We start from the raw sequence: 44172 nt of genomic DNA, 5'->3' as shown, positions 1-44172 counted from the left end.
GGACCGGCGAACACACCACCGGTGAAAGCCAGACCAGCAACACCAAGAACACTCTTACGCAGCATCGAGTTCATGACCAAAGCTCCATTCGGGGGTTGGCGCACCACCGCCCGATGGGGGTCGGACAGCGTGCGCAAGCACCGTCAGGCGCTCAAACAAGAGGGGGAAAGTCTGTCGACCAGCGGCTCGCGGGGTGACGGGGGTTCGCCTCTTCGCGGCGCCGGGACCATGTACAACGACCGGCGGCCCGCCATCATTCCGGGCCCGACCACCCACCACAACGGGGGGCTCGGTCGCGGGTTCATGTGCAACGACCGGCGGCCCACCAACATTCCGGCCTGGCCGACCCCGCCTCACGGGGCATCGGTCGCGGGTTCCGGCGGCCCGCCATAATTCCGATCCGGGCCCACCGAGGTGCCTTCCTCGGCCGTGCACCCGTGTTCAACGCCCCCGAGCCGGCCACCATTCCGGGCCGGGGATGCCCACCGGCCGGGCCGCAAACCGGACATCACCCACCACGGGACCCGGCTGGTCGGGCCCGAACCATCCTTGATCCACTCCAAGTCGCCGAAACGGCGGTAACCGACACCCGCCGACACCGCCACATCCCCGACACGGCGTCGGGGCAGCCGCCTGCCGCCGCCGACGTCGTGTTGCCCAGACGTTCTGGGACATCGGCCCTCGACGGGGCGACGTCACACTTTCCCCGAAAACGGCCACTCCGAGCGCCCAAAGGCCACATTCCGGCGAAACCGCACGCTCGGGGCGCCCGGAGGCGGGCACGGTGGGCCATCCCCCTAAGCGCAACCAGAAACGAACCGCACGCCGGGTCAGGTGGCGAGCAGGGCGTCGGCCGCGGCGGAGAGCAGCTCCCAGGCCTCGTCGACGTGCTCCTGTCCGGTGAGCGGCGAGCCGACCGCCAGGCGCAGCGCGTACCGTCCCTCGATCCGGGTGTGCGTGAGGTGCACCCGCCCGGTGCTGTTGACTCGGCGCAGCAGCTCCGCGCTCGCCTCGTCGCCGGCCCGTAGCCGGAAGCAGACCAGCGAGAACGGGTGCGGCGCGGCCAGCTCGAACCGGTCGTCGGCCGCCACCCGCGCGGCGAACCGGTCGGCGAGCGCCACCCCCGAGCGGATGTGCGCCCGCAGCCCCTCGACGCCGTACCAGCGCAGCACGAACCAGAGCTTGAGCGCGCGGAACCGGCGGCCCAGCGGGACCTGCCAGTCCCGATAGTCGATCACCGCGCCGGACTCGGTCGCCGCGTTGCGCAGGAACTCCGGCATCACCGTCAGTGCCTCGATCAGCTCGCCCCGGTCGGCCACCCAGAACGCGTCGCAGTCGAAGCCGGTGAGCAGCCACTTGTGCGGGTCGAAGCAGTACGAATCGGCGTACTCGACCCCGGCGTGCGACCAGCGCAGCTCCGGGCAGACCGCGGCCGCCCCCGCGTACGCGGCGTCGACGTGCAGCCAGACGCCGTGCTCGGCGCAGATCGCGCCGATCTCGGGCAGCGGGTCGACTGCGGTGGTGGACGTGGTGCCGATGGTGGCGACCACGATCGCGGGCGCCACCCCGGCGGACAGGTCCGCCTCGATCGCCGCGCGCAGCGCCGCCGGGCGCAACCCTTGCGTCGCCGGGTCCACCTCGATCGTCCGTACCCCGTCGGTGCCCAGCCCGGCGATCCGGGCCGCCTTCTCGATCGAGGAGTGCCCCTGCGTGGAGGTGTACGCGCGGTAGCGCCGGTCGACGCCGTCGGTCCGCCAGCGGCCCTTGCTGGCCCGGTGCAGCGCGCCTAGCGTGGCGACCAGCGTCGCCGACGAGGCGGAGTCCTGGATCACGCCGCCGCCGCGGCCGGTCGAGCGGAACCGCTCCGGCAGGTCGAGCAGGCCGGCGAGCCAGTCCAGCAGCACCGTCTCCAGCTCGGTGCAGGCCGGGCCGGTGGCCCAGAGCATCCCCTGCACGCCGAGCCCGGAGCTGACCAGGTCGCCGAGCACGCTCGGGCCGGAGGTGTTGGCCGGGAAGTAGCCGAAGAAGCCCGGGTGCTGCCAGTGGGTCAGCCGGGGCGTGACGATCCGGTCCAGGTCGGCCAGGACGGCCTCGACCGGCTCGCCCCGCTCGGTCGGCCCGGCGGGCAGCGCGGCGGCTACCGCGCCCGGCGGGTCCTGCGACGTCACCGGTCGCTGTCCGAGCGTCGTCCAGTAGTCGGCGATCCAGTCCACCACGGCGTGCCCGGCGCGGCGGAACTCCTCCGGGTCCATGTGCTCAGCCATGGGGTGGAGTCGATCAGGTGGGCCGCCGTGGGGCAAGGGTCGGGCGGCGGGCGAGACCGGCCCGGACGAAAAAGCACCGGGCCGCCAGCCGCGGAACCCGCAGCGCTGGCGACCCGGTGCACCACACCGCGGCACCCCCGACCCGTCCCGACCGGGAGTGCCGTACCACCACCGGTCATCAACCTACGGGTGCCGCGCGACGGAGGGGTGACACGGCTATGAAGAGCATGTTTCAGGCATCCCGGCGAAGCCCGCCGGCCACCTTCTCGGCGATCAACTCGAACGAACGGACCCGGTCCGCCACGTCGTACACCATCGTGGTCAGCATCAGCTCGTCCGCGCCGGTGCGCGCCAGCAGCGCGCCGAGCTGCCGGGCCACCGTCTCCGGCGAACCGGTCGCCTGGCCCTCCCGGCGCTGGGCCACGAACTCCCGCTCCAACTCGGTGTACGGGTAGGCCGCCGCCTCCTCGGGCGTCGCCAGCGGCTCCGGCCGGCCCGAGCGCAGCTTCAGGAAGGACAGCCCGGCCGGCCCGGCCAGCCACTCCGCCCGCTCGTCGGTCTCCGCGCAGACCGCGTTCACGGCGACCATCGCGTACGGCTGCTCCAGCCATTGCGACGGCCGGAAACTCTGCCGGTAGAGCTGCAGCGCGGGCAGCGTGTTCTGCGCGCTGAAGTGGTGCGCGAACGAGAACGGCAGCCCGAGCACCCCGGCGAGCTGGGCGCTGAAGCCGCTCGACCCGAGTAGCCAGACCGCCGGCGACTGGCCCCGGCCCGGGGTCGCGGTGATCGGCCCCGGCTCCGCGCCGCTGAAATAGTTCATCAGGTCGGCCAGCTCCCGCGGGAAGTGCTCGGCCGACAGCCCCTCCATGCTCCGGCGCAGCGCCAGCGCGGTCACCTGGTCGGTGCCGGGCGCCCGGCCGATGCCCAGGTCGATCCGGCCCGGGTGCAGCGCCTCCAGGGTGCCGAACTGCTCCGCGACCACCAGCGGCGCGTGGTTGGGCAGCATCACCCCGCCGGAGCCGAGCCGGATCGTCGAGGTGTGGGCCGCCAGGTGGGCGAGCAGCACCGCCGGGGCCGAACTGGCGATCGCGGGCATGTTGTGGTGCTCGGCCACCCAGAACCGGCGGTAGCCCAGCTCCTCGGTGCGCCGGGCCAGCTCGGTCGTGTGTCGCAGGGCCTCACCGGCGCTGCCGCCGGCCGCGACCGGAGCAAGATCAAGAACAGACAAGGGTACGTCGATCACGCCTCTGAGCAACCCGCCGCGCGCCGGACTTGTTCCGGACGGTGCCCTAACCCATACCGCGCGCCTGCTCGAAGATCAGGCTGGTCTGGGTGTGCTGCACCGCCGGATCCACCGCCAGATGGTCCAGCACGAAGTCCCGCAGCGCATCCCCGGACGCCGCCCGCACGTGCAGCACGTAGTCCTCCGCACCGGCCACGTGGAACACCGACACCACCCCCGGCAACCGCACCGACCGGGCCCGGAACGCGTCCACCACCGCCCGCTCGTGCGCGGCCAACCGCACCGACACCAGCGCCTGCAACGGCAACCCCACCGCCGCCGGGTCCACCTCCGCGTGGAACCCGCGGATCGCCCCGCACTCGCGCAGCGCCCGGGTACGCGTCAGACACGTCGACGGGGCCACCCCGACCCGCTCGGCGAGGGCATTGTTCGGCAGCCGGCCGTCGACGGCCAGCTCGGTCAGGATCGCGCGGTCGATGTCGTCCAGCGCCGCGAACGGCCGTACATCATTCGGTGCCACGGGCATGCGAGCATCATCCACCGAATCAAAGGATGGCGAAAGTGCAATCAGCAGAATCTTGTTCGCCTCTATTGCTCTGTGCTGGTCTGATGTTCGACGCTTCGGAGCATGACCGCCGTGGACACCAGAGCCGTGCACGCCGGGCGCGACGACCTCGCCGGTCTCGGCGTCCACGTACCGCCCATCGACCTCTCCACCACCAACCCGCTGCCGTCGGTCGCAGGCGGCGGCGACGCCTACGAGACCCTCGCCACCGGCGGCACCCTCCCGCCCGACGGCAGCGCCGTCTACCAGCGGCTCTGGAACCCCACCGTGGCCCGCTTCGAGACCGCCCTCGCCGAACTCGAAGGCACCGCCGAAGCCGTCGCCTTCGCCAGCGGCATGGCCGCCCTCACCGCCACCCTGCTCGCCGCCACCCGCGACGGGCGCCGCCACGTCGTCGCCATCCGCCCCCTCTACGGCGGCACCGACCACGTGCTCGCCACCGGCCTGCTCGGCACCGAGGTCACCTGGGCCCGACCCGACCAGGTCGCCGCCGCGATCCGCCCCGACACCGCCCTGGTCGTCGTCGAGACCCCGGCCAACCCCACCCTCGACCTCGTCGACATCGCCGCCCTCGCCACCGCCGCCGGCGACGTCCCACTGCTCGTCGACAACACCGTCGCCACCCCCGTGCTCCAGCAGCCCGCCCGGCACGGCGCCGCGCTCGTGCTGCACAGCGCCACCAAGAGCATCGGCGGCCACGGCGACGTCCTCGCCGGCGTCGTCGCCTGCGACCCCGGCTGGGCCGCCCGGCTGCGCCAGGTCCGCGCCGTCACCGGCGCGATCCTGCACCCGCTCGGCGCGTACCTGCTGCACCGCGGCCTGCAGACCCTGCCGCTGCGGGTCCGCGCCCAGCAGGCCGGCGCCGAGAAACTCGCCGGCTGGCTCGCCGGCCACCCCGCCGTCACGCGCGTGCACCACCCCGCGCACCACGACCCGGCCGGGCTCGTCGGCCGCCAGATGTCCGGCCCCGGCAGCCTGCTCGCCTTCGAGGTACGCGGCGGCGCTCCCGCCGCGGCCGCCGTCGCGGGTGCCTGCCGGCTGATCACCCACGCCGTGTCGCTCGGCGGCGTCGACACCCTCATCCAGCACCCCGCCTCGCTCACCCACCGGCCGGTCGAGGGCGACGCCAAGCCGTGCGGAGGCCTGTTGCGGGTCTCGGTCGGCCTGGAGGACCCGGAGGACCTGCGGGCGGACCTGGAGCAGGCGCTCGCGGCGATCTGACCCGTCGGGCTGCGCCGCGGGCGCTGCCCGGCGTCAGGAGTTCGGGCCGACGTGGCGGTCCAGCGCGGCGACCGCGTCCCGCCGGGCCACCGAGAGGCAGTTACGTCGGTTCATCTTCCACGCGATGCCGAGCAGGTCGAGCGCCCACTGGCAGAGGCCCATGATGTCGATGGATTCGTTGGTGAACATGTAGCGCGGGTAGACGTACTGCTTGCCCCGGACGGTGACCCGGTTGCTGAACCGGCAACCATCAGAGTGAAACAGGCCACGCAGAAGGTCGCCCGGCTGCGCCGTCGCGATCTCCTGCTGCCAGTCGGTCAGGACGATCGGCCGCTCATGCTTTTTGCCGGGGCCGTGCTGCGGCAACAGGCACGGCCAGTGTTTGCCGTAGCTCTGGACATTGACGCAGCCCTGTTGTTGGACGCGCTGAACCTTGGTTGCGAGCACCGCTCGCATGGCCTGGTCGCAGGCGTCGATCAGTCCTGGCCAGGCGTTGCTGCAAGAGATACGCAACACGGGCACCCGTGCCGACGTCACAAGGTGCCCGTCCCCGAGGTAGAGGCCGAGCAGGTAGGCGTAAGCGGCCGGATCTGTCGTATTGTCGACGTCCGGGCGGCAGCGGAAGCAGCGCAGCGCGGTGCCCTGGGTGATCGGCTCTGGCCGGTCCCGGCACCAGTGCCACACGGTGCGATAGGAGAGCCCGACGCTGCGGGCAGCATCAGCGATGCTGCTGCCGGACAGGTAGAGTTGCCGCGCTCGGGCGCGTATCTCGGGCGAGTGCACATGAGTATCTTCGAACGCCTGTATGACAGTTTGTGCCCCCGGTGGGATTCGAACCCACACTTTATGGCTTTTGAAACCATCGTCTCTGCCGTTGGACTACAGGGGCCTTCTGTTGATTGGCCATGACAGGTTACCCACTACGCTAGGGGCGGCGACACCCGGTATCGCGGGTGTCGAGGCTCAGACTGGTGGGAGAGGCTCGTGGCCGAGACGCAGACGGATGGGGAGCGCAGGCGCGTACTGATCGCCGAGGACGAGGCGCTCATCCGGCTGGACCTGGCCGAGATGCTGGTCGAAGAGGGCTACGAGGTGGTCGGCGAGGCCGGTGACGGCGAGACCGCCGTGAAGCTCGCCGAGGAGTTGAAGCCGGACCTGGTCATCCTCGACATCAAGATGCCGATCATGGACGGGCTGGCCGCCGCCGAGCGGATCGCCGGCGCCCGGATCGCCCCGGTGATCATCCTCACCGCGTTCAGCCAGCGGGACCTGGTGGAGCGGGCCCGGGCCGCCGGCGCGATGGCGTATCTGGTCAAGCCGTTCCAGAAGAGCGATCTGGTGCCGGCGGTGGAGATCGCCCTCTCCCGCTACTCGGAGATCGCCGCGCTCGAGGCGGAGGTGGCCGGCCTCACCGACCGGCTGGAGATCCGCAAGACCGTGGAACGCGCCAAGGGCGCGCTGATGACCACGTACGGGATGACCGAGCCGCAGGCGTTCAAGTGGATCCAGCGGACGGCGATGGACCACCGGATGACCATGAAGGAGGTCGCCGAGCGGATCCTCGCCGAGACCGCCGGCGGCGAGGTGGCCCAGCCGGCCTCCTGACGGCGCCGGTCGGCCGGTGCGTTGGAGCGGCGGGGATCGATAGACTCCGGTCCGTGGCGGCGCGGCGGCTGGTGGCGATGCTCGGTGTCGTCGTCGTGCTGCTCGCCGGTTGCGTACGGGCGAAGGCGCACGTCGAGCCCGGGCCGCTCCGTCCGCGGTGGCAGCCGCTGGCGCTGCCGGTACCGCCGGGACCGCCCGGCCGGTTGCTGCTGCGCGACGTGGCGGCCTGCGCCGGGCGCTGGTTCGTGGTGGGCGGGGTGGCCGACCCGGCGGGGGAGACCCGCCCGGCGGCGTGGGCCAGCGTGGACGGTCTCTCCTGGTCGTCCGTGCCGATCGCGTCGTCGAGCTTCTACGGCGCGCGGCACGTGCTCTACGCGGCGGCCTGCCGGCAGGGTCGGCTGGGGGCGTTGGGTGCGCGGAACGGGGGCGTGCACGGCAATCCGCGTTCGGGCACCTGGGCGCAGGACGCCGGCGGCACGCTGCGGGAGGCGGTGGCCCCGTTCGAGCTGTACGGGGGGCCGCGGGCGGTGAGCGTCTCCCGGCTGGTCGCGGGGCCGGGCGGGTGGCTGGTGGTCGGGTCCCGGGCCGACGGGGCGGCGGTGTGGACGTCACCGGACGGGGTGCGGTTCACGCTGCGCGAGGGTGTGCCGGAGTTGGCCGGCGACGCTCGGGGCCGGACGGTCGGGTTGGACGCGGTGGCCGTACCGCCGGGGTGGCTGGTGGTGGGGGCGGTGCTGCCGCAGCACGGGACGGCGGCGCTGCCGCTCGCCTGGGCCTCGGTGGACGGGCGGGCCTGGCGGCGGATGGAGTTGCCGGCGTCGGACGGGCGGAGCCAGGCGCAGCGGGTCGCTCTGGTGGGCGGCGCGGTGGTGGCGGTCGGTCCGGTGCGGGACGGGTTCGGGGTGTGGCGGGCGGCGGACGCCGGCGGCGGTGCGGGGTGGGCCGGTGCCGCGGGCTGGCGGCGGGTCGGCGGTTTCGGTGCGGCGGGTCCGGGGGTGTCGTCGGTGCATGGGCTCGTGTCGGCCGGCGGCGGGTTGCTGGCGGTGACCGGCGACGGGAATCGTCACGGTCTGTGGTTCTCGGTCGATTCGGGCGGTTCATGGCGGCCGATGGTGCTGCCGGTCGCGGTGCCCGATGGTGGGGACACCGCGGTGGCGGCGGCGTTCGACGAGGATCGACTGATGTTGGTCGCCGACGACGGTGGAGAGTCTCGTGCCTGGTGGGCGGCGGTGCCGACCGTCGATCGGTAGCGGGTGGAGCGGCGTTGGCTGCTTACCGACGAAACAAAGGTGAAAGTCCCTCGCGACCGACGGTTCTTACAGCGATCGTTTCCAATCCGCCACGGCGTGTAACGGTTCGGTCAACCCGCTCTCCTGGGACTTACGCCACAGCTCCCACGTGGGATAACGTCCCGGCCCAGACCGGCGACGACGGTCTGGTTCGTTCGCCCCCCGCAAGGGCCAATTGGCAGCGGGTGGTTGGGGCCATGCGACGGAGGAGGGTTCGGGCCTTGAGGCAGAAGCTCGCGCGCGTGATCGGTGGAGCTGCCATGCTGGCGCTCGTCGCCGGCGGCACCGCCTGCAGCAGCAGCGGTGGGGACAGCGCGTCCGGTGGTGACAAGTGTGGCAACAAGATCGCGTTCTTCGGTGCGCTGACCGGCAGCTCGGCGGCACTCGGCATCAACGAGAACAACGGCGTCAAGCTGGCCGTCGACAAGTACAACAAGGAGAACGCCGACTGCAAGGTCGAGCTGGTTCCGCTCGACTCGCAGGGCAGCCCGGACCAGGCCCCGGGCCTCGCGCAGAAGGCCATCGACGACCCGAAGATCCTCGGCATCGTCGGCCCGGCCTATTCCGGTGAGTCGGAGGCCGCCGACCCGCTGTTCGCCGAGGCGGGCCTGGTGCACATCACCGCGTCCGCGACCCGGCCCAGCCTGTCGCAGCAGGGCTGGAAGACCTTCTTCCGGGCGGTCGGCAACGACTTCAGCCAGGGTCCCGCGGCCGGTACCTACATCAAGGACGTGATCAAGGCCGACCGGGTCTACGTCATCGACGACCAGTCGGCGTACGGCGCGGGCCTGGCCGACGAGGTCAAGAAGGTGCTCGGCGGGGCCGTCGTCGGCTCGGACAAGGTCCAGGGCGAGGGCAAGCAGACCGAGTTCTCCGGCGTGGTCACCAAGGTGAAGGCCGCGAACGTCAAGGCGATCTTCTACGGCGGCTACTACCAGGAGGCCGGCCTGATCCGCAAGCAGCTCACCGCTGCCGGGGTCACCGCTCCGCTGGTCGCCGGTGACGGCGTGAACGACAAGGCGTACATCGACTCCGCCGGTGCGGCGGCGGCCGAGGGCACGATCCTCACCTGCCCGTGCCAGCCCGCCAGCGAGGCGCGCGGCACCTTCAAGGAGGAGTACAAGGCGCTCAACGGCACCGACCCGGGCACCTACAGCGACACCGCCTACGACGCGGCGAACATCCTGCTGGCCGGCATCAAGGCGGGCAAGACCGACCGCGCCGGCCTGCTGGACTTCGTGAAGAACTACAGCGGCGAGGGCGTGGCGGCCAACTACAAGTTCGTCGAGGGTGGCGAGCTGGACCCGGCGCAGGTGAAGGTCTGGGCCTTCAAGGTCCAGGGTGGTCAGGTCGTTCCGGACCAGGAGATCAAGAAGTCCTGACGCCGGTCGCTGCTACAGCGATTGAGTCGTGATCGCGGGTGCGGCCGGGAGCTCGCTCCCGGCCGCACCCCGTTTTTTTCGCCACACCTGATGGAGCGTCCCTCCCTTGAACTTCGACGGACTGTTCTCCAATTTCGGGGAACTCACCACGACCGGCCTGACACAGGGCGCCATCTACGCCCTGGTCGCGCTCGGCTACACGCTGGTCTACGGCGTGCTGAGACTCATCAACTTCGCCCACTCCGAGGTCTTCATCGCCGGCGCGTTCGCCGCACTGTGGACCTGGAACGGCTTCGGCCTCGACCAGAACTCACAGGTCAGCGGGGTCGGCTCGATCATGTTCTATCTGCTCGTGGCGGTGATCGCCGCGGCCATCGCCTCGGCGGGCACGGCGACCGTGATCGAGCGGGTGGCGTACCGCCCGTTGCGTAAGCGGAACGCTCCGCCGCTGGCCTTCCTCATCACGGCCATCGGCGCCTCGATCGCGATCTCGGAGGCGTTCGGCGTCTACACCCGCCGGCTCCCGCAGGGCGCGCCCGGGCTGGTCAACACCAAGCCGTTGTTCGAGATCGCCGGTGTACCCATCGACGCGGTGCAGCTGCTCACCGTCGGTGCCGCGCTGGTGATGATGGTCGCGCTGGACCTGTTCATCAACCGCAGCCGGCTCGGCCGCGGCGTCCGGGCGGTGGCCCAGGACGCCAACACCGCCGCGCTGATGGGCGTGAACAAGGACCGCATCATCATGCTGGTCTTCATCGCGGGCGGGTCGATGGCCGGCGTGGCCGGCCTGCTCTACGACGTGAAGATCGGCACGCTGACCTACAGCGTCGGCTTCCTGCTGGGCCTCAAAGCGTTCACCGCCGCGGTGCTCGGTGGCATCGGCAACCTGCGCGGCGCGCTGGTCGGCGGCCTGCTGCTGGGCGTGGTGGAGAACTACGCCTCGGGTCTGTTCGGCTCGCAGTGGAAGGACTTCGCGGCGTTCGCCGTGCTGGTGGTGCTGCTGATGTTCCGGCCGACCGGTCTGCTGGGCGAATCGCTGGGGAGGGCACGGGCATGACGACGACCGTTAATCCGCCGAACCCGGAGCAACGGGACGCGGCAATGGACCGGCTGCGCCACGGCCGCGAGGCGATCGCGCAGCGGTGGCGCGACGCGCCGCGGTGGGTGCGCTGGGCGGTGCTGGCGGCGGTCATCGTGTTCTTCTACGCGTTGCCGAACAAGGAGTTCTACCAGTACCTCGGGCCGATCCCGACCCCGGGCGCGAACTTCACCCAGGTGATGTTCACCGTCTCGATCTACGTGCTGATGGCCGTCGGGCTCAACATCGTGGTCGGCTTCGCCGGCCTGCTGGACCTCGGCTACTTCGGCTTCTTCGCCGTCGGCGCGTACACCGTGGCGGTGCTGACCTCGCCGAGCAGCAACATCAAGACGCTCTGGCCGTGGCTGCTGGTGGTGCCGGTGGCGATCGCGCTGACCATGGTCTCGGGTGTCATGCTGGGCACGCCGACGCTGCGGCTGCGTGGCGACTACCTGGCGCTGGTGACGCTCGGCTTCGCCGAGATGATCCGGATCGCGGCGGTCAGCTCCGACTTCCTCAAGGGGCAGCGGGGCTTCAACCAGATCCCGCACCCGCCGGGCAAGTACGCCGACGGCAAGCCGTTCTTCGGCGTGCTCGACGCCCGGCCGTACTACTGGCTGGTGCTCACGCTGATCATCGTGGTGGTGATCGGGGTGCGGAACCTCACCCACAGCCGGGTGGGCCGGGCGTGGATCTCCATCCGGGAGGACGAGGACGCCGCCCAGCTGATGGGCGTGCCGACGTTCAAGTTCAAGCTCTGGGCGTTCGCCTCGGGCGCCGCGATCGCCGGCCTGGCCGGCGCGCTCTTCGCGGGCAAGCAGAACTTCGTCAACTCGCAGAACTTCGAGCTGCTGAACTCGATCATCATCCTGGCCGCGGTCATCTTCGGTGGCTCCGGCAACATCGTCGGCGCCATCGTCGGCGGTGGCCTGGTGGCGTACATGATCGAGCGGTTCCGCGGCATCGAGCTGTTCGGCCTGGAGCTCTACGAGTACCGGTTCCTCTTCTTCGGCCTGGTGCTCGTGGTGATGATGATCTTCCGGCCGCAGGGCCTCATCCCGAACCGACGACGGGCGGCGGAGTTCAAGGACCGCCGCAAGGAGGTGATCGTCGGTGAGTGACGTCGAGCAGACGCCGGCCGTCCCGGCGCAGGCTGCCGCACCCGCGGTGGAGGCGGTGCCCGCGCGGGAGCCGCTGCTGGAGGTCGACAACGTCACGCTGCGCTTCGGCGGTGTGGTCGCGCTGAACCAGGTGGACTTCACCCTCTACAAGGGTGAGATTCTCGGTCTGATCGGCCCGAACGGCGCCGGCAAGACCACCTGCTTCAACGCGATGACCGGCATCTACCAGCCCACCGAGGGGCAGATCCGGTTCCGCGGCGAGAAGATCAGCGGGAAGAAGCGCCACCAGATCACCAAGATGGGTATGGCGCGGACGTTCCAGAACATCCGCCTCTTCCCCGAGATGACCGCGCTGGAGAACGTCCAGGTCGGTGCCGACGCGCACCACAAGACCAGCGTCATCTCCGCGCTGCTCCGGCTGCCGCGGCACTGGCGGGAGGAGCGGGAGGGCCGCGAGAAGGCCGAGCGCCTGCTGGAGTTCGTCGGCATCCGCAAGCGGATGCACGAGTTCGCCCGCAACCTCTCCTACGGCGAGCAGCGGCGGCTGGAGATCGCCCGCGCGCTGGCCACCGAACCGGTGCTGCTCTGCCTGGACGAGCCGGCCGCCGGCTTCAACCCGGCGGAGAAGGAGGAACTGCTCCAGCTCATCCGGCAGATCCGGGACACCGGCGTGACCGTGCTGCTCATCGAGCACGACATGCGTCTGGTCATGGGGGTCACCGACCGGATCGTGGTGCTGGAGTTCGGAAAGAAGATCGCCGAGGGTCTGCCCGCCGAGGTGCGGGACGACCCGAGGGTGATCGCGGCGTACCTGGGGGTGCCGGACGATGCTGCTTGAGATCGACGATGTGAGCCTGCTGTACGGGCGGATCCAGGCGCTGCACGGCATCAGCCTCACCGTGGACGAGGGTGAGATCGTCGCCCTGATCGGCGCCAACGGGGCCGGGAAGTCGACCACGATGCGGGCCATCTCCGGGATCCGGCCGGTGGCCTCCGGGCGGATCCGGTTCAACGGCGAGGACATCACCAAGCTCCGGGCGGACCTGCGGGTGCGGCGCGGGCTGTGCCAGGCCCCGGAGGGGCGCGGCATCTTCCCGGGCATGACGGTGCTGGAGAACCTGGACATGGGGGCGTACACCCGGCGGGACCGGGCGGGCGTCGCGCAGGACCTCAACCGGGTGATGGAGCTCTTCCCCCGGCTGGCGGAGCGGCGCAAGCAGGCCGGGGGTACCCTTTCCGGCGGCGAGCAGCAGATGCTGGCCGTCGGGCGGGCGCTGATGAGCCGACCGAAGCTGCTGCTGCTCGACGAGCCCTCGATGGGTCTCGCACCGATGTTGATCCAGCAGATCTTCAACATCATCACCGAGATCAACGAGCAGGGCACGACGATCCTGCTGGTGGAGCAGAACGCGCAGCAGGCGCTGGCCCGGGCGCACCGCGCGTACGTGTTGGAGACCGGACGGATCGTCAAGAGCGGCACCGGGGCCGAACTGCTGCACGACCCGTCGGTCAAAGAGGCATACCTCGGCGTGGCCTGATCGACGACCCCCACAGAAGGAGTACAACCATGTTCAACCCCTCTGGTGCTCGGCGGGCGGCGGTCGGGGCCGCCGGCGCGGCCGTGCTGCTGCTTTCGCTGGCCGCCTGCGGCGAGAAGGAGAATTCCGGCGAGCCGGGCGCCGGCCCCTCGGTGACCGCGGCGGCGGACTCCGCTCTCGCCGCCAAGGTGCCGGACGCGATCAAGGCGGACGGTGTGATCAAGGTGGGCACCGACTCCACGTACGCCCCGGCGGAGTTCCTCGACAACGACGGCAAGACCGTCATCGGCTTCGACGTGGAACTGTTCAACGCGGTCGCCCAGAAGCTCGGCCTCAAGGCCGAGTACGAGTCCGCGCCGTTCGACTCGATCCTGCCCGGTGTCGACTCGGGCAAGTACGAGGTCGGCGTCTCGTCGTTCACCATCAACGCCGAGCGCCTGAAGAGCGTCAACATGGTCAGCTACTTCTCCGCCGGCACCCAGTGGGCGACCAAGAAGGGCAACCCGGGCGGCGTCGACCCGGACAACGCCTGCGGCAAGAAGATCGCCGTGCAGACCGGCACCGTGCAGGTCGACGACATCACCGCCCGGTCGAAGAAGTGCACCGACGCTGGCAAGCCGGCCATCACGGTCGACCAGTACCAGGCGCAGAGCGACGCTACGGCGGCCGTGGTCAGCGGCAAGGACGAGGCCATGCTGGCCGACTCGCCGGTGGGCGCGTACGCGGTGAAGCAGAGCAACGGCCAGTTGGAGCTGCTCGGTGACATCTACGAGTCGGCCCCGTACGGCTACGCGGTGAAGAAGGACCAGCAGGCCTTCGCCGAGGTGCTCAAGGAGGCCGTCCAGGCGGTCATCACCGACGGCAGCTACAAGACCGCGCTGGAGAAGTGGGGCGTCGAGGGCGGCGCCGTCACCAGCTCCGAACTGAACCCCGCCAGCTGACCATGTCGGTCGAGACGGAAACACCCGAACGGGCACGGCCGGAACCCATCCAGGCCGTGCCCGTGCGGCATCCCGGCCGCTGGGTCGCCGTCCTGGTGATCGGGGTGCTGGTCGCCATGTTCGTCCACCTGCTGGTGACGAACAAGGCGTTCAACTGGTCGTTCATGGTCGACAACATGTTCCGGCCGCCGATCATCGACGGGCTCAAGGGCACCATTGCGCTGACCATCCTGGCCATGCTGATCGGTATCGGCCTGGGCATCGTCGTGGCCATCATGCGGCTGTCGTCGAACCCGATCCTGCGCGGCGTCTCCTGGGTCTACACCTGGTTCTTCCGGGCGGTGCCCCGGCTGGTGCTGGCGATCCTCTTCGGCAACCTGGGCATCCTCTGGTCCCGGGTGGAGTTCGGCCTGCCCTTCGACCGGCAGATCGGCGCCCTGTTCGGGATCCAGGACTTCGAGGCGCGCCTGTTCGGCTTCACCGCGGTGGACATCCTCACCGGCTTCGTCGCCGGCATGCTGGCGCTCGGCCTGTCCGAGGCCGCCTACATGGCGGAGATCGTCCGGGCCGGCATCCAGTCGGTGGACGAGGGGCAGACCGAGGCGGCGCAGGCGCTCGGGCTGAGCCGGACTCAGATCCTGCGCCGGATCGTGCTGCCGCAGGCCATGCGGGTGATCATCCCGCCGACCGGCAACGAGACCATCGCGATGCTCAAGGACACCTCGCTGGTGGCCTTCGTGCCGGTCAGCACCGAGTTGTACTTCCAGCTCAAGGCGGTCGGCAACCGGACGTTCCAGGTCTTCCCGATGTACGTCGCGGCGTGCCTGTGGTACCTGGTGCTGACCAGCGTGCTGCTGGTCGGGCAGTACTACCTGGAGCGGCACTACGGGCGCGGCTTCGGCCGGACCGCCGACGCGCGCAACCGGCTGCAGGGCTTCGGCGTCTGGGGCCGTAGCAGCGGAGGGGCAGGGGGCGCATGAGCGAGCGCCAGCGAGCGAATCATCGACGCAGTGCCGCGGTGTCTCATGGCGGCACGGAGCGTAGCGGAGTGCCGGTATGAGCGAGTTGACCGTGCCGGCGCAGGCCGGGGCGCCCGCGGCGGAGTCGGGCCTGATGGTCCGGGCCGAGCAGGTGCACAAGTCGTTCGGGCCCCTCGAAGTGCTCAAGGGCATCGACCTGGAGGTCCGCGCCGGGGAGGTGTGCTGCCTGCTCGGGCCCTCCGGCTCCGGCAAGTCGACCTTCCTGCGCTGCATCAATCACCTGGAGAAGATCAACGCCGGCCGGATCTGGGTGGACGGCGACCTGATCGGCTACCGGGAGCGCGGCGGGAAGCTGCACGAGCTGCGGGACAAGGAGGTGGCCGCGCAGCGCCGGGCCGTCGGCATGGTGTTCCAGCGGTTCAACCTGTTTCCGCACATGACCGTGCTGCAGAACGTCGTCGAGGCGCCGGTGCTGCTGCGCCGGGCCAAGAAGGCCGAGGCCCGGGACCGGGCGGCGCAGCTGCTGGACCGGGTCGGGTTGGGGGACAAGCTCGGCGCGTACCCGGGGCAGCTCTCCGGCGGGCAGCAGCAGCGGGTGGCGATCGCCCGGGCGCTGGCCATGCAGCCGAAGCTGATGCTCTTCGACGAGCCGACCAGCGCGCTGGACCCGGAGCTGGTCGGCGAGGTCCTGGACGTGATGAAGGACCTGGCCCGCGACGGCATGACGATGATCGTGGTGACCCACGAGATCGGCTTCGCCCGGGAGGTCGGCGACTCGCTGGTCTTCATGGACGGCGGCGTGGTGGTCGAGCAGGGCAACCCGCGCGAGGTGATCGCCGCCCCGAAGCACGACCGGACGAAGGCGTTCCTGGCCAAGGTCCTCTGATTGTCGGGTCCGGTGCGGCACGCGCCGCACCGGACCCCGACAGACCGGGCATCGCCGCCGATGTCCGGCGGATCGCGGCCGTTCGGGCCGCGCCGCGGGTCGGGGTTGTCGGCGGTACGGACTAGAGTCGCTGCCGTGACAGCTACGACGCCGCGCCTGCTCCTCGTCGACGGACACTCCCTGGCATACCGGGCCTTCTTCGCCCTGCCGGTGGAGAACTTCTCCACCACCACGGGGCAGCCGACCAACGCCGTCTACGGCTTCACCTCGATGCTGATCAACGTGCTCCGCGACGAGCAGCCCACCCACATCGTGGTCGCCTTCGACGTCTCCCGCCGTTCCTTCCGCACGGAGAAATACGCCGAGTACAAGGCCGGCCGCAGCGAGACCCCGACCGACTTCAAGGGCCAGGTCAGCCTGGTCAAGGAGGTGCTGGCCGCGCTGCGCATCCCGGTGGTGGAGAAGGAGGGGTACGAGGCGGACGACGTCATCGCCACCCTCGCCTGCCAGGCCCGCGACCAGGGCATGGACGTGCTGATCACCACGGGCGACCGGGACGCTTTCCAACTGGTCGGCGACCAGATCACCGTGCTCTACCCGCGCAAGGGCGTCTCCGACCTGGCCCGGATGGACCCGGCCGCGGTCGAGGCGAAGTACGGCGTCGGCCCGGACCGCTACCGCGACCTGGCCGCCCTGGTCGGCGAGAGCAGCGACAACCTGCCCGGCATCCCGGGCGTCGGCCCGAAGACCGCCGCCAAGTGGATCAACACCTACGGTGGGGTCGACGGCGTGGTGGCCCGGGCCGACGAGATCAAGGGCAAGGCCGGCGACAGCCTGCGCGAGCGGCTCGCCGACGTGATCCGCAACTACGAGATCAACTGCCTGGTGGCCGACCTGGAGCTGCCGGTGCGCCCGGAGGACGCCCGCTGGCAGGGCTGGGACCGGGAGGCCGTGCACCAGGTCTTCGACACCCTCCAGTTCCGCATCCTGCGCGACCGGCTGTACCAGTACCTGGAGGCCGTCGAGCCGGAGGCCGAGGCGGGCTTCGAGCTGGCCGGGCAGCTGCTCACCGAGCCGGGCGCCGTCGCCGGCTGGCTGGCGACGCACGCCCCGGCGGGCACCCCGGTGGGCCTGGCGGTCAAGCTCGACACCGGCCCGAACCGGCGGCACACCGCCTCGGTGACCGGGATGGCCCTGGCCACCAACGCCGGCGCCGCCGCCTGGTTCGACCCGGCCACGCTCGACCCGGCCGACGAGACGGCGCTCGCGGGCTGGCTGGCCGACGCCGCCCGCCCCAAGGTGCTGCACGACAGCAAGCCGGCCGTGCTCGCCTTCGCCGCGCACGGCTGGGACCTGCAGGGCATCTCCCGCGACACCCAGATCGCCGCCTACCTGGCCCGCCCCGACCAGCGCTCCTACGACCTGACCGACCTGGCGCTGCGCTACCTGCACCGGGAGCTGCGGGTCGACGCGCCGGAGACCGGCCAGCTCACCCTGGAAGGGCTGGGCAACGACGGCGAGGCCGAGCAGAACCTCATGCTCCAGGCCCGGGCGACCCTCGACCTGGCTGACGCGATCGACGCCGAGCTGTCCCGCGACGGCGAGCAGTCGGCCCGGCTGATGGCCGGCGTGGAGCTGCCGCTCATGCGGGTGCTCGCCACCATGGAGCGCACCGGCATCGCCGCCGACACCGACTACCTGTCCGAGCTGGAGGCGCACTTCGCCGCCGAGGTGAAGGCCGCCGCGCAGGGCGCGTACGCGGAGATCGGGCGGGAGTTCAACCTGGGCTCGCCCAAGCAGCTCCAGGAGATCCTCTTCGGTGAGCTGGGCCTGCCCAAGACCAAGAAGATCAAGACCGGCTACACCACCGACGCGGACGCCCTCCAGTGGCTCTACGCCCAGCAGCCGCACCCGGTGCTGGCGCACCTGCTGCGCCACCGGGACGTCGCCAAGCTCAAGTCGACCGTCGACGGGCTGCTCAAGTCCGTCTCCGACGACGGCCGGATCCACACCACGTTCAACCAGACCGTGGCGGCCACCGGCCGGCTCTCCTCGACCGAGCCCAACCTGCAGAACATCCCGATCCGCACCGAGGAGGGGCGGCGGATCCGCCGGGCCTTCGTCGTCGGCCAGGGCTACGAGTGCCTGCTCACCGCCGACTACAGCCAGATCGAGATGCGGATCATGGCGCACCTGTCGTCGGACGACGCGCTGATCGAGGCGTTCAACTCCGGGCACGACTTCCACGCGGCCACCGCCTCCTCGGTCTTCGGCGTACCGGTGGACCAGGTCACCGCCGACCAGCGGCGCAAGATCAAGGCGATGAACTACGGCCTGGCCTACGGGCTGAGCGCGTTCGGCCTCTCCCAGCAGCTCGGGATCAGCGCCGAGGAGGCGCGCGGGCTGATGGAGAACTACTTCGCCGGCTTCGGCGGGGTCCGCGACTACCTCCAAGAAGTGGTGGCCCGGGCCCGGCAGGACGGCTACACCTCCACCATCCTGGGGCGCCGCCGCTACCTGCCCGACCTGGTCAGCGACAACCGGCAGCGCCGGGAGATGGCCGAGCGGATGGCGCTCAACGCCCCGATCCAGGGCTCGGCGGCCGACATCATCAAGGTCGCCATGCTGCACGTCGACACCGCGCTGCGCGAGGCCGGGCTGCGCTCCCGGATGCTGCTCCAGGTGCACGACGAGCTGGTCTTCGAGGTCGCCTCCGGCGAGCGGGCCACCCTGGAGGCCCTGGTCCGCAAGGAGATGGGCGAGGCGTACCCGCTGTCGGTGCCGCTGGAGGTCTCCGTCGGCGAGGGCCGCGACTGGAACAGCGCCGACCACTGACCGTCGCCCGCCTCCGCCCTGGGACCCAGGGGCGGGTGGCGTGGTGGTCCGCGGGTCAGCGGCCCGGCCCGCGGCGCGCCTTCGGCGGGGCGCCGTGCCGCTGCAAGGCCTTCCGCGACGGACCGCCCGGCGGGGGCAGCGGGGCCTTGACCGGGTCGTGACCCCAGTTCATCAGGGAGTACCGCCACCGGGTTGCGCGGACGTCGCCGCTCGGTCGCTGCGCCATGTGCCGCCGGACGTATCCGACCACCTTGCGCATGTGCCGGTAGTCGCTCTCGGAGAGCTCGTCGCGCCTGCGGCGCAGCAGCTCGACGATCTTCCGGCCGGACTCGTGGCCGACCGACTCACCGCCCCCGCTGCCCTTCTTCCGCCAGCCGACATGCTTCGACTGGTCCGTCTCCAGCCACTTCTGGAGCTCGCCGGGCTTCATGTTCACCGCCTCGGTGAACTCTCGATAGGTATCCCGCCCATCCTCACTTCGACTCACGGCGGAGCGCCTCCGGTCGGTGCGCGACATCCCGGCCCGAGTGGTCGTTGCGGATCCGGTACTGCGGGTCCTCCGGCGAGGCGTTCACCGGGTGCCCGCGGACGTGCGTCCGGTCGACCAGCTTCTCCTTCACCACGCCGTACGCCCGGCCGCTGTGGGCGGCCCAGGAGACGTGGTCGCCTTCGCGGAACTCCTTCTCGGCCATGCCCCCCGGTTACCCGGGGCCGCCGGGCGGAAACGAACGGCTACCCGTCGGCCGGCTTCTCCGCGACGAAGATCGCGGTGCCGGGGAAGAGCCGGCCGCGCAGCGGACTCCACTGCCCCCAGATCCCCTCGTGCCCCGCCGGCCACTCCGGCTCCACCAGGTCCAGCAGGCGGAACCCGGCGCCGACCAGCTCCCGGATCCGGTCGCCGAGGGTGCGGTGCTGCTCGACGTACGTGGCCACCCCGTGCTCGTCCTGCTCGACGTACGGGGAGCGGTCGAAGTACGAATGCACGGCGGCCAGTCCGCCCGGACCGGGGTCGTCGAGGAAGATCCACCGCATCGGGTGGGTGACCGAGAAGACCCAGCGACCGCCGGGTCGCAGCACCCGGGACACCTCCCGCATCACCGCCGCCGAGTCGGCCACGAACGGGATCGCGCCGAACGCCGTGCAGACCGTGTCGAAGGCGGCGTCGGCGAACGGCAGGGCGAGCGCGTCGGCCTGCACCAGCGGTACGCGTACCCCGGTGCGCGCGGCGGCCTGCGCGGCGTGCCGCAACATGCCCGCGGAGAGGTCCAGGGCGACCGGCCGGGCCCCCTGGGCGGCCAGCCAGCGGGCGGCGGCGGCCGCCCCGCAGCCGAGTTCGAGGATCCGCCGCCCGGCCACCTCGCCGAGCAGCCGCGCGTCGGCCTCGCGCAGCCCCTCGGGGCACCAGACGAAATCCACGTCGCCCAGGAACGCGCCGTGCTCGGCCTGGTACTCGTCGGCGTCGGCGTCCCACCAGCCGCGGTTGGCCCGGCGAACCTCCGCGGCGCCCACCCGGCGCCGGGTCACCCTGTCCTCGTTCATCCGAGTCACGCTAGCTTCAACCCGGCGGGCCGCCGCCATCGGTCGGCTGGGGCTGATGTGACGGATGGGACAGCTACCGGACCTTACCGCGCGAAATCTCCGCTTTCGCAGCTGACGAGGTCGTCAGGACCCGGGAGGGCTTGCACGCTGTGGTAATGCAGCGGGTAGGCTAGAGGATGCGCTCGCGGATCGTGTGCCTCGGCAGGGAGCAGGTGCGCGGTCACCGGAGCCACTAATGATCTTCTGACGGCGATCGTTCGGTGTGCCCGGCGACGGATCCGCTGGCGCGGACGAGTCACCGCGACGCCCATGCCTGCTGTGACAACCCATCCGACCGGAGCAACCGCCCACATGACGAGCAGCATCGAGGCCACCTCGAGCGCCAACAAGGTCACCGTCGACGACCTCGGTTCCGAGGAGGCTTTCCTCGCCGCGATCGACGAGACCATCAAGTACTTCAACGACGGCGACATTGTCGAAGGCACCGTCGTCAAGGTCGATCGGGACGAGGTCCTGCTCGACATCGGCTACAAGACCGAGGGCGTGATCCCCTCTCGGGAGCTGTCGATCAAGCACGACGTGGATCCGGCCGAGGTGGTTTCGGTCGGTGACCACATCGAGGCCCTGGTCCTCCAGAAGGAGGACAAGGAGGGTCGCCTGATCCTCTCCAAGAAGCGGGCGCAGTACGAGCGGGCTTGGGGCACGATCGAGAAGATCAAGGACGAGGACGGGGTCGTCCGCGGCTCGGTCATCGAGGTCGTCAAGGGTGGTCTCATCCTCGACATCGGCCTGCGCGGCTTCCTGCCCGCCTCGCTCGTCGAGATGCGGCGGGTGCGCGACCTGCAGCCGTACGTCGGCCGTGAGCTCGAGGCCAAGATCATCGAGCTGGACAAGAACCGCAACAACGTGGTTCTGTCCCGCCGGGCCTGGCTGGAGCAGACGCAGTCCGAGGTGCGCACCGAGTTCCTCAACAAGCTGCAGAAGGGCCAGGTCCGCAAGGGCGTCGTCTCCTCGATCGTCAACTTCGGCGCGTTCGTCGACCTGGGCGGCGTGGACGGTCTGGTGCACGTCTCCGAGCTGTCCTGGAAGCACATCGACCACCCGTCCGAGGTCGTCGAGGTCGGCCAGGAGGTCGAGGTCGAGGTCCTGGACGTCGACCTGGACCGCGAGCGGGTCTCGCTGTCGCTGAAGGCGACCCAGGAGGACCCGTGGCGTCAGTTCGCCCGTACCCACGCGATCCAGCAGATCGTGCCGGGTAAGGTCACCAAGCTGGTGCCGTTCGGCGCGTTCGTCCGGGTGGACGACGGCATCGAGGGCCTGGTCCACATCTCCGAGCTGGCCGAGCGCCACGTGGAGATCCCGGAGCAGGTCGTCCAGGTCGGCTCCGAGGTCATGGTCAAGGTCATCGACATCGACCTGGAGCGTCGCCGGATCTCGCTGTCGCTCAAGCAGGCCAACGAGGGCTTCGTCGAGGGCGAGGAGCACTTCGACCCGACCCTCTACGGCATGGCCGCGACCTACGACGAGCAGGGCAACTACATCTACCCGGAGGGCTTCGACCCGGAGACGGGCGAGTGGCTCGAGGGCTACGACAAGCAGCGCGAGACCTGGGAGAACCAGTACGCCGAGGCACGCCAGCGCTGGGAGGCCCACACCAAGCAGGTGCAGACCTCCCGGGCCGCCGACGCCGAGGCTGCCGCCCACCCGGCTCCGGCTGCGGCCGGCGGCACCACCACCTCGACCACGGCCCCGAGCCGTCAGGCCGAGGAGCCGGCCGGCACCCTGGCCACCGACGAGGCGCTCGCCGCGCTGCGGGAGAAGCTCGCCGGCGGCAAGTGACCCTCCTGCGACGACACCTCCAAATCGGCGGGTCTGACGCCATGTCGATCTGGAGCCGTCGCTGACGACGACGGGCCCCGTCCCCGCGATCCGGTCTCACCGGGCCGCCGGGGGCGGGGCCCTCGCGTATCTCCGCCCGACCCCGTCGTCGGCCGGCCCCGCCGGGTGGGCTTGATCGACTCGGCGGGTGTTGCCTTCCCGCCGACCGGGCACCCCGCCATCCCGCGTCGGCCGCGCGGCCCGTCGAGGTTGGCGTCCGGTTTGGCACCGGCCCAGTGATCGGGTTGACTGGGCGGGTGCTGATGGTGGGGTTGACCGGCGGTATCGGGTCCGGCAAGAGCGCGGTGGCCAGCCGGCTGGCCGTGCTCGGCGCGGTGATCATCGACGCGGACCAGGTCGCCCGCGACGTGGTCGCCCCGGGCACCGAGGGACTGGCCGAGATCGTCGCCGCCTTCTCCGACCGGGTGCTCGACGCACAGGGCGCGCTCGACCGGGCGGCCCTGGGCGCCGTCGTCTTCGCCGACCCGGCGGCCCGCCGCCAGCTGGAGGCGATCACCCATCCCCGGGTACGCGCGCGTACCGCCGAACTGGCCGCCGCGGCGCCCCCGGACGCGGTCGTGGTCAACGACGTACCGCTGCTGGTGGAGGTGGGGCTCGCGCCGACGTACCACCTGGTGGTCGTGGTGCAGACGGCGGTGGCCACGCGGCTGGCGCGGCTGGCGCACGACCGGGGCATGGACCGCGCGGAGGCCGAGCGGCGGATCGCCGCGCAGGCCGACGACGCCCGCCGGCAGGCGGCGGCCGACGTGGTGCTGACCAACGACGGCCCGCTGGACGAGCTGCACGCGGCGGTGGACGCGCTCTGGCACGAGCGGCTGGTGCCCTACGAGCGCAACGTCCGCGAACGCCACGCGGTCCGGCCGGAACAGGTGGTGCTCACCGGACCGGACCCGTCCTGGCCCCAGCAGTACGCCCGACTGGCCGCCCGGATCCGGCGCGCGGTCGGGGCTGACATGCGCGTGGACCACATCGGCTCCACCGCGGTGCCCGGGCTGGCCGCGAAGGACGTCATCGACATCCAGCTCACCGTCTCGTCGCTGGCGGAGGCGGACGGGCCGCTCGCCCAGCGGCTGGCCGACGCGGGGTTCCCCCGGCTGCCCGGCGACTGGTGGGACAACCCCCGCCCACCGGGCAGTGCCCGGTGGGAGAAGCGGCTGCACGGCAGCGCCGACCCGGGCCGCCCGGTCTACCTGCACCTGCGGGTGGCCGGCTCGCCCGGCTGGCGGTACGCGCTGCTGATGCGGGACCACCTGCGCGCCGACCCGGGCCAGCGGGCCGCCTACCTCCAGCTGAAGCGGGAGTTGGTCGCGTCGGCCCCGGACAGCGCCACGTACGGGACGTTGAAGGACCCCTGGTTCGACGAGGAGCACCTACGGGCCGAGGAGTGGGCCGCGCAGACCGGCTGGCGGCCCTGACCGGGTTCAGCGTGCGGTCGGTCCGGGCGCGGTCGCGGGCAGCACCGGCACCCTGCCTGGGGTGAGGTCGAGTTGGGCCCAGACGCCCCGCCCGGTCCGCAGCTCCAACCGACGCGGCAGACCGCTCCGGTCGATCCACCAGCGCAGCGCGGTCGCGCCGGACCGCACCTCGATGACGTCCACCGCGCGGTCGGCCACCCGGTCGTCCCGGACCCGCACCGTCGTCCCCGCCGGCCCGGGGCCGCTGCCGGCCCGCAGCGCCGCGTCCAGCAGCCGGTCCAGGTCGTCCCCCGGCGCCTGGTCGGCCGGCCAGGTCACCCCGGTCGGCGGCGGTAGCGGCGGCGCGGCCGGGATCTCCGTCGCCGCGCCGTCACCCGGGACCTCCGCCCGGGCCACCTGCCCGGACCGCCACCGCAGGAGGGCCCGGCGTCCCGGGGTGTCGACCTCGACCAGCGCCAGGTACGCGGCGGACTGCGCCCAGCTCAGCCAGCCGGCGGCCCGCAGGTTGGCGGTCGGGCCGAGCGGGGCGGTCAGGGTCAGCGTGGCGCCTCCGCTCGCCCGCAGCCGGTCGGGCAGCCGGACCAGCCGGTCGGTCTCGCCGTCGGCGAGCGCGCGGGGCAGGCCCGGTCGGCCGCCGAGCGCGTCCACCGGGCGGAGCGTGGGGCGGTCGCTGCGGGCCAGCTCGACGGTGATCGGGGTGTGATCCGGCAGCCGCCCCTCCAGCCGGTGCAACCGTGCGTCCCGGTCCAGCCAGAGACGCGGCCGCCAGCTCGGCCCGTCGCCGGTTGCCGGCCCACTGGTGCCGCTGCTCGCGCCGGCGGCGGTCGGCACGGCGGTGGTCTGGACGGTCGGGGTCGGGGCCGTCGGCAGGGATGCCTGGAAGATGTCGACCGGGCTGCCCTCGACGGTGTCCTGGCCCAGCCAGCGGGCCTCCGTGGAGGTGGGGTCGGTCCGGTTCGCGCTCAGCCCGAGGAGCAGGTCCCGGACGGCGGCCACGGCACGCCCGGCGGGCGGCTCCCGCAGCCGCCAGCGGTCGGCCGGGGGCACCAGCGGGGGCGGGGCGGGGCTGGGCGCCGCGGCCGGATCGGGCCGGACCACCAGCGCCGACCGGTTGGCCTGGACCAGCCCGCGTTCGGTGCCGGCACCCGGTCCGCCGACATCCAGGTAGACCAGCGGCCGAGCCCAGTCGACCCAGCCGACGAACTCGGTGCGCGCGTCGCCCGTCCCGACCGAGCCCCGTACGCCGGCGCGGACGTCGCGCTGGTTGGTGACCCGCATCGCCGCCAGCAGCTCGGCCTCCGGCGCGGTGAGCGGCCGGGCCGGGTCGGCCGGTTCGGGCGACCAGCTCAGCAGCCCGGCGACCAGCGCCGCCGCCGAGGCCGCCGCGGTGACGCCGAGCGCGACCAGCACCGCTCGGCGCCGGGCCGACCGCTCCGGCGGATCGTCGCTACCGTCGGCGTCGGTGTCGGGCGGTGGTCCGGCCTCCTTGCCCGGCGGCAGCGGACCCGTGGCGGCTGCCGGGCCGGCCCGCCGACGGCGGAGCGGGAGGGCCAGGAGCCGGTCACCGGCCGTCGAGCGGGCGCGACGGTGGCGGCGGCCCGGTTCGCGTGGCACGGCGGTCGGCGCCGGTCCCCCGTCCGGGCTGCTGCTGGATGACTCGACGCGGGCGCCGGGGGTGGGGGTGGTGCGGCGTGGGGCCCTGCCGGCGGTGCCTGGTGGCGGCGGGCCGGTGCCGGGCCGGCCGGCGGTGCGCCGGGGCGCTGCGCCGGCGCCGGGCTGGTCGATCGCGCGGGGCGCCGGCGGGTCGGCGCCGGGCTGATCGGCGGTGCGGGCGAGCGGTGCGCCGGCGCCTTGCTGGTCGGCTGCGTGCGGGCGTGGCGGGTCGAGGTGGGGCTGGTCGGTCGACTGCGGGGGAGGGGTGCCGGTGCCGGGCTGGTCGGCGGCGCGCGGGGTTCGGGTGCCGGGGGTCGGCTCGTCGGCGCCGTCGGTGGTCGGCTCCGCGGGACCGTCGGCGGGCGGGTGACGGCGGGTGTCGTCGGCGGGGGGCGGGCTGGCGTCGGGCGACGGAGCGGGCCGGGACCGGCGGCCGGGGGAGGTCTCCACGAGTGGACAACGCGGCTGTCGGGATCCGGTGACGAGCAGGGGCGCTCGCGGCGGCCGGTCAGCGCCTCCAGCGCGACCACCTGGGTGCGCACGCCGGTCGTCCCGGGTGCTGCGACCCTGTGCCGGGGGCGGCCGCGCCCTTGACGGGCGGCCACCGGGCCCGGTCGGCCGCCGCGAGCGGCCTACGGTACGAGGGTAGTCGGGTGTGCTGGGGCACACAATGGGAATATCGAAGCCAATCACGGACGGTCCGTGGTCGGCCCGAAGTGTCGGACCGCGGGCGTACCGTTGGGGTCATGGCGCTCGACATTCCCCGGCTCGACGGCCGCTTCCAGGTCGTGAGCGAGTTCCAGCCGGCCGGCGACCAGCCGGCAGCCATTGACGAGCTTGAGCGTCGCGTGCGGCGTGGCGACCGTAACACGGTGCTGCTCGGCGCGACCGGCACCGGCAAGAGCGCCACCACGGCGTGGCTGGTCGAGCGGCTGCAACGGCCGACCCTGGTGCTCGCCCCCAACAAGACCCTCGCCGCCCAGCTCGCCAAGGAGTTCAGCGAGCTGCTCCCGCACAACGCGGTGGAATACTTCGTCTCCTACTACGACTACTACCAGCCCGAGGCGTACATCCCGCAGACCGACACCTACATCGAGAAGGACTCCTCGATCAACGAGGAGGTCGAGCGGTTGCGCCACTCGGCGACCATGTCGCTGCTCACCCGCCGCGACGTCATCGTGGTGGCGACCGTCTCGGCGATCTACGGTCTGGGCACCCCGGAGGAATACCTGGACCGCGCGGTCCGGGTGGCCGTCGGCCAGGAGCTCGACCGTGACCAGTTGCTGCGCCGGCTGGTCGACATCCAGTACACCCGCAACGACATGGCGTTCCAGCGCGGCACCTTCCGGGTTCGCGGGGACACGCTGGAGATCATCCCGGCCTACGAGGAACTGGCCGTCCGGATCGAGCTGTTCGGTGACGAGATCGAGAAGCTCTACTACCTCAACCCGCTCACCGGGGATGTGGTCCGCGAGGTCGACCAGTTGATGATCTTCCCGGCCACGCACTACGCGGCCGGGCCGGAGCGGATGGAGCGGGCGATCCGCGACATCGAGACCGAGCTGGGCGAGCGGCTGGCCGAGCTGGAGCGGCAGGGCAAGCTGCTGGAGGCGCAGCGGCTGCGGATGCGCACCACCTACGACATCGAGATGATGCGGCAGGTCGGCTTCTGCTCCGGCATCGAGAACTACTCCATGCACATCGACGGCCGGTTGCCCGGCAGCCCGCCGCACTGCCTGCTCGACTACTTCCCCGACGACTTCCTCACCGTCGTGGACGAGTCGCACGTGACCATCCCGCAGATCGGCGGCATGTACGAGGGCGACGCCTCCCGCAAGCGGATGCTGATCGACCACGGCTTCCGGCTGCCCAGCGCGGCCGACAACCGGCCGCTGCGCTTCGACGAATACCTGGAGCGGGTCGGCCAGATGGTGTTCCTCTCCGCCACCCCGGGCCCGTGGGAGTTGGAGCAGGCCCAGGGCGAGTTCGTCGAGCAGGTGATCCGCCCCACCGGCCTGATCGACCCCGAGGTGGTGGTGAAGCCCACCAAGGGGCAGATCGACGACCTGATGCACGAGATCAAGCTGCGGACCGAGCGGGATGAGCGGGTCCTGGTCACCACCCTGACCAAGAAGATGGCCGAGGACCTGTCGGACTATCTCCTGGAGAACGGCATCCGGGTGCGCTACCTGCACTCGGAGGTCGACACGTTGCGCCGGGTGGAGCTGCTGCGCGAGCTGCGCAAGGGCGAGTACGACGTGCTGGTCGGCATCAACCTGCTCCGGGAGGGCCTCGACCTGCCCGAGGTGTCCCTGGTGGCGATCCTCGACGCCGACAAGGAGGGCTTCCTGCGCAGCGGCCGGTCGCTCATCCAGACCATCGGCCGGGCGGCGCGTAACGTGTCCGGCCAGGTCCACATGTACGCCGACAAGATCACTCCATCGATGGCGGATGCGATCGAGGAGACCAACCGGCGCCGGGCCAAGCAGATCGCGCACAACGAGGCGCACGGGATCAGCCCCGAGCCGCTGCGCAAGAAGATCCACGACATCCTCGACGACATCTACCGCGAGGCGGAGGACACCGAGAACACCCGCGTCGGCGGGGCGGTCCGGCAACTGTCCCGGGGCAAGGCCCCGGTCAAGGAGACCCGCAGCCGCGGCCGGGGCGGTGCCGCCACCCCGTCCCGGGAGGGCATGGCCCGGGCCGACCTGGCCAACCTCATCCAGGAGCTCAACGACCAGATGCTCGCCGCCGCGCGGGAGTTGCAGTTCGAGCTGGCGGCCCGGATCCGGGACGAGGTGGCCGACCTCAAGAAGGAACTGCGCGGGATGGACGCGGCCGGCGTGAAGTGAGCGGGCCGGGCGGCGGTGGGCGTGCGCCCGGAAGGGAATCCACGTTGGTTGCACTGCGCGAGTGAGGTATTGCCGTGAGTGACGGCAATGCGTACTCTCCCACGGTGGGGAGGCTGGTATGCGGCTGTCAGCAAGTCCTGTCGTCCGGCGGGTGCGCCTCGGTGCGGAGCTGCGCCGGCTGCGTCGCCGGGAGGCGCTCACCCTGGAGCAGGTCTGTGTCCGGCTCGGGTGGGCGTCCACCTCGAAGCTGTCCCGCATCGAGCTGGGCCAGAGCCGGCCGGACCTGGCCGATGTGCTCGACCTGCTCGACGCCTACCAGGTGCCTGCCGACCAGCGCAACGAGCTGATCGTCATCGCCCGGGACGCCGCCACCGGGCGGGGCCGGTCCAAGGCACTGGGCGAGATGGGCGAGCGGCAGCGGGCGTACGCCGAACTGGAGGCCGGCGCCGCCCGCATCGTGGAGTACCAACCGGCCCTCGTGCCCGGGCTGCTGCAGACCCCGGCCTACGCCCGCCTGCGGGTGAGCGCCGGGGCGCTGCTCGGCGACGACGTGGACGTGGAGTCCGACGTACGGGGCCGGACGGTGCGCCAGGAGGTGCTGCGCCGCCTGGATCCGCCGCACTATACGGCGCTGGTCGACGAGCGGGTCTGCGAACCGGGTGGCACGCCGGCCGACGTCTGGCGGGACCAGTTGCGGCACCTGATGGCCCTCGCCGAGTGGCCGCACATCACCATCCGGGTGGTGCCGAGCGAGGCCGCCCCGGACGGCGGCCGCCCGCTGACCGCCTTCTCCTACTACGCGTACCCGGATCCGGCCGACCCCCGCACGGTGCTGGTGGAGACCCTCACCACCGACCTGCGGCTGGTCGCCGAGGCGGACATCGCCCGTTACGAGCGGCTGGTCGACCGACTGCTGGCGGCGGCGTTGCCCGAGGAGGAGACGGTCGAGCTGCTGGCCCGGCGGCTCGGCCCGGTGCACGTGCCGCGGCCCCGCGAGCCCCGCGACGCCCCGGTCCCCGAACTGCACTGAACGCGACGCCCCCGCGGCCGGACGGCGTCCTCCGGGCTGCGCGCGTGCTGGCCGGACCGTGTCCTCCGGGCTGCGCATGTGTTGGCCGGACCGGCGTCCTCCGGGGGTGCGTGCGTGCTGGCCGCCCTTTCGGCCGGGGCGGGCAGCCGCGAACCCTGCCGCGAGCAGCAGGGGCGCCCGGAAGTTGATCAATCGGGCGCGGCTGGCCGCAGCCTTGCCCGCGCCGCCACCGGGCCCGGCGCCCCCGATGCCCGTCGGGACCGGTGGCCGGCGCATCCCCCGCAGGCTATGCGAGGGGTATGACAGGTCAGGCCGGCACGTCCACGAAGTGCTCGACCAGCGGCGGGTTCGCGAAGTGCGGACCGATCAGCGCCCGCCACTGCGGGAACCGCTCGCTCTGCCGGAAGTTGACGTCGTGCGCCTCGACCGAGTCCCACTCCACCAGCAGCACGAACCGGGACGGCGACTCCACGCCCCGGGTCATCCGCACCGAGCGGCAGCCCTCCGCGCCGCGGAGGAGGGGGTACGCCTGCGTGTAGGCGGCGGCGAAGGCGTCCTCTTGCCCCGGTTTCACGTCGATCAGCGCGACCTCAAGAACCATGCCCGAAGCCTCGCACGCCGGCCGTCGGCCCGTCCGCCCCGGGGGCTGTTCCGGCCGCCACACTCCCCTTAGGGTGAGCGCGCGGAACACGGGGAGGGACACATGCTCGACTGGCTCACCGCTACGGCGTTCACCGTCGCGGGCGTCGGCACCACCTGGGCGGAGGTGCTCGGCTTCGCCACCGGGGTGGTCAACGTCTGGCTGGTGGCGCGGCAACACATCGCGAACTGGCCAGTCGGCATCGCCAACGTGCTGCTGCTCATGCTGCTGTTCTGGGCCGCCGGCCTGTACGCCGACGCCGGCCTGCAGGTGGTCTACGTCGCCCTCGGCCTGTACGGGTGGTGGCACTGGCTCTTCGGCGGGCAGCGGCGCAGCCGGCTCACCGTGAGCCGGACCGGGCGCCGGGAGTGGTGGGCGCTGTCGGTTGCCGGGGTGCTGCTCACGGGCGGGCTCTGGGCGCTGCTGGATCGGGCCACCGACTCCACGGTGCCCCTCGCCGACGCGGTCACCACCGCGCTGTCGCTGCTCGCCACCTACGGCCAGACTCGCAAGCTGGTGGAGAGCTGGTGGCTGTGGATCGCCGCCGACCTGATCTACCTCCCGCTCTACGCGTACAAAGGGCTCTGGCTGACCGGCGGCCTATACCTGGTCTTCCTGGCGCTCTGCGTGCTGGGGCTGCGGGAGTGGCGGGCGGACCTACGACAGCGGTCGGCGGCGGCGCCGGTGCCGCCCGGCCCGGCACCGGTGGTCGCGTGAGCGCGCGACGTGAGCCGGTCTGGCGAGCCCCGCGGCCGCGAACCGAGGAGTCGTGGTGACCGGTGGCGCCGGCGAGGCGGCCGGCGTCCCGACGGGCGACGGTGCGGGCCGGCCGGTGCCGGAGTTCCGGCACGGGCTGGTGGTCGGGAAGTTCTATCCGCCGCACGCCGGGCACCACGCGCTGATCGCGGCGGCGGCGGCCCGCTGCGCGGCGGTCACCGTGGTGGTCGCCCCGTCCCGGCGGGAGTCGATCCCGCTCCCGGACCGGGTGGCCTGGCTGCGCGAGGTGCACGTCGCCACCCCGTGGGTGCGGGTCGTCGGCCGGTACGACGACCATCCGGTCGACTACGCCGACCCGGCGATCTGGGACCTGCACTGCGCGGTGTTCCGGGAGGCGCTCGGCGGGCAGCCGGTGGACGCGGTCTTCTCCTCCGAGGCGTACGGGGCGGAGCTGGCCCGCCGGTTCGACGCGGTGCCGGTCTGCGTGGACCTGGACCGGCGCACCGTGCCCGTCTCCGGCACGGCGGTCCGCGCGGACCCGGTGGGGCACTGGCGCTGGCTGAGCCCACCGGTGCGGGCCTGGCTGGTCCGCCGGGTCGTTGTGGTGGGCGCGGAATCCACCGGCACCACGACGATGGCCGAGGCGCTGGCCGCCCACTACGGCACCACCTGGGTCCCCGAGTACGGGCGCGAAGTGACCGCGCGCAAGCTCGCGGAGCTGCGGCGCCGCCGGCCGGCGGCAACCGTCTTCGACGTCACCTGGGACCGGGCCGACTTCGCCGAGGTGGTACGCGAGCAGCAGGCCGCCGAGGACGCGGCGGCCCGGGTCAGCGGCCCCCTGTTGTTCTGCGACACCGACGTCCGCGCCACCTCGATCTGGGAGGAGCGCTACCTCGGCTCGGCGTCCGCGCAGGTGCGGGCGGCCGCCCGCCGGCCGGCGCTGTACCTGCTGACCGACCACGAGGGAGTGCCGTTCGCCGACGACGGGCTGCGCGACGGCGAGCACCTGAGGACCTGGATGACCGGGCGGTTCCGTGCGGAACTCGCCGGTTGCGGGGTGCCCGTGCTGGAGCTGCGCGGGCCGCACGAGACCCGGCTGGCCACCGCCGTGGCCGCCTGCGACGCTCTGCTCGCCGCCGGTTGGTCGTTCGCCGACCCGCTGCTCCCCTCCTGAGCATCCGCCAGAGGCGAGATCGGGCTTTCCCGACAGCCCGACCGCCTCGTCGACCTGGCGGTATTCCACCGGCCGGGCATGCCGCCAGGTCCTCGGCCTGGGATGCCGGCGGGCAGAGGGTCCAGCTAGCCTCCTAGGAAGCGCTGGCGAAGGAGATCCGTCCAACGGCGGAAAGTGATTCCCTCATCAATCCGGGCACCCGGAGATGCGCCGAGCCGCCTTCATGGTGAACAATGGCGCCCGAGGAGGGGAGTATTCCCCCGCAACGGAGTCGTCAGCACGGAAGAGCGCCGGCCCCCCGGTGGCACGACCCGGCTCCGTTGGTCAGCGACCCGGCACCCCCGGTCGGTGGCGGAAGAGACCTCCGACAGTCACCAGAGTCAGCGTCGACGCACCTTGGCCCCTCATGGGGCGTACGGTGTGCCCGACGCTGTGTGTCTGCCGGAGGTTAGATCTTGAACGTGTCCGGATGGGTGTGGGCAGCGACCCTCGTCGCATTGACCGCCGTCCTGCTCGTCGACCTGCTCATCATCGGTCGGCGCCCGCACGAGCCCAGCGTCCGTGAATCGAGCATCTGGGTCGGCTTCTACGTCGGGCTGGCCCTGCTCTTCGGCGTGGGGCTGTGGCTCGCCGCCGGCCCCAGCGTGGCCGGCCAGTTCTACACCGGGTGGCTCACCGAGTACAGCCTCTCGGTGGACAACCTCTTCGTCTTCGTGATCATCATGGGTCGCTTCGCGGTGCCCCGGCAGTACCAGCAGAAGGTGCTGCTCATCGGCATCCTGCTGGCGCTGGTGATGCGGGGTGGCTTCATCGCCGCCGGCGCCGCCCTGCTCGCCCAGTTCACCTGGGTCTTCTACATCTTCGGCGCGTTCCTGATCTACACGGCGATCAACCTGGCCCGGCAGGGCGAGCCGGACGAGGACGAGTTCAGCGAGAACGTGCTGATCCGGTGGAGCCGCAAGGCGCTGCCGCTGTCCCGGGACTTCGACGGCGCGAAGCTGACCACCCACGAGAAGGGGCGGCGGCTCTTCACCCCGATGCTGATCGTGATGATCGCGATCGGCACCACCGACCTGATCTTCGCGCTCGACTCGATCCCGGCGATCTTCGGCATCACCCAGGAGCCGTACCTGGTCTTCACCGCGAACGTCTTCGCGCTGATGGGGCTCCGGCAGCTCTACTTCCTGCTCGGCGGGCTGCTGGACCGGCTGATCTACCTCAGCTACGGCCTGGCCGTGGTGCTCGGCTTCATCGGGGTCAAGCTGGTCCTGGAGGCCCTCGCCGACAACAACCTGCCGTTCATCAACAACGGCGAGCACGTGGCCTGGGCCCCGCACATCCCGATCTGGCTGTCGCTGGCCGTCATCCTGGGCACCCTGGGGATCGCCACCGCGGCCAGCCTGGTCAAGTCGTCCCGGGACCGGCGCCGCGAGCTGGCCGCGGCGCGACACTGACCGGACCCACACCCGGCGAATGGGGCGCTCCCGCGGTCGGGAGCGCCCCATTCGCGTACGGAGGTCAGACGCGGTGGGCCGCGACCAGGGTGGCCTCCCGGTTATCGGGAAGCCGCTGCTCGATCACCACGCGCTGGATGTAGCAGGCGTGCAGCATCCGCCGGACCGCACCCTGCGGCTCGCTGCTCACGATGCCGATGTGGTGGATCCGGCGGCCGGGCCGGGCGAAGAAGTAGAGGTCGCCGGGGCGCTCCTCGCCAAGCGCCAGGGGGGTGGTCGCCTCGGCCTGGTCGTCGGCGTCCCGGGGCAGCGTCACCCCGTACCGCCGCCAGGCCAGGTGCACCAGACCGGAGCAGTCGATCCCGTGGCTGGAGACCCCGCCCCAGACGTAGACCAGGTCGTGCAGCCGCTCCGCCACGGCGAGCACCTCCTTGGCCTCCGGCCGCTCGGTGGGCAGCGGGACCACATCGGCATCGGGCACCCAGAGCGGGTCCATCCGGCCGGCTACGTGCACCGGCCGCCATCCGTCCACCGTCCGGCCCGCCGGTGCGAGGCGGGTGCCGAGGACCACGTCGGCCAGGGCCACCGGGCCGTCCGGGGCGGCGCGCAGCGTGGTGAGCGTGGCGTCCACCACCAGCGGGCCCGCCGACGCGTCGGTCTCTGCCGGGGCGGTGAGCTGGGCGGTGGGCAGCCAGCCCGGGTAGCCCCGGGGGTCGAGCTTGGCGGCGGGCTGTTCGAGGGCGATGACCTGCGCCCAACCGTCCGCGCGCAGCTCGGTGACGAGCACCCGCTCGCCGAGCAGCAGCTGGCTCAGCACGCACTCGCCGACCTGCTGGTCGCGGTCCATGCCGGCGACCCAGGTGGCGGTGTCCGGCGTGTCGCCGAGTGCGGCACCGTCGATCGGGCGGACGGCCTCGGGGGCGCTCCATAGGGTCGCGACCGGGACCCGGACGACGGCCTCGCGGCCCGGCTGCAGCTCCACGTCCACTCCCACCTCGCGGTTCTCTCCGGCGACCCTATGAAAAATTTCACCAGCCATCAACTGCGGGCGTGCACATTGACTTCACGTACGGCCGAGATGCCGAGGCCGGGCTCGTCGGGCAGCAGAACACTCGCGCCGTCGTACCGGATTCCGCCGCCCACCGGCGACCAGGCGAGCCACCAGGCGGCGTCGAGGTCGGAGACGGCCGTGGTGCCGTAGGCGGCGACCAGGCTGGCCGCGGCGCCCACCCCCACCGGGCTCTCCATCATCGAGCCGACGATGGTGCCCATCCCGTGCGCGGCGGCCAGGTCGAGCAGCGTCCGCGCGGTGTGCAGGCCGCCGCACTTGGCCAGCTTGACGTTGACCATGTCGGCCGCCCGCCGGCGGATCACCTCGACCAGGTCGCGGACGTCGAAGACCGACTCGTCGGCGAGGATCGGCAGGTCCACCCGGTCGCTGACCCAGGCCAGCCCGTCCAGGTCCCGCCGGTGGACCGGCTGCTCGACCAGTTCGACGTCCAGCCCGGCGTCCTCGATGCCCCGGATGACCCGGACCGCCTCGCGCGGGGTCCAACCCTGGTTGGCGTCCAGCCGGATGCGCACGTCGGGGCCGACCGCCGCGCGGACCGCGCGGACCCGGTCCAGGTCGCCCCGGGCGTCGGTGCCGACCTTCAGCTTGAGCACGGTGAACCCCTCGGCCCGGCGCTGCTTCGCGGCGGCGGCCAGGTCCACGGCGTCGCCGGCGGCCAGCGTGACGTCCGTTGGGACCCGCAGGCTGGTGCCGCCGAGCAGCCGCACCAGCGGTACGCCGAGCCGCCGCGCGGCCAGGTCGTGCAGGGCGACGTCGACGGCCGCCTTGGCGGACTCGTTGCCGACCACCGTCCGGCGCACCTCGGCGCAGCGGGCCTGGAGGTCGTCGGCGTCTCGTCCGGTCAGCGTGGGGGCGAGGAGGTCCCGGACGCACGCCTCGGCGCCGGCGATCGACGCCCCGGTGACCTGCCAGACCTGCGGGGCCTCGCCGAACCCGGACCGCCCGTCGCTGTCGACGACCTCGACGACCAGGGTGTCCACCGTGGTCGTGCGGCGCAGCGCGGTGACGAACGGGGTGTGCAAGGGGGCGGAGAGCCGGTGGGTGCGTACCGCGGCGATCGTCATGTGCGGCACCCTATACGGAGGTTTGCCGGCGACTGGGGAGGGCCGATGGCGGAACGGGACTGGGCACTGGTGGGCGCACCGAACGCGCGTGACCTCGGCGGTCTGCCGGCATCCGACGGGCGGCGGGTCCGCCCGGGTCGGCTGATCCGCACCGCCGCGCTGGGCCGGCTCACCGACGAGGACCTGCCGGTGCTGGGCAAGCTGGCGCCCGCCTGCGTGGTGGACCTGCGGCACGCCAGCGAGCAGGAGGTCGCCCCGCCGGACCGCCTGGCCGGTGAGCCGCGGGTGGTGCACCTGCCGGTCTACGACCCGGCCCACCCCGTCTTCACGTACGTGTCGGCGGTGCTGCTCGGCCACGACCTGAGCGCGTACGAGCAGCTGGCCCGGGAGGGTATGCCGGCGGCGATGGCGGCGATCTACCGGTGGTTCGTCACCGGGGAGTCCGCCCGCGCCGGGTTCGGGGCGGCGGTGCGGCTCGCGGCCGAGGGGGCGAACCTGCCGCTGCTGTTCCACTGCTCGGCCGGCAAGGACCGGACCGGCTGGCTGTCGGTGGTGCTGCTGACCGCGCTCGGGGTGGACGAGGCGGCGATCCGGGCCGACTACCTGCGGCACAACGAGTTGACCGAGAGCTTGCGCGAGGTGCTGCTGACGGCGATGACCCGGGGTCAGTCGAATCTGGACCCGGCGAGCGCGCGTCCGCTGCTGGAGGTGCGGCCGGAATACCTGGATGCCGCGTACGACGAGGTCCGGCGGGTGCACGGCTCGTTCGGGGCGTACCTGCGCGACGGGTTGGGGGTGACCGACGAGACGGTCGCCGCGCTGCGCGCGCACCTGCTGGAGTGAGCCCGGGCCGCCGGCCCGCCCGTCGGCGGGCCGGCGGGGTGCGGTCAGTCGGCCAGGTCGTGTCGGGACGCCCAGACCTGCGCGGAGACGTGCGCGATCAGGCGGCAGGCGTCGTCGTCCTCCTCGCCGCTCGGGCCGCCGTCGGCCAGGTCGGTGGTGGTGCAGACGACGATCACGTACGGCGGCGCGTCGGCCGGGAAGACCACTCCGGCGCCGTGCCGGATGCCGTGCACCCAGCCGTTCTTGTGCGCGATCCGGGTTCCCGCGGGCAGCCCGGCGGCGAGGTCCTCGCGGTGTTCCTGGGCGAACAGGACGTCCAGCATGGACGCGCAGCCGGCCGGGGAGGCCAGCGGGCCGGGCTCGCGGGCGCCGCGGGCCAGCCCGCCGAGCAGGGCGGCGAGGTCGGCCGCGGTGACCAGGTTGTCGATGCCCGCCTCCCGGGCGGCGGAGTCCTCGATGCCGCGGCCGGTGACGCTGTGCCGCGCCCCGCTCAGCGCCCACGCCTCGGCCACCGCCGGCAGTCCCACCGCGCCGATGACGATGTTGGTGGCCAGGTTGCTGGACCTGACGATCATGCGTTCGGCGAGCCAGCGCAGCGATGCGGTGCCGCCGACCCGGTCCCAGACCGCATCGTCGTTGTCGTAGTCCCGGGCGTTGGCGAACCGGGGTGCGCCCGGCAGGGCGGAGTCGAAGGCGTTGTGCACCGGCACCGGCGCGTCCAGGTCCAGCCGGCCGGCCTCGGCGGCGCGGTGCAGCGCCACCAGCACCCCGATCTTCATGGTGCTGGCCGCGTAGTGGGTGGCGTCGGGCAGGCGGGTCCAGGTGGGTGGGGCACCCAGCCGCCCCACGTACGCGGAGATGGTGCCGGGCGCCTTGTCGAGGTACGAGTCGAGATCCTCCCAGGTCATGCCGGTGACCGTAGCCGATCACCGGCGGGGCTGCGGCCCGCCCGACGGCTGGGCTGGCAGCCGGTCGGGGTCGACCTCTCCGGCGGCCAGCTGCGGTACGCCCGTACCCGGCTGGCGGTGGTCCGGGGCGACGCGGCCCGGCTTCCGGTCGCCGACGCGAGCGTCTGTGCCGTCACCTGCGTACTCGGGCACACCGACCTGCCCGCCTACCCGGCGATGGTCGCGGAGGCCGCCCGGGTGCTCACCCCCGGCGGGCGCTTCGTCCACATCGGCGTGCACCCCGGTGACCCGCGTTGATCATGAGGTTGGCGGCGATTTTTCGCTGCCGGACTGCCGCCAACTCCATGATCGACGCCTGGCTGGGGCAGGGGTGGGGGGAACGGCGGAGCCCGGGCCGCTGGGGGCGGTCCGGGCTCCGGGGTGGGCTGGGGTCAGCCGGCGTGCTTGCGGCGGGCGGCCATCCGGCCGCGCTGGGTCTGGTCGAGGATCACCTTGCGGATGCGGACCGCGGCCGGGGTCACCTCGACGCACTCGTCCTCGCGGCAGAACTCGAGGGCCTGCTCCAGCGACAGCTTGCGCGGCGGGATCAGCTTCTCGGTCTCCTCGGAGGTCGAGGAGCGCATGTTGGTGAGCTTCTTCTCCTTGGTGATGTTCACGTCCATGTCGTCGGAGCGGGAGTTCTCCCCGACGATCATGCCCTCGTACACCTCGGTGCCGGGCTCGACGAAGAGTTGACCGCGCTCCTGCAGGTTGGTCATGGCGAACGCGGTGACCGCGCCCGAGCGGTCGGCGACGAGCGAGCCGGTGGCCCGGGTCCGCAGCTCGCCGAACCACGGCTCGTACGACTCGAAGACGTGGTGCAGGATGCCGGTGCCGCGGGTCTCGGTGAGGAACTCGGTGCGGAAGCCGATCAGGCCCCGGGCCGGGACCAGCCACTCCATCCGGATCCAGCCGGTGCCGTGGTTGACCAGCTGCTCCATCCGGCCCTTGCGGGTGGCCAGCAGCTGGGTGATCGCGCCGAGGTACTCGTCGGGGGCGTCGATGGTCAGCCGCTCGACCGGCTCGCAGGTCTTCCCGTCGATCTCCCGGGTGACCACCTGCGGCTTGCCGACGGTCAGCTCGTACTGCTCGCGGCGCATCTGCTCGACGAGGATCGCCAGCGCCAGCTCGCCGCGGCCCTGCACCTCCCAGGCGTCGGGACGCTCGGTGGGCAGCACCCGCAGCGAGACGTTGCCGATCAGCTCCTTGTCGAGGCGGTCCTTGACCATCCGGGCGGTGACCTTGGCGCCCTTGACCCGGCCGACCAGCGGCGAGGTGTTGGTGCCGATGGTCATCGAGATGGCTGGCTCGTCGACGGTGATCAGCGGCAGCGGGACCGGGTTCTCCGCGTCGGCCAGGGTCTCGCCGATCATGATCTCCGGGATGCCGGCGACCGCGATGATGTCGCCGGGGCCGGCGGTCTCCGCCGGCTTGCGCTCCAGGCCCTCGGTCATCAGCAGCTCGGAGATGCGGACCCGCTGGGTGCTGCCGTCGGTGCGGCACCAGGCCACGGTCTGGCCCTTGCTGATGGTGCCCTGCCGGACCCGGCACAGCGCCAGCCGGCCCAGGAACGGCGAGGCGTCGAGGTTGGTGACGTGCGCCTGCAGCGGCGCGTCCTCCTCGTACGCCGGCGGTGGGATGGTGTCCAGCAGGGTGCGGAACAGCGGCTCCAGGTTGTGGCTGTCGTCCGGCACCGCGCCGTCGGCCGGCTGGGTCAGCGAGGCGATGCCGTCGCGGGCGCAGGCGTAGACGATCGGGAAGTCGATCTGCTCCTCGTCGGCGTCCAGGTCGAGGAAGAGCTCGTAGGTGTCGTCCACGACCTCCTTGATCCGGGCGTCGGGCCGGTCCACCTTGTTGATCACCAGGATGATCGGCAGCCGGGCCTTGAGGGCCTTGCGGAGCACGAACCGGGTCTGCGGCAGCGGGCCCTCGCTGGCGTCGACCAGCAGCACCACCCCGTCGACCATGGTCAGGCCGCGCTCGACCTCGCCGCCGAAGTCGGCGTGGCCCGGGGTGTCGATGATGTTGATGGTGACCGGGTCGGACCCGTCCGCCGGCAGGTAGTGCACGCCGGTGTTCTTGGCCAGGATGGTGATGCCCTTTTCCCGCTCGAGGTCCATCGAGTCCATGACCCGTTCGGTGACCTCACCGCGGGCGCCGTAGGCGCCGGCCTGCCGCAACATGGCGTCGACCAGGGTTGTCTTGCCGTGGTCGACGTGGGCGATGATGGCGACGTTGCGGAGGTCGGTGCGAAGCTGCATACCCTCCATACTCCTGTCTGCGGTTGCCGGGGCGCGTGTCGGGGTCACCCCGAGATCGCCCGGATCTGTGCCGAAACTGCTGTCCCGACCGTTCCAGTGACTGGCATGCTGGTCCTCGTGCGGGGGACCGGATGCCTGACCTGCTGACGTGGCTGCAGGACCTGCCGGCCCTGCTGATCTACCTGGTCGCCTCGATGATCGTCGCGGGTGAGACCGCGGTGATCTTCGGACTGCTGGTGCCGGGCGAGGCGACCCTGCTGCTGGTCGGCTTCCTAGCGTACGCGGGGACGCTACGGCTCGTCCCGACGCTGCTGGCCATGACAGCCGCCGCCGTGATCGGTGACACACTCGCCTTCCGGGCCGGCCGCCGGTACGGGCCCCGGCTGCGCGCCTCCGGCCTCGGTGCCCGGATCGGCGCCGACCGGTGGCAGCGGGCCGACTCGCTGCTCGACCGGCTCGGCGGTCGCGGTGTGCTGGCCGCCCGCTGGGTGGCCTTCGCCCGTACCCTGGCGCCCCGGCTGGCCGGCGCGGCGGGCCTGCCGTACCGGCGGTTCGCGCCGTGGAACCTGGCCGGGGTGGTGAGCTGGGTCGGCGCGTCCGTGCTGGCCGGGTACGCCGCCGGCGAGTCGTACGCGCAGGTGTCCCGGCTGCTCGGCCGGGCCACCGGGGCGGTGCTGGTGCTGCTGCTCTGCCTGGTCGGGGTGGTGCTGGCCGGTCGCTGGCTCGGCCGAAACCCGGACCCGGCCCGGGCCCTGGCCGCCCGGGCGGCCGCCGTGCCCCCGCTGCGCTGGCTGCGCGCCCGGTACGGGGTGCTGTTCTTCCTGGTCGCCATGCGGATCGGGCCGGCCTGGACGCTGCTGCTCAACCTCGCTGCCGGCCTGCTGCTGCTCTTCACCGCCGGGCTGGCCGTCGCCGCGGTGCTGGAGGCGGTGGTCCGGCACAGCGGTCTCGGGGTGGTCGACGGCCTCATCGCGGAGTGGTTCGCCGCCCGGCGTACCCCCGGGGTGGCCGACGCGGCGCTGGCCGCCGTCTCGGTGCTGCGCGGGTCGTCCCTGATCGCCGCGGTGGCGGTCGTCGCGGCGGTGCTGGCCTGGCGGAGCCGCCCCTGGCGGGCCGACCTGCTCAGCGTGGTCGGCACGGTGGGGGCGTTCGTGCCGCTGGTCGTGCTGGCCGTGGTCGCCGACCTGACCGGCCCGGGCGGCCCTGGCGACACGCCGGTGCTCCTGCCCACCCAGATCACGGTGGTGACGGCGAGCTTCGGCACGCTGGCCTGGCTGCTGTCCCGCGGGGCGCGCTGGCCGGTCGCCGTGGCGGTGTGGACGGGTGCCGTGGCCGGGGTGTTCGCCGTCGGCGGCGCCCGGCTCTACCTGGGCTGGAGTACGGCCAGCGGCACCGCCACGTCCGTCCTGCTCGGCGCCGCCTGGACCACGGTGTTCATGGTCGCCTGGGCCACCCGGGACCGGGCCGTCGGCGTGGCCGTTCCGCCGTCCACAGCGGAGCCTGACGGCCCGGCGGAGTGGCTGGGCGCGGGACCCCCGCCTCGGCCGCGCCCGTCCGGGGCGGCGTCGCACGCCCCCCGGGGCCCCGCCGATCCTGGTTAGGGTGCGGCGGACGACCACGAGGAGGACTGATGCGTCGAGGCACCGGTCGGTTGGCCACGTCGTTGATGACCTCGAGGCGGGAGCACCGGGACCCCGTCCGCGCGGCCCGGGGCGAACCGGCCCGACGGGCGGCGGGCGCCGACCCGGCCGCCGCGGGATCGCCCGCGGACTGAACATGGACTGGCTGCTCACCCGGCTCGCCGCCGTCGCGCTGCGGCTGCCCGCCGCCCGGACGCGGCGGGTCGCGGTGCGGCGGGACATCCCGGTCCGGGTGCGGGACGGGGTCGCGCTGCGCACCGATCACTACGCCCCGGATCTGCCGGGCGCGCCCACCGTGCTCATCCGGACCCCGTACGGGCGCGGTGGGCCGATCCGGCTGCTGGGCCGGCTCGTCGCCGAGCGCGGCTACCACGTGGTGATCCAGTCCTGCCGGGGTACCTACGGCTCCGGTGGTGCGTTCGTCCCGCTGGTGCACGAGCGCGACGACGGTCTGGACACCCTCGACTGGCTGCGCCGGCAGCGCTGGTGGTCCGGGTCGTTCGGCACGTTCGGTGCCAGCTACCAGGGCTTCGTGCAGTGGGCGCTCGCCGCCGAGGCGGCCGACGAGCTGCGCGCGATGGTCACGGTGGTGACCGCTTCGGCCACCCGGGACTCGACGTACGCGGGGGAGTCGTTTGCCCTGGACACCGTGCTCACCTGGGCGGAGCTGCTGCAGGCGCAGACCGTGCCGTGGTTGGCCCGGCAGTGGGAGCTCCGGCGGGGGCAGCCCCGGTTGGTCCGCGCGCTGGCCCACCTGCCGCTGGCCGAGGCGGATCACATCGCCACCGGGGTGACAGTGCCGTTCTTCCAGGAGTGGTTGCGCCACCACACACCGGACGCCGACTACTGGCGGCTGCGGGTCTTCGGCGACCGGATCGCCGAGGTGCGGGCGGCGGTGGCGATGATCAGCGGCTGGCACGACATCTTCCTCCCCGCCCAGCTCGACGACTACGCCCGGCTCCGGTCGGCCGGGGTCCGGCCCCGGCTGACCGTCGGCCCGTGGACCCATGGCAGCCCGGGGCTCCTGGTGGCGGCCCTCAGGGAGGGACTGGACTGGCTCGACGCGCACCTGGCCGGCCGCCCGGCGGTCCGGCGCGCACCGGTGCGGGTGCACGTCGGGGGCGTCGGTGGCGGCTGGCGGGACCTGCCCGACTGGCCCCCGCCGGCCGTGCCGTCCCGGTGGCACCTGCACGCCGGCCGGGCCCTCGACCCGGCCGCGCCGGCGTCGTCTCCGCCCGACCGGATCTGGTACGACCCGGCCGACCCCACCCCGTCGCTCGGTGGCCCGCTGCTGGTCGCCCAGCGGGCCGGCGCCGTGGACAACCGGCTGGTGGAGGCCCGGCCCGACGTGCTGACCTACACCAGCGAGCCGCTGGACGGCCCGGTCGAGGTGATCGGCCCGGTCCACGCCGAGATCCACGTGCGCAGTGAACTCTCCTACCTGGACGTCTTCGTACGCCTCTGCGATGTGGACCTTCGCGGTCGGTCCTGGAACGTCTGTGACGGTCTGGTCCGGGTGGCGCCGGGGCGTTTCCCGGTCGATCCGTCCGGCGTGGTCCGGGTGCCGGTCACCCTCTGGCCGACGGCGTACTGCTTCGCGCCGGGGCACCGGCTGCGCGTGCAGGTGTCCGGCGGTGCGCACCCGCGCTACGCGCGCAACCCCGGCACCGGGGAGCCGCTGGGCACAGCCGTCACCCTCCGTGCTGGATGGCGGGAGGTGCTGCATGACCCCGCGCACCCGTCCGCCCTGGTGCTGCCGCAGGCCGCGGCGGCGCCCGCAGCCCCTTCATAGTTGCAGATAGTGCCTCTGAGCTGGGCAATTGCGTGTCGGCGTGGATATTCTCGGGTCAGTTGCCCGGCGCCGTGCACTGTACCGACCGGGTGTGTCCCCGGATCGTCCGCATCACGCGGAGTGATTGTCGTGCCCGGTCGGCTGACGATCCACAAGGGGGGAATCCGATGACGCGGGCCCCGAACAACCTGTTGGCCGTCCGCAGTTTGCTGCTCACCTATCTCAACGTCGACAAGAAGGCCGTGCGGCCGGAGGATCTCGAACCCGGCGAGGTCGGCATCGTCGGCGACGCCAACCACCGGGGCGGATACCACTGCGGCTCCGACCGGGTCGTGAAGAACGACTACTCCGTGGTGGAGTCCACCCGGGACTCCTCCGGCCTGACCCTCGACGCGTCCGCCCTGGACGTCGGGATGTTCACGGTCCGCTCCGGCGGCCGAACCCACAACCTGCGCACCTTCTCCGCCTGGTGCGTCGCGCAGTGCGTCGCCAACACGACGGACACCCGGGACATCAGAGAGATCATCTACTCGCCGGACGGCAAGGTGGTGAAGCGGTGGGACCGGCTGCGGAAGCGCACCACCGGCGACTCCAGCCACCTGACCCACACCCACTTCAGCTTCTTCCGCGACTCCACCAAGGCGGGCCGGGACCAGACCCCGCTGTTCCGCCGCTACCTGACCGGCATCGGACTTCTGGAGGACCCCATGGCCCAGTTCACCGACGCGCACGCCGCTGTCCTCAACCAGCTCGCGGCGGTGCTGCCCACCCTGGTCAGCCAGTCCGGGTACACCGACGGGCGGATGGAGGCCATCGCCAACGGCCGCACCAAGATACGGAGCGACCTGAAGGGGGCCGGCGGGCCCGTGTGGCTCGTCGACCAGGTGAACGGCATCCGCGCCGACCTGGCCACGGTCGCCGGCCGGCCGCCGGTCGACGTGCCGGCGTTGGCCGCCGCGCTCGCGCCGCTGCTGCTGGCGCAGCTCACCCCGGCGGCGATCGCCGCCGCGTTGTCGCCGGAAATCGCCCGGCAGGTCGCCGACGAGCTGTCCCGGCGGTTGGCCGCCTGACCGGCCGGCGCGCCTGGTCGGGGATGCGCTTCGGCGGCGGTCGGGCGCGCCCGACCGCCGCCGCCGGCCGGGCCAGTTCGTCGGCGGCGCGGAGCAGGCAGGCGTACATGTCGGTGCCGCCGTCGGGCTGGGAGCCGGTGACCTTGCGGACCAGGTCGC

At 72.3% G+C, this 44172-nt stretch carries 37 protein-coding genes and 1 tRNA gene; 24 read left to right on the top strand and 14 right to left on the bottom strand.

Features of this window, described 5'->3' with window-relative positions; all coding sequences use genetic code 11:
- Window positions 1-830: 830 nt before the first annotated feature.
- The 3 genes from ABZ783_RS34550 to ABZ783_RS34540 all read right to left on the bottom strand — a co-directional run bounded on the left by ABZ783_RS34550 (window position 831) and on the right by ABZ783_RS34540 (window position 4033).
- A complete protein-coding gene (locus ABZ783_RS34550; RefSeq protein WP_357446386.1) occupies window positions 831-2264 on the bottom strand; it encodes a pyridoxal-dependent decarboxylase in 1434 nt (477 codons plus the stop codon).
- A gap of 232 nt (window positions 2265-2496) precedes the next feature.
- The gene (locus tag ABZ783_RS34545; RefSeq protein WP_357446383.1) at window positions 2497-3507 is read right to left on the bottom strand and encodes an LLM class flavin-dependent oxidoreductase; all 1011 of its coding nucleotides are present in this window, start codon (window positions 3505-3507) and stop codon (window positions 2497-2499) included.
- A gap of 46 nt (window positions 3508-3553) precedes the next feature.
- Window positions 3554-4033: an Lrp/AsnC family transcriptional regulator gene (locus ABZ783_RS34540; protein WP_073833840.1), complete on the bottom strand. Its 480-nt coding sequence runs from the start codon at window positions 4031-4033 to the stop codon at window positions 3554-3556.
- Between the two features lie 102 nt (window positions 4034-4135).
- Here ABZ783_RS34540 and ABZ783_RS34535 point away from each other — a divergent pair, with 102 nt between their 5' ends.
- The gene (locus tag ABZ783_RS34535) at window positions 4136-5293 is read left to right on the top strand and encodes a PLP-dependent aspartate aminotransferase family protein (RefSeq protein ID WP_357446379.1); all 1158 of its coding nucleotides are present in this window, start codon (window positions 4136-4138) and stop codon (window positions 5291-5293) included.
- Window positions 5294-5326: 33 nt separating this feature from the next.
- Here ABZ783_RS34535 and ABZ783_RS34530 read toward each other — a convergent pair whose 3' ends face one another.
- Together ABZ783_RS34530 and ABZ783_RS34525 are read right to left on the bottom strand one after the other, a co-directional pair.
- Window positions 5327-6076, bottom strand: a complete 750-nt coding sequence (locus ABZ783_RS34530) for a transcriptional regulator (protein ID WP_357446376.1) — start codon at window positions 6074-6076, stop codon at window positions 5327-5329.
- Window positions 6077-6109: 33 nt separating this feature from the next.
- Window positions 6110-6182 (bottom strand) — tRNA-Leu (locus tag ABZ783_RS34525).
- Window positions 6183-6277: 95 nt separating this feature from the next.
- Between ABZ783_RS34525 and ABZ783_RS34520 the strand changes: the two genes are divergently transcribed.
- The 11 genes from ABZ783_RS34520 (at window position 6278) to polA (ending at window position 18948) form a co-directional block, all read left to right on the top strand.
- On the top strand, window positions 6278-6898 hold the full coding sequence (locus tag ABZ783_RS34520) for a response regulator (RefSeq protein ID WP_073833838.1): 621 nt from the start codon (window positions 6278-6280) through the stop codon (window positions 6896-6898).
- 53 nt (window positions 6899-6951) lie between these two features.
- Window positions 6952-8148 (top strand): hypothetical protein, encoded by a 1197-nt coding sequence (locus ABZ783_RS34515; protein ID WP_357446372.1) that lies wholly within the window; start codon window positions 6952-6954, stop codon window positions 8146-8148.
- Window positions 8149-8408: 260 nt separating this feature from the next.
- Window positions 8409-9569, top strand: a complete 1161-nt coding sequence (locus tag ABZ783_RS34510) for a branched-chain amino acid ABC transporter substrate-binding protein (RefSeq protein WP_357446369.1) — start codon at window positions 8409-8411, stop codon at window positions 9567-9569.
- A gap of 106 nt (window positions 9570-9675) precedes the next feature.
- Complete coding sequence (locus tag ABZ783_RS34505; RefSeq protein ID WP_357446366.1) at window positions 9676-10626, top strand: branched-chain amino acid ABC transporter permease; 951 nt, start codon at window positions 9676-9678, stop codon at window positions 10624-10626.
- Window positions 10623-11768, top strand: a complete 1146-nt coding sequence (locus ABZ783_RS34500; protein ID WP_357446363.1) for a branched-chain amino acid ABC transporter permease — start codon at window positions 10623-10625, stop codon at window positions 11766-11768. Before ABZ783_RS34505 ends, ABZ783_RS34500 begins: the two co-directional genes overlap by 4 nt.
- A 46-nt stretch (window positions 11769-11814) precedes the next feature.
- Window positions 11815-12606, top strand: a complete 792-nt coding sequence (locus ABZ783_RS34495; RefSeq protein ID WP_357446389.1) for an ABC transporter ATP-binding protein — start codon at window positions 11815-11817, stop codon at window positions 12604-12606.
- Window positions 12596-13306 (top strand): ABC transporter ATP-binding protein, encoded by a 711-nt coding sequence (locus tag ABZ783_RS34490; RefSeq protein WP_073833833.1) that lies wholly within the window; start codon window positions 12596-12598, stop codon window positions 13304-13306. Before ABZ783_RS34495 ends, ABZ783_RS34490 begins: the two co-directional genes overlap by 11 nt.
- 29 nt (window positions 13307-13335) lie before the next feature.
- On the top strand, window positions 13336-14247 hold the full coding sequence (locus ABZ783_RS34485) for an ABC transporter substrate-binding protein (protein ID WP_073833832.1): 912 nt from the start codon (window positions 13336-13338) through the stop codon (window positions 14245-14247).
- Between the two features lie 2 nt (window positions 14248-14249).
- Window positions 14250-15227 carry an amino acid ABC transporter permease gene (locus ABZ783_RS34480; RefSeq protein ID WP_357446358.1) on the top strand — a complete coding sequence of 326 codons (978 nt, stop codon included), beginning with the start codon at window positions 14250-14252 and terminating at the stop codon, window positions 15225-15227.
- Window positions 15228-15303: 76 nt separating this feature from the next.
- The gene (locus ABZ783_RS34475) at window positions 15304-16113 is read left to right on the top strand and encodes an amino acid ABC transporter ATP-binding protein (protein WP_357446355.1); all 810 of its coding nucleotides are present in this window, start codon (window positions 15304-15306) and stop codon (window positions 16111-16113) included.
- Window positions 16114-16248: 135 nt separating this feature from the next.
- A complete protein-coding gene (gene polA / locus ABZ783_RS34470; protein WP_357446353.1) occupies window positions 16249-18948 on the top strand; it encodes a DNA polymerase I in 2700 nt (899 codons plus the stop codon).
- 55 nt (window positions 18949-19003) lie between these two features.
- On the opposite strand, the gene ABZ783_RS34465 is transcribed toward polA, so the two are convergent.
- The 3 genes from ABZ783_RS34465 to ABZ783_RS34455 are packed head-to-tail and all read right to left on the bottom strand — an operon-like array spanning window position 19004 to window position 20487.
- Entirely contained in the window at window positions 19004-19435 is a 432-nt protein-coding gene (locus tag ABZ783_RS34465) for a DUF3140 domain-containing protein (protein WP_357446350.1), read from the bottom strand.
- Window positions 19422-19640 (bottom strand): DUF2945 domain-containing protein, encoded by a 219-nt coding sequence (locus ABZ783_RS34460; RefSeq protein WP_073833827.1) that lies wholly within the window; start codon window positions 19638-19640, stop codon window positions 19422-19424. The genes ABZ783_RS34465 and ABZ783_RS34460 overlap by 14 nt, the downstream gene beginning before the upstream one ends.
- A gap of 40 nt (window positions 19641-19680) precedes the next feature.
- Window positions 19681-20487 carry a class I SAM-dependent methyltransferase gene (locus ABZ783_RS34455; RefSeq protein ID WP_357446346.1) on the bottom strand — a complete coding sequence of 269 codons (807 nt, stop codon included), beginning with the start codon at window positions 20485-20487 and terminating at the stop codon, window positions 19681-19683.
- Window positions 20488-20796: 309 nt separating this feature from the next.
- Between ABZ783_RS34455 and rpsA the strand changes: the two genes are divergently transcribed.
- Both rpsA and coaE read left to right on the top strand, forming a co-directional pair.
- On the top strand, window positions 20797-22326 hold the full coding sequence (gene rpsA / locus ABZ783_RS34450) for a 30S ribosomal protein S1 (RefSeq protein WP_357446343.1): 1530 nt from the start codon (window positions 20797-20799) through the stop codon (window positions 22324-22326).
- A gap of 296 nt (window positions 22327-22622) precedes the next feature.
- On the top strand, window positions 22623-23801 hold the full coding sequence (gene coaE / locus ABZ783_RS34445; protein WP_357446340.1) for a dephospho-CoA kinase: 1179 nt from the start codon (window positions 22623-22625) through the stop codon (window positions 23799-23801).
- 6 nt (window positions 23802-23807) lie between these two features.
- On the opposite strand, the gene ABZ783_RS34440 is transcribed toward coaE, so the two are convergent.
- Window positions 23808-25904 carry a hypothetical protein gene (locus tag ABZ783_RS34440; protein WP_357446337.1) on the bottom strand — a complete coding sequence of 699 codons (2097 nt, stop codon included), beginning with the start codon at window positions 25902-25904 and terminating at the stop codon, window positions 23808-23810.
- A 296-nt stretch (window positions 25905-26200) separates the two neighbouring features.
- On the opposite strand from ABZ783_RS34440, the gene uvrB reads away from it, so the two are divergent.
- Both uvrB and ABZ783_RS34430 read left to right on the top strand, forming a co-directional pair.
- The gene (uvrB, locus tag ABZ783_RS34435; RefSeq protein WP_357446334.1) at window positions 26201-28309 is read left to right on the top strand and encodes an excinuclease ABC subunit UvrB; all 2109 of its coding nucleotides are present in this window, start codon (window positions 26201-26203) and stop codon (window positions 28307-28309) included.
- Window positions 28310-28427: 118 nt separating this feature from the next.
- A complete protein-coding gene (locus ABZ783_RS34430; RefSeq protein WP_357446331.1) occupies window positions 28428-29339 on the top strand; it encodes a DUF5753 domain-containing protein in 912 nt (303 codons plus the stop codon).
- Window positions 29340-29646: 307 nt separating this feature from the next.
- Here ABZ783_RS34430 and ABZ783_RS34425 read toward each other — a convergent pair whose 3' ends face one another.
- Window positions 29647-29940: an antibiotic biosynthesis monooxygenase family protein gene (locus ABZ783_RS34425; RefSeq protein ID WP_357446329.1), complete on the bottom strand. Its 294-nt coding sequence runs from the start codon at window positions 29938-29940 to the stop codon at window positions 29647-29649.
- A gap of 102 nt (window positions 29941-30042) precedes the next feature.
- Here ABZ783_RS34425 and pnuC point away from each other — a divergent pair, with 102 nt between their 5' ends.
- The 3 genes from pnuC (at window position 30043) to ABZ783_RS34410 (ending at window position 33324) form a co-directional block, all read left to right on the top strand.
- A complete protein-coding gene (gene pnuC, locus ABZ783_RS34420; RefSeq protein ID WP_357446326.1) occupies window positions 30043-30696 on the top strand; it encodes a nicotinamide riboside transporter PnuC in 654 nt (217 codons plus the stop codon).
- 55 nt (window positions 30697-30751) lie between these two features.
- A complete protein-coding gene (locus ABZ783_RS34415) occupies window positions 30752-31870 on the top strand; it encodes an AAA family ATPase (RefSeq protein WP_357446323.1) in 1119 nt (372 codons plus the stop codon).
- A 455-nt stretch (window positions 31871-32325) separates the two neighbouring features.
- Window positions 32326-33324, top strand: coding sequence for a TerC family protein (locus ABZ783_RS34410; RefSeq protein WP_357446320.1), 999 nt, complete (start codon window positions 32326-32328; stop codon window positions 33322-33324).
- A 64-nt stretch (window positions 33325-33388) separates the two neighbouring features.
- On the opposite strand, the gene ABZ783_RS34405 is transcribed toward ABZ783_RS34410, so the two are convergent.
- Window positions 33389-34306, bottom strand: a complete 918-nt coding sequence (locus ABZ783_RS34405) for a C40 family peptidase (protein ID WP_357446317.1) — start codon at window positions 34304-34306, stop codon at window positions 33389-33391.
- Window positions 34307-34362: 56 nt separating this feature from the next.
- Window positions 34363-35460 (bottom strand): dipeptide epimerase, encoded by a 1098-nt coding sequence (locus ABZ783_RS34400; RefSeq protein ID WP_357446314.1) that lies wholly within the window; start codon window positions 35458-35460, stop codon window positions 34363-34365.
- Window positions 35461-35505: 45 nt separating this feature from the next.
- Here ABZ783_RS34400 and ABZ783_RS34395 point away from each other — a divergent pair, with 45 nt between their 5' ends.
- Window positions 35506-36303: a tyrosine-protein phosphatase gene (locus tag ABZ783_RS34395; RefSeq protein ID WP_357446311.1), complete on the top strand. Its 798-nt coding sequence runs from the start codon at window positions 35506-35508 to the stop codon at window positions 36301-36303.
- Window positions 36304-36347: 44 nt separating this feature from the next.
- Here the strand turns inward: ABZ783_RS34395 and ABZ783_RS34390 are convergent, their stop codons facing one another.
- The gene (locus tag ABZ783_RS34390) at window positions 36348-37211 is read right to left on the bottom strand and encodes a serine hydrolase (protein WP_357446307.1); all 864 of its coding nucleotides are present in this window, start codon (window positions 37209-37211) and stop codon (window positions 36348-36350) included.
- Here ABZ783_RS34390 and ABZ783_RS34385 point away from each other — a divergent pair.
- Window positions 37098-37508 carry a class I SAM-dependent methyltransferase gene (locus tag ABZ783_RS34385; protein WP_357446304.1) on the top strand — a complete coding sequence of 137 codons (411 nt, stop codon included), beginning with the start codon at window positions 37098-37100 and terminating at the stop codon, window positions 37506-37508. The genes ABZ783_RS34390 and ABZ783_RS34385 overlap by 114 nt on opposite strands.
- 134 nt (window positions 37509-37642) lie before the next feature.
- On the opposite strand, the gene typA is transcribed toward ABZ783_RS34385, so the two are convergent.
- Entirely contained in the window at window positions 37643-39511 is a 1869-nt protein-coding gene (gene typA, locus ABZ783_RS34380; RefSeq protein ID WP_357446301.1) for a translational GTPase TypA, read from the bottom strand.
- A gap of 131 nt (window positions 39512-39642) precedes the next feature.
- Between typA and ABZ783_RS34375 the strand changes: the two genes are divergently transcribed.
- The 3 genes from ABZ783_RS34375 to ABZ783_RS34365 all read left to right on the top strand — a co-directional run bounded on the left by ABZ783_RS34375 (window position 39643) and on the right by ABZ783_RS34365 (window position 44013).
- Window positions 39643-41112 (top strand): DedA family protein, encoded by a 1470-nt coding sequence (locus ABZ783_RS34375; RefSeq protein WP_357446298.1) that lies wholly within the window; start codon window positions 39643-39645, stop codon window positions 41110-41112.
- A gap of 175 nt (window positions 41113-41287) precedes the next feature.
- Window positions 41288-42943, top strand: coding sequence for a CocE/NonD family hydrolase (locus ABZ783_RS34370; protein ID WP_357446295.1), 1656 nt, complete (start codon window positions 41288-41290; stop codon window positions 42941-42943).
- A gap of 167 nt (window positions 42944-43110) precedes the next feature.
- Window positions 43111-44013 carry a hypothetical protein gene (locus tag ABZ783_RS34365; RefSeq protein ID WP_357446292.1) on the top strand — a complete coding sequence of 301 codons (903 nt, stop codon included), beginning with the start codon at window positions 43111-43113 and terminating at the stop codon, window positions 44011-44013.
- Window positions 44014-44172: the final 159 nt, after the last annotated feature.

Source organism: Micromonospora sp. NPDC047738, assembly GCF_040642675.1.
Taxonomy (GTDB): Bacteria; Actinomycetota; Actinomycetes; order Mycobacteriales; family Micromonosporaceae; genus Micromonospora.
This window is presented reverse-complemented; position numbering and strand designations above follow the sequence as displayed.

What these genes read in the sequence shown, in the direction of transcription:
- ABZ783_RS34550 (WP_357446386.1), bottom strand. Translation starts at nt 2,264, where the DNA reads ATGGCTGAGCACATGGACCCGGAGGAGTTCCGCCGCGCCGGGCACGCC.
- ABZ783_RS34540 (WP_073833840.1), bottom strand. Translation starts at nt 4,033, where the DNA reads ATGCCCGTGGCACCGAATGATGTACGGCCGTTCGCGGCGCTGGACGAC.
- ABZ783_RS34535 (WP_357446379.1), top strand. Translation starts at nt 4,136, where the DNA reads ATGACCGCCGTGGACACCAGAGCCGTGCACGCCGGGCGCGACGACCTC.
- ABZ783_RS34500 (WP_357446363.1), top strand. Translation starts at nt 10,623, where the DNA reads ATGACGACGACCGTTAATCCGCCGAACCCGGAGCAACGGGACGCGGCA.
- ABZ783_RS34490 (WP_073833833.1), top strand. Translation starts at nt 12,596, where the DNA reads ATGCTGCTTGAGATCGACGATGTGAGCCTGCTGTACGGGCGGATCCAG.
- ABZ783_RS34485 (WP_073833832.1), top strand. Translation starts at nt 13,336, where the DNA reads ATGTTCAACCCCTCTGGTGCTCGGCGGGCGGCGGTCGGGGCCGCCGGC.
- ABZ783_RS34480 (WP_357446358.1), top strand. Translation starts at nt 14,250, where the DNA reads ATGTCGGTCGAGACGGAAACACCCGAACGGGCACGGCCGGAACCCATC.
- ABZ783_RS34475 (WP_357446355.1), top strand. Translation starts at nt 15,304, where the DNA reads ATGAGCGAGTTGACCGTGCCGGCGCAGGCCGGGGCGCCCGCGGCGGAG.
- ABZ783_RS34460 (WP_073833827.1), bottom strand. Translation starts at nt 19,640, where the DNA reads ATGGCCGAGAAGGAGTTCCGCGAAGGCGACCACGTCTCCTGGGCCGCC.
- ABZ783_RS34455 (WP_357446346.1), bottom strand. Translation starts at nt 20,487, where the DNA reads ATGAACGAGGACAGGGTGACCCGGCGCCGGGTGGGCGCCGCGGAGGTT.
- rpsA (WP_357446343.1), top strand. Translation starts at nt 20,797, where the DNA reads ATGCCTGCTGTGACAACCCATCCGACCGGAGCAACCGCCCACATGACG.
- uvrB (WP_357446334.1), top strand. Translation starts at nt 26,201, where the DNA reads ATGGCGCTCGACATTCCCCGGCTCGACGGCCGCTTCCAGGTCGTGAGC.
- ABZ783_RS34430 (WP_357446331.1), top strand. Translation starts at nt 28,428, where the DNA reads ATGCGGCTGTCAGCAAGTCCTGTCGTCCGGCGGGTGCGCCTCGGTGCG.
- ABZ783_RS34425 (WP_357446329.1), bottom strand. Translation starts at nt 29,940, where the DNA reads ATGGTTCTTGAGGTCGCGCTGATCGACGTGAAACCGGGGCAAGAGGAC.
- pnuC (WP_357446326.1), top strand. Translation starts at nt 30,043, where the DNA reads ATGCTCGACTGGCTCACCGCTACGGCGTTCACCGTCGCGGGCGTCGGC.
- ABZ783_RS34400 (WP_357446314.1), bottom strand. Translation starts at nt 35,460, where the DNA reads ATGACGATCGCCGCGGTACGCACCCACCGGCTCTCCGCCCCCTTGCAC.
- ABZ783_RS34395 (WP_357446311.1), top strand. Translation starts at nt 35,506, where the DNA reads ATGGCGGAACGGGACTGGGCACTGGTGGGCGCACCGAACGCGCGTGAC.
- ABZ783_RS34390 (WP_357446307.1), bottom strand. Translation starts at nt 37,211, where the DNA reads ATGACCTGGGAGGATCTCGACTCGTACCTCGACAAGGCGCCCGGCACC.
- typA (WP_357446301.1), bottom strand. Translation starts at nt 39,511, where the DNA reads ATGCAGCTTCGCACCGACCTCCGCAACGTCGCCATCATCGCCCACGTC.
- ABZ783_RS34375 (WP_357446298.1), top strand. Translation starts at nt 39,643, where the DNA reads ATGCCTGACCTGCTGACGTGGCTGCAGGACCTGCCGGCCCTGCTGATC.
- ABZ783_RS34370 (WP_357446295.1), top strand. Translation starts at nt 41,288, where the DNA reads ATGGACTGGCTGCTCACCCGGCTCGCCGCCGTCGCGCTGCGGCTGCCC.
- ABZ783_RS34365 (WP_357446292.1), top strand. Translation starts at nt 43,111, where the DNA reads ATGACGCGGGCCCCGAACAACCTGTTGGCCGTCCGCAGTTTGCTGCTC.